50 protein-coding genes, 4 tRNA genes and 3 rRNA genes (1 of these 57 running past the window's edge) are annotated in these 57671 nt (G+C 60.4%); 30 read left to right on the top strand and 27 right to left on the bottom strand.

What is annotated here, in order from left to right:
* On the top strand, nt 1-552 hold the end of the coding sequence (locus ACM64M_RS09545) for an alkene reductase (RefSeq protein ID WP_416228455.1). It extends 561 nt beyond the left edge of the window; the window shows 552 of its 1113 coding nt (coding positions 562-1113); its start codon lies beyond the left edge, outside the window; it ends in the stop codon at nt 550-552.
* Between the two features lie 190 nt (nt 553-742).
* Nucleotides 743-1432 (top strand): hypothetical protein, encoded by a 690-nt coding sequence (locus ACM64M_RS09540; protein WP_416228454.1) that lies wholly within the window; start codon nt 743-745, stop codon nt 1430-1432.
* A 124-nt stretch (nt 1433-1556) separates the two neighbouring features.
* On the opposite strand, the gene ACM64M_RS09535 is transcribed toward ACM64M_RS09540, so the two are convergent.
* On the bottom strand, nt 1557-1868 hold the full coding sequence (locus ACM64M_RS09535; RefSeq protein WP_416228453.1) for a hypothetical protein: 312 nt from the start codon (nt 1866-1868) through the stop codon (nt 1557-1559).
* Nucleotides 1865-2557 (bottom strand): lipoyl(octanoyl) transferase LipB, encoded by a 693-nt coding sequence (gene lipB, locus ACM64M_RS09530; protein WP_416228452.1) that lies wholly within the window; start codon nt 2555-2557, stop codon nt 1865-1867. The genes ACM64M_RS09535 and lipB overlap by 4 nt, the downstream gene beginning before the upstream one ends.
* Nucleotides 2558-2638: 81 nt before the next feature.
* Between lipB and ACM64M_RS09525 the strand changes: the two genes are divergently transcribed.
* Both ACM64M_RS09525 and ACM64M_RS09520 read left to right on the top strand, forming a co-directional pair.
* Nucleotides 2639-3457, top strand: a complete 819-nt coding sequence (locus ACM64M_RS09525; protein ID WP_416228451.1) for a hypothetical protein — start codon at nt 2639-2641, stop codon at nt 3455-3457.
* Between the two features lie 144 nt (nt 3458-3601).
* Nucleotides 3602-4891 (top strand): MFS transporter, encoded by a 1290-nt coding sequence (locus ACM64M_RS09520; protein ID WP_416228450.1) that lies wholly within the window; start codon nt 3602-3604, stop codon nt 4889-4891.
* Nucleotides 4892-4897: 6 nt separating this feature from the next.
* Here the strand turns inward: ACM64M_RS09520 and arsC are convergent, their stop codons facing one another.
* A complete protein-coding gene (gene arsC / locus ACM64M_RS09515; RefSeq protein ID WP_416228449.1) occupies nt 4898-5242 on the bottom strand; it encodes an arsenate reductase (glutaredoxin) in 345 nt (114 codons plus the stop codon).
* A 160-nt stretch (nt 5243-5402) separates the two neighbouring features.
* On the opposite strand from arsC, the gene ACM64M_RS09510 reads away from it, so the two are divergent.
* The gene (locus tag ACM64M_RS09510) at nt 5403-7565 is read left to right on the top strand and encodes a TonB-dependent receptor (protein WP_416228448.1); all 2163 of its coding nucleotides are present in this window, start codon (nt 5403-5405) and stop codon (nt 7563-7565) included.
* A gap of 6 nt (nt 7566-7571) precedes the next feature.
* Here ACM64M_RS09510 and ACM64M_RS09505 read toward each other — a convergent pair whose 3' ends face one another.
* Entirely contained in the window at nt 7572-8132 is a 561-nt protein-coding gene (locus ACM64M_RS09505; protein ID WP_416228447.1) for a (2Fe-2S)-binding protein, read from the bottom strand.
* Between the two features lie 55 nt (nt 8133-8187).
* A complete protein-coding gene (locus ACM64M_RS09500; protein ID WP_416228446.1) occupies nt 8188-8964 on the bottom strand; it encodes a class II aldolase/adducin family protein in 777 nt (258 codons plus the stop codon).
* A 124-nt stretch (nt 8965-9088) separates the two neighbouring features.
* Here ACM64M_RS09500 and ACM64M_RS09495 point away from each other — a divergent pair, with 124 nt between their 5' ends.
* The 10 genes from ACM64M_RS09495 (at nt 9089) to ACM64M_RS09450 (ending at nt 22653) form a co-directional block, all read left to right on the top strand.
* Complete coding sequence (locus tag ACM64M_RS09495; protein WP_416228445.1) at nt 9089-10495, top strand: MATE family efflux transporter; 1407 nt, start codon at nt 9089-9091, stop codon at nt 10493-10495.
* A gap of 59 nt (nt 10496-10554) precedes the next feature.
* Nucleotides 10555-12987 (top strand): chemotaxis protein CheA, encoded by a 2433-nt coding sequence (locus ACM64M_RS09490; protein WP_416228444.1) that lies wholly within the window; start codon nt 10555-10557, stop codon nt 12985-12987.
* A complete protein-coding gene (locus tag ACM64M_RS09485) occupies nt 12987-13427 on the top strand; it encodes a chemotaxis protein CheW (protein ID WP_416228443.1) in 441 nt (146 codons plus the stop codon). The genes ACM64M_RS09490 and ACM64M_RS09485 overlap by 1 nt, the downstream gene beginning before the upstream one ends.
* A gap of 84 nt (nt 13428-13511) precedes the next feature.
* A complete protein-coding gene (locus ACM64M_RS09480) occupies nt 13512-13877 on the top strand; it encodes a response regulator (protein ID WP_416228442.1) in 366 nt (121 codons plus the stop codon).
* A complete protein-coding gene (cheB, locus tag ACM64M_RS09475) occupies nt 13874-15085 on the top strand; it encodes a chemotaxis-specific protein-glutamate methyltransferase CheB (protein WP_416228441.1) in 1212 nt (403 codons plus the stop codon). The genes ACM64M_RS09480 and cheB overlap by 4 nt, the downstream gene beginning before the upstream one ends.
* 6 nt (nt 15086-15091) lie before the next feature.
* On the top strand, nt 15092-15955 hold the full coding sequence (locus tag ACM64M_RS09470) for a CheR family methyltransferase (protein WP_416228440.1): 864 nt from the start codon (nt 15092-15094) through the stop codon (nt 15953-15955).
* A 122-nt stretch (nt 15956-16077) separates the two neighbouring features.
* The gene (locus ACM64M_RS09465) at nt 16078-17634 is read left to right on the top strand and encodes a putative bifunctional diguanylate cyclase/phosphodiesterase (RefSeq protein WP_416228439.1); all 1557 of its coding nucleotides are present in this window, start codon (nt 16078-16080) and stop codon (nt 17632-17634) included.
* Nucleotides 17631-19439 carry a methyl-accepting chemotaxis protein gene (locus tag ACM64M_RS09460; protein ID WP_416228438.1) on the top strand — a complete coding sequence of 603 codons (1809 nt, stop codon included), beginning with the start codon at nt 17631-17633 and terminating at the stop codon, nt 19437-19439. The genes ACM64M_RS09465 and ACM64M_RS09460 overlap by 4 nt, the downstream gene beginning before the upstream one ends.
* 115 nt (nt 19440-19554) lie before the next feature.
* Nucleotides 19555-21387, top strand: coding sequence for a methyl-accepting chemotaxis protein (locus tag ACM64M_RS09455; protein WP_416228437.1), 1833 nt, complete (start codon nt 19555-19557; stop codon nt 21385-21387).
* A gap of 207 nt (nt 21388-21594) precedes the next feature.
* On the top strand, nt 21595-22653 hold the full coding sequence (locus ACM64M_RS09450) for a hypothetical protein (RefSeq protein ID WP_416228436.1): 1059 nt from the start codon (nt 21595-21597) through the stop codon (nt 22651-22653).
* Nucleotides 22654-22939: 286 nt separating this feature from the next.
* Here the strand turns inward: ACM64M_RS09450 and ACM64M_RS09445 are convergent, their stop codons facing one another.
* From ACM64M_RS09445 to ACM64M_RS09410, 8 genes are all read right to left on the bottom strand, one after another.
* Nucleotides 22940-23527: an HD domain-containing protein gene (locus ACM64M_RS09445; RefSeq protein WP_416228435.1), complete on the bottom strand. Its 588-nt coding sequence runs from the start codon at nt 23525-23527 to the stop codon at nt 22940-22942.
* A gap of 192 nt (nt 23528-23719) precedes the next feature.
* Nucleotides 23720-23796 (bottom strand) — tRNA-Met (locus ACM64M_RS09440).
* 201 nt (nt 23797-23997) lie between these two features.
* Nucleotides 23998-24112: ribosomal RNA gene (gene rrf / locus ACM64M_RS09435) — 5S ribosomal RNA — on the bottom strand.
* A gap of 138 nt (nt 24113-24250) precedes the next feature.
* Nucleotides 24251-27040, bottom strand: a 23S ribosomal RNA gene (locus ACM64M_RS09430).
* Complete coding sequence (locus tag ACM64M_RS09425) at nt 27032-27250, bottom strand: hypothetical protein (protein WP_416228434.1); 219 nt, start codon at nt 27248-27250, stop codon at nt 27032-27034. The genes ACM64M_RS09430 and ACM64M_RS09425 overlap by 9 nt, the downstream gene beginning before the upstream one ends.
* 67 nt (nt 27251-27317) lie before the next feature.
* Nucleotides 27318-27393: transfer RNA gene (locus ACM64M_RS09420), tRNA-Ala, on the bottom strand.
* Between the two features lie 11 nt (nt 27394-27404).
* Nucleotides 27405-27481 (bottom strand) — tRNA-Ile (locus ACM64M_RS09415).
* Between the two features lie 177 nt (nt 27482-27658).
* Nucleotides 27659-29145 (bottom strand): 16S ribosomal RNA (locus tag ACM64M_RS09410).
* Together the 16S, 23S and 5S rRNA genes with 3 tRNA genes alongside form the textbook arrangement of a ribosomal RNA operon.
* Before the next feature lie 608 nt (nt 29146-29753).
* Here ACM64M_RS09410 and ACM64M_RS09405 point away from each other — a divergent pair.
* From ACM64M_RS09405 to ACM64M_RS09395, 3 genes are all read left to right on the top strand, one after another.
* On the top strand, nt 29754-31283 hold the full coding sequence (locus ACM64M_RS09405; protein ID WP_416228433.1) for a lipopolysaccharide biosynthesis protein: 1530 nt from the start codon (nt 29754-29756) through the stop codon (nt 31281-31283).
* Between the two features lie 112 nt (nt 31284-31395).
* Entirely contained in the window at nt 31396-32457 is a 1062-nt protein-coding gene (locus ACM64M_RS09400) for an aspartyl protease family protein (RefSeq protein WP_416228432.1), read from the top strand.
* A 73-nt stretch (nt 32458-32530) separates the two neighbouring features.
* Nucleotides 32531-34375, top strand: coding sequence for an ABCB family ABC transporter ATP-binding protein/permease (locus ACM64M_RS09395; RefSeq protein WP_416228431.1), 1845 nt, complete (start codon nt 32531-32533; stop codon nt 34373-34375).
* A gap of 3 nt (nt 34376-34378) precedes the next feature.
* Here ACM64M_RS09395 and ACM64M_RS09390 read toward each other — a convergent pair whose 3' ends face one another.
* The 5 genes from ACM64M_RS09390 to ACM64M_RS09370 form a co-directional block, all read right to left on the bottom strand.
* The gene (locus ACM64M_RS09390; protein WP_416228430.1) at nt 34379-37267 is read right to left on the bottom strand and encodes a M16 family metallopeptidase; all 2889 of its coding nucleotides are present in this window, start codon (nt 37265-37267) and stop codon (nt 34379-34381) included.
* Between the two features lie 102 nt (nt 37268-37369).
* Nucleotides 37370-37765 carry an ACT domain-containing protein gene (locus tag ACM64M_RS09385; protein WP_416228429.1) on the bottom strand — a complete coding sequence of 132 codons (396 nt, stop codon included), beginning with the start codon at nt 37763-37765 and terminating at the stop codon, nt 37370-37372.
* A 19-nt stretch (nt 37766-37784) separates the two neighbouring features.
* On the bottom strand, nt 37785-39086 hold the full coding sequence (gene hslU / locus ACM64M_RS09380) for an ATP-dependent protease ATPase subunit HslU (RefSeq protein WP_416228428.1): 1302 nt from the start codon (nt 39084-39086) through the stop codon (nt 37785-37787).
* Between the two features lie 18 nt (nt 39087-39104).
* Nucleotides 39105-39689: an ATP-dependent protease subunit HslV gene (gene hslV / locus ACM64M_RS09375; protein WP_416228427.1), complete on the bottom strand. Its 585-nt coding sequence runs from the start codon at nt 39687-39689 to the stop codon at nt 39105-39107.
* A gap of 70 nt (nt 39690-39759) precedes the next feature.
* Nucleotides 39760-40260 (bottom strand): outer membrane protein assembly factor BamE, encoded by a 501-nt coding sequence (locus ACM64M_RS09370; RefSeq protein WP_416228426.1) that lies wholly within the window; start codon nt 40258-40260, stop codon nt 39760-39762.
* Nucleotides 40261-40481: 221 nt separating this feature from the next.
* Between ACM64M_RS09370 and ACM64M_RS09365 the strand changes: the two genes are divergently transcribed.
* Together ACM64M_RS09365 and ACM64M_RS09360 are read left to right on the top strand one after the other, a co-directional pair.
* Entirely contained in the window at nt 40482-41009 is a 528-nt protein-coding gene (locus tag ACM64M_RS09365) for a ubiquinol-cytochrome C chaperone family protein (protein WP_416228425.1), read from the top strand.
* Nucleotides 41003-41539: a YceD family protein gene (locus ACM64M_RS09360; RefSeq protein ID WP_416228424.1), complete on the top strand. Its 537-nt coding sequence runs from the start codon at nt 41003-41005 to the stop codon at nt 41537-41539. The genes ACM64M_RS09365 and ACM64M_RS09360 overlap by 7 nt, the downstream gene beginning before the upstream one ends.
* A 129-nt stretch (nt 41540-41668) precedes the next feature.
* On the opposite strand, the gene ACM64M_RS09355 is transcribed toward ACM64M_RS09360, so the two are convergent.
* The 4 genes from ACM64M_RS09355 to ACM64M_RS09340 all read right to left on the bottom strand — a co-directional run bounded on the left by ACM64M_RS09355 (nt 41669) and on the right by ACM64M_RS09340 (nt 44908).
* Nucleotides 41669-42652, bottom strand: a complete 984-nt coding sequence (locus ACM64M_RS09355) for a serine hydrolase domain-containing protein (protein WP_416228423.1) — start codon at nt 42650-42652, stop codon at nt 41669-41671.
* Nucleotides 42653-42915: 263 nt separating this feature from the next.
* Nucleotides 42916-43428, bottom strand: coding sequence for a single-stranded DNA-binding protein (gene ssb / locus ACM64M_RS09350; RefSeq protein WP_416228422.1), 513 nt, complete (start codon nt 43426-43428; stop codon nt 42916-42918).
* A 114-nt stretch (nt 43429-43542) separates the two neighbouring features.
* Nucleotides 43543-44229 carry a COQ9 family protein gene (locus ACM64M_RS09345; RefSeq protein ID WP_416228421.1) on the bottom strand — a complete coding sequence of 229 codons (687 nt, stop codon included), beginning with the start codon at nt 44227-44229 and terminating at the stop codon, nt 43543-43545.
* Nucleotide 44230: 1 nt separating this feature from the next.
* Complete coding sequence (locus ACM64M_RS09340) at nt 44231-44908, bottom strand: ankyrin repeat domain-containing protein (protein WP_416228420.1); 678 nt, start codon at nt 44906-44908, stop codon at nt 44231-44233.
* An 85-nt stretch (nt 44909-44993) separates the two neighbouring features.
* Here ACM64M_RS09340 and ACM64M_RS09335 point away from each other — a divergent pair, with 85 nt between their 5' ends.
* The 7 genes from ACM64M_RS09335 to ACM64M_RS09305 all read left to right on the top strand — a co-directional run bounded on the left by ACM64M_RS09335 (nt 44994) and on the right by ACM64M_RS09305 (nt 49713).
* A complete protein-coding gene (locus ACM64M_RS09335; RefSeq protein ID WP_416228419.1) occupies nt 44994-45623 on the top strand; it encodes an SCO family protein in 630 nt (209 codons plus the stop codon).
* A complete protein-coding gene (locus ACM64M_RS09330) occupies nt 45611-46102 on the top strand; it encodes a YcgN family cysteine cluster protein (protein WP_416228418.1) in 492 nt (163 codons plus the stop codon). The genes ACM64M_RS09335 and ACM64M_RS09330 overlap by 13 nt, the downstream gene beginning before the upstream one ends.
* Nucleotides 46099-46836, top strand: a complete 738-nt coding sequence (locus ACM64M_RS09325; protein WP_416228417.1) for a M48 family metallopeptidase — start codon at nt 46099-46101, stop codon at nt 46834-46836. Before ACM64M_RS09330 ends, ACM64M_RS09325 begins: the two co-directional genes overlap by 4 nt.
* A gap of 113 nt (nt 46837-46949) precedes the next feature.
* The gene (locus tag ACM64M_RS09320; RefSeq protein WP_416228416.1) at nt 46950-47477 is read left to right on the top strand and encodes a DUF4402 domain-containing protein; all 528 of its coding nucleotides are present in this window, start codon (nt 46950-46952) and stop codon (nt 47475-47477) included.
* A 61-nt stretch (nt 47478-47538) separates the two neighbouring features.
* Nucleotides 47539-48060, top strand: a complete 522-nt coding sequence (locus ACM64M_RS09315; RefSeq protein WP_416228415.1) for a hypothetical protein — start codon at nt 47539-47541, stop codon at nt 48058-48060.
* Nucleotides 48061-48104: 44 nt separating this feature from the next.
* Nucleotides 48105-49067, top strand: coding sequence for a bifunctional diaminohydroxyphosphoribosylaminopyrimidine deaminase/5-amino-6-(5-phosphoribosylamino)uracil reductase RibD (gene ribD / locus ACM64M_RS09310; protein ID WP_416228414.1), 963 nt, complete (start codon nt 48105-48107; stop codon nt 49065-49067).
* A gap of 7 nt (nt 49068-49074) precedes the next feature.
* Nucleotides 49075-49713: a riboflavin synthase gene (locus ACM64M_RS09305; protein ID WP_416228413.1), complete on the top strand. Its 639-nt coding sequence runs from the start codon at nt 49075-49077 to the stop codon at nt 49711-49713.
* Nucleotides 49714-49748: 35 nt separating this feature from the next.
* Here the strand turns inward: ACM64M_RS09305 and ACM64M_RS09300 are convergent, their stop codons facing one another.
* A complete protein-coding gene (locus tag ACM64M_RS09300; RefSeq protein WP_416228412.1) occupies nt 49749-50645 on the bottom strand; it encodes an OmpA family protein in 897 nt (298 codons plus the stop codon).
* 279 nt (nt 50646-50924) lie between these two features.
* Entirely contained in the window at nt 50925-53324 is a 2400-nt protein-coding gene (locus tag ACM64M_RS09295; protein ID WP_416228411.1) for a beta strand repeat-containing protein, read from the bottom strand.
* 203 nt (nt 53325-53527) lie between these two features.
* Here ACM64M_RS09295 and ACM64M_RS09290 point away from each other — a divergent pair, with 203 nt between their 5' ends.
* Nucleotides 53528-54088 (top strand): hypothetical protein, encoded by a 561-nt coding sequence (locus ACM64M_RS09290; protein ID WP_416228410.1) that lies wholly within the window; start codon nt 53528-53530, stop codon nt 54086-54088.
* Here ACM64M_RS09290 and ACM64M_RS09285 read toward each other — a convergent pair.
* The 3 genes from ACM64M_RS09285 to ACM64M_RS09275 all read right to left on the bottom strand — a co-directional run bounded on the left by ACM64M_RS09285 (nt 54016) and on the right by ACM64M_RS09275 (nt 56817).
* Nucleotides 54016-54585, bottom strand: coding sequence for a GNAT family N-acetyltransferase (locus tag ACM64M_RS09285; protein ID WP_416228409.1), 570 nt, complete (start codon nt 54583-54585; stop codon nt 54016-54018). The genes ACM64M_RS09290 and ACM64M_RS09285 overlap by 73 nt on opposite strands.
* A 9-nt stretch (nt 54586-54594) precedes the next feature.
* The gene (locus ACM64M_RS09280) at nt 54595-55785 is read right to left on the bottom strand and encodes an aromatic amino acid transaminase (protein WP_416228408.1); all 1191 of its coding nucleotides are present in this window, start codon (nt 55783-55785) and stop codon (nt 54595-54597) included.
* 126 nt (nt 55786-55911) lie between these two features.
* Nucleotides 55912-56817, bottom strand: a complete 906-nt coding sequence (locus ACM64M_RS09275) for a DUF1134 domain-containing protein (RefSeq protein ID WP_416228407.1) — start codon at nt 56815-56817, stop codon at nt 55912-55914.
* A 283-nt stretch (nt 56818-57100) separates the two neighbouring features.
* Between ACM64M_RS09275 and ACM64M_RS09270 the strand changes: the two genes are divergently transcribed.
* Both ACM64M_RS09270 and ACM64M_RS09265 read left to right on the top strand, forming a co-directional pair.
* Nucleotides 57101-57192, top strand: a tRNA-Ser gene (locus ACM64M_RS09270).
* Between the two features lie 166 nt (nt 57193-57358).
* Nucleotides 57359-57613 carry an Arm DNA-binding domain-containing protein gene (locus tag ACM64M_RS09265; RefSeq protein WP_416228406.1) on the top strand — a complete coding sequence of 85 codons (255 nt, stop codon included), beginning with the start codon at nt 57359-57361 and terminating at the stop codon, nt 57611-57613.
* The last annotated feature ends 58 nt before the right edge of the window (nt 57614-57671 follow it).

The raw sequence follows: 57671 nt of genomic DNA, 5'->3' as shown, positions 1-57671 counted from the left end.
GACGGCACCAATCTGCGCACCGATGAATATGGCGGCAGCCCCGAAAACCGCACCCGCTTCATGCGCGAAGTGCTCGAAGCGATCATTGATGTCTGGGGCGCGGACCGCGTCGGCATCCGCCTGTCGCCCAATGGCGATTCGCAAGGCACCGATGACAGCAACCCGCCCGCCACCTTTGGCGCAGCGGCCAAAGTGTGCGAGGAACTCGGCCTTGCCTTTGTAGAACTGCGCGAACCCGGTCCGGAGGGCACTTTTGGCCAGACCGATGTGCCCAAGCAAAGCCCGCTGATCCGCTCGATCTACACCGGCCCGCTGATCCTCAATTCGGATTACACCGCCGCAGAAGCCGCTGCGGATGTGTCGAGCGGCAAATGCGACGCGGTGAGTTTTGGCCGCCCCTATATCTCCAACCCCGATCTGGAAAAGCGGATCGCAGCGGGCGCGCATTTCAACCCGAACAAGGACGTGCCCAAAAGCTGGTATTTCCCGATTCCGGAAGGTTACGTCGATTATCCGACGCTGGAGGAAGAACAGGCCGAAGCAGCAGAGTAAGGTCTATTCTCCCGGCAGTGCCCGCTTCGGGCGCTGCCGGGAAAAAGCTGCGTTTGGGAATCGACCCCGTTGCGGACCAAATTCCGAGAGACAGTGCAATTCCATTCTAAGCTGATATCGTTCAGAGACTATTTTGGCTGTGGGGGCAGGATCGGTGGGACTTCGATTTAGCACAAGTTTCTATGGACTGATGTCTTTGTTGATCCTGGCGATTGCGATTGCTGGATTTTGGGCCAGCTATTTTAGTCCTCTCGCGCAATTACAGTTCGCCCATGACAATCCCTGGGTCCACTGGCACGCGGTTTCAGCGGGCGCTTGGGTCGTGCTCTTTGTGGTTCAGACGCATCTCGCGGCAAATCAGAATTTTCGGCTGCACAAGGCACTTGGGCTAGCCGCTCTTGTTGTTATCCCTGCGACTCTCATTTTCGGCAGCCTGCTGATGCTCGACTTCTTTGCTCGCCTGCTTGACGAAGGCGGAGCGGACTCTCTTCTAACCTTGAGAGTGATAAGTCTGATCAACGTGACAAATTTATTGGCGATCACGCTGCTAACTGGCTCAGCGTTCGCGCTGAGAAGATCTAATGGATCTCTGCACAAGAGGTTCATGCTCATGGCAACGATCCTGTTTGCGGGCCCTGCACTTCTTAGGATAGCCGGCGCCTTGCCTTATCAGATCGTTCCCGCGCCTCTCGCTGCTGGAGTGTTACTGGCAATCCTGTTGCTCGCTAGTCCGTTCCGTTCAAAAATGACAACAGGAAGATTTCATAGATCTGATATTCTTGCGGCTCTGCTCGCTATCATGGTCGTTGCCAGAGTGCCGATTGCGGCCTTTTCGGACATGTGGAGTCGACCCAGCATATGGCTGGCCAGTTTGGGCTAGGCAGTCTAGATGTCGCCAATGTCTGCTCCCCACCCCCACAAGCAGCCAATTCAGCACCTCGCCCCATCATCCTGGAGCAGCCATCCTTTCCGGCTCGTCAAAGGACGGTGCCCGTTGGGGCAAACTATTCCGCAGTTTCGGGGGCCGGGGCATCTGCGGATGCTTCGGCCTCTGCCGCATCTGGCGCAGCTTCGCCGTCCGGTAATTCATCACCCGGCGCACCAGCGTCCCCGCCCGGCGCGGCGCGCGGCGGCGCAGCGGGGGGCGAGGTCGATGTCAGTTCATCAAGCGGGATCATGTCATCGCTGATCGTGCCGCCCAACACTTCGCCCGCAGCCTTGCCGCCGGTGGCAGAAGTGTCGCTCGGTGCTTCCTCCTCGCAGCCCGAAAGCGCCAGAGCGGCAGCAAAAGCGAGCGGAACCAGTTTTCGCGTCATCGTGAAAAAGCCTTTTGCCGAGCATCCTCAAGCACGCCAAGAAACCCGTCCGCGCGCTCGATCAATGCCGCGTCCCATTGCTCCGCCGAAACTGATTTGCCAAGCCGCGCGAGGCTGGTGACCCCGAATTCCTCGATCCCGCAGGGCACGATGCCGCCAAAATGCGACAGGTCAGGATCGAGATTGACCGAAAATCCGTGCAGCGTGACCCAGCGCCGCACTCGCACGCCGATTGCGCCAATCTTGGCCTCGCGCCCGTCAATATCGCGCGTCCAGATGCCAACGCGGCCTTCGGCGCGCCACGCCTCGACCCCGAAATCCGACAGGGTTTCGATCACCCATCCCTCAATTGCATGGACGAAACAGCGCACGTCCTTGCCGCGCTTGCCAAGGTCCAGCATCAGATAGCCGACGCGCTGGCCCGGACCGTGATAGGTATAACGCCCACCGCGCCCGGCCTCGACCACTTCAAAGCGCGGATCGACCAGTTCGGCAGGGTTGGCGCTGGTCCCGGCGGTGTAGACCGGCGGGTGTTCGAGCAGCCAGATCAACTCGCCCGCCTCGCCCGCCGAAATCGCGCAGGCGCGCTGCTCCATCGCAGTCAAGGCGGTGCGATAAGGCACGAGCTCGCGCTCACGCTGCCATTCGATAATGCCAATATCGCAGAGATCAGGAGCAATGCTTGCCATTGCCCATCGGTGGGGCCATTGACCGGTCAGATCAAGAGTTAACCGCTTGCGATGCGTGCTGGAGGGCATATGAATTTCGACATGAACACGGTCTGGTCGCGCGGGATTGAGCTGGTGCGTGACAATTTTCAGCTGCTTATCGTGATTGCTGCGATGTTCGTGCTGCTGCCGACCTTGGCGATCTATTTGTTGATCCCCGATTTTCAGATGCTCGCCGATCCCACCGCCGATCAGGAAGTCGTCGCTGAGCGGATGGGCGAATTGGTTGGCCCTTTGCTTGGGGTTGGCGCGGTTGCAGCGGTGTTCCAGTTTGCCGGATATGGCGCGATGGTCGCGCTGATGGGCGGGGATCGCCCCACTGTGGCGCAGGCGCTAGGTACCGGTTTCAAAATTGTGCCGAGCACGCTGGCAATCATGATCCTGTTCGCCATCGCTTATGTGATTGGCGCGGTTATCATCATTCTGCCGATTTCGCTGCTGGTTGGAGTGGCCGGAGCGCCAGCGCTGGGCTTTATCGGCATAATCCCGGTGCTCATTTTCGTGGTCTGGTTGATGGCACGGATGTCGCTCAGCATGCCGGTGCTGGCGTTGGGCGGCACGCTCAATCCAATCACCGCGATCACCACCAGTTTTCGACTCACCGGGCCGAAACAGTGGCAAATCCTGCTGTTCTGGGGCGTGCTGTTTGTGGCTTTCACTGTCATCAGCCTGTTGTTCAACGGGATTGTCGGCGTGCTCGCCGCGCTGCTGGGCACGGGCACACTGGCGCTGCTCATTGCGGGCCTTGCCAATGGCCTGACCGGAATGGTCAGCGGCATGATCATTTGCGGTCTGGCGGTAGCGATGTTTACGCAGCTATCCGGGCCGAGCGTCGCCGCTATCGAAGACACTTTCGAATAGGGCCCGCCACCATGATCAGCGCGGCACAATGCGGCATGGTGCTGCCCTAGCTTTATGGGCAGTCCCGATCACACACAAAAGTCCGCGACTTCCGCCGGTGTAGAGGCTCCGCTGGCGCAATCGAGCCCGATTTCGGGCGGTCGCATGGCGCTCCTTTTTCTGGTGATGCTGGTCACTGCGGCGGGCAACACCGCCATGCAATCGGTGATGCCGTCGATCGGCACCGCGCTCAAAGTCGATGATGTTTGGATCAGCCTCGCTTACAGTTGGTCAGCGATCCTGTGGGTCGCCTGCGCGCCGATCTGGGCGCGGCGGTCCGACCGGCGCGGCCGCAAAGCGATGATGGCGCTGGGACTGATCGGGTTCGTGGTTTCGATGGCGCTGTGCGGGCTGGCGCTGTTTGCCGGGCTGTCGGGCTGGCTGTCGGCATTTTGGGCGCTGATTGCCTTTGCTGCTGCGCGGAGCCTTTACGGCGGATTTGGCAGCGCAGCGCCGCCTGCGGTGCAGGCCTATGTCGCGTCGCGCACCCCGCGCGCGGAACGCACCAAAGCGCTATCGTTGATCGCGTCCAGCTTTGGATTGGGCACGGTTATCGGACCCGCGCTCGCGCCTTTGATGGTCTTGCCATTCATGGGACTGGGCCTGACGGGGCCGTTTATCTGCTTTGCCGCAATCGGTTTGGCGGCGCTGATCCTGCTGCGTTTCAGACTGCCCAATGATGAACCGCAATTCGCAGCACGCGGAAGGGCGACCGCTTATTCCAGCGGACCGGGCGCACCGACCATGCAGGAACAGGATACGGGCGATGAATTTGATCCGGATGGACCAGAGCCCGCGCGCCTCAAATGGCACGAACCACGGCTGCGGCCCTGGGTGATTGCTGGGCTGGTCGGGGGGCATGCGCAGGCGATGGTGCTCGGCATTTCGGGCTTTCTCGTGCTCGACCGGCTGGGCCTGCGCGACACCCCTGCCGAAGGAGCGGGGCCGGTGGGGCTGGTGCTGATGTCGGGTGCGATTGCGACTTTGCTGGCGCAATGGGGGCTGATCCCGCGTTTCAATCTGGGTCCGCGCGCGGCGACATTGTCGGGCATCATGGTTGCCGCATTGGGAACCGCAATCGTGGGAGCGGCGGGTAATCTGCACATGATCGCTCTGGGCTATGCAATTGCCTCGCTTGGCTTTGGCCTGTTTAGGCCCGGCACCACGGCGGGCACCTCGCTCGCCGTCACCCGCGCCGAACAGGGACAGGCATCGGGCATCGTCGCCAGCGTGGCTGGGGCCAGCTATATCTACGCCCCTGCGCTGGGGGTGTTTCTATATAATGTCAGCGATTGGCTGGGCTTTGGCCTTATCATTGCGCTGTGTCTGGCGGTGGTGGGGCTTGGCTGGACCAGCCTGCAATCCGACCGCGATCTGACGCAGGACAGAGATTAAGGCGCCTTAGAGCAATTTCAGCACTTCATCCTGAGGGCGGCACAGCGCCGTGCCTTTTTCGGTTTCGACCAATGGACGATTGATCAGGATCGGATCGGCCACCATCGCATCCAGGATCGTGTCGGCATCGGCATCAGGCAGGCCGCGCTCTTCAGCGTCGGTCCCGCGCAGCCGCAATCCCTCGGCCGGGGTCATACCGGCATCGTTAAAAAGCTGCGCCAGCTTCGCGCGGGACGGCGGGGTCTTGAGATATTCGATCACGGTCAGATCAACCGCAGAGAGGTTTTCAAGAATGGCCAGCGTCTTGCGCGAGGTGCCGCAATTGGGGTTGTGCCAGATCGTCGCCTTCATTCGATTTCCTGCCTCTCACGTTCGAATCAGCCGCCTGAATTTATCCGATCGGGCACGCGCTCGCCACAAGCGAAGACATTTGCGAATAATTCTCAATTTCTCATTTGCATTTGCGAGTAGGTTTCAATAGCAGTTCATTCATCAGACCGAAGGGACTCCAATGATTCACACAATTTCACGCGCTGCGCTGCTGCTTTCCTGCGCAGCCATCGCTTTCCCCGCCGCCGCAAATGACAGCGCAGGGCAGGAAACATCCGCTCAAGACCGCAGCCTTATCCCCGCTGCCGGTCCGATCATGGAAACGCAGGGCGAGGATATTCTGGTAACCGGAGACATTCTGCAATCGAGCCAGGTCAATTCGGTCAAGTCCCCCACCCCGATCATCGACGTGCCGCAAAGCCTGACCATCACCACACAGGAAGAAATCACCGAGCGCGGCTTTACCAGCATCGGCCAGATCATTGACTACACGCCGGGCGTCAGCACCTCCCAAGGCGAAGGCCACCGCGATGCCATCGTATTTCGCGGGGTGCGCTCGACCGCCGATTTCTTCATCGATGGGGTCCGCGACGACGTGCAATATTACCGCGGCCTCTACAATCTGGAGCAGGTCGAAATCCTGCGCGGCCCCAACGCTTTGCTGTTCGGGCGCGGTGGCACTGGCGGAATCCTCAACCGGGTGACCAAGAAAGGTGCGCTGGGCGAAAATTTCGGCGGCGGTCAGGTCGCGGTCGATACATTCGGCGAATTCAGCGTTCAGGGCGACATCAACCTTTCGGCGAGCGAAAATGTCGCTTTGCGGGTCAATGCCGCGTACGAAAATCTGAACAATCACCGCGATTTCTACGATGGCGACCGGATCGGCTTTAACCCCACTGCCCGTATCGCCTTGGGAGAGGACACGCTGCTCGACCTCTCTTATGAATTTGCAGATCAAGAACGTTTCATCGACCGCGGGATCGTTACCGGCGCGAATGGCCGCCCAGTCGAAGCGTTGCAGGATGTGGTGTTTGGCGACCCCGAAAACAATTTCACCGAATTGGAGGCGCATTTGCTGCGCGCCAACCTCCAGCACAATTTCTCGGAGAATTTCAAAGGCGTCTTCAGCGCGTTTTACGGCGATTATGACAAGGTCTATTCAAACTTTTTCCCGGTTGCCTATGATCCTGCGACCAATGTGGTCACGATCGATGGCTATATCGACACAACGCAGCGTGAAAACCTGATCCTATCGGCCAATTTCATCGGCGAATTTGAAACCGGCAGCATCGAACACACATTGTTGTTTGGCGCGGAATATATCGGCACCTCTTCGGATCAAGACCGTTTCAATTCGTTCTTCGACACCAGCCAGGACGATCTTGAAACCTTCCTTGCGGTGCGGCCCTTCCCGCTTCGCGGTAATGCGGGGGTGAACGCAGCGGGCGTTCCCACGACCAATACATTCAGCGTTCTCAACGATTTCACGCAGGTCGAAATTGATGTGCTGTCGGTCTATTTTCAGGATGAGATTGAATTGACCGACTGGCTCAATCTGGTCGTCGGCGGACGGTTCGACAGTTTCGATATCGAAGTGCTCAACGTCCCGGCATCGGACCTGCGCAGCCGCAAGGATGAGGAATTTTCACCGCGCGGCGGCCTGATCCTGAAACCGATGGAGAATATCTCGATCTATGCAAGCTATTCGGAAAGCTTTCTGCCGCGCTCGGGCGAACAATTTGCCAATATCAACGGTGCCAACAATGCGCTTGACCCTGACAGTTTTGAAAACCTCGAAGCCGGGGTCAAATGGGACTTTGCCAATGCCCTCAGCCTGACTGCGGCCATTTTCGAAATCCGGCAAAGCTCGCCGCAGCCCAATGATGCCGATCCCTCGACGCTCGACGTGATCGATTCCGAAATTCAGGGGTTTGAACTCCAATTGCAGGGTAAGGTCACGCCCGGCTGGTCGGTTTCAGCGGGTTACAGCTTCCTTGATGGCGAGCAGATAAACCGCGCCGGTCCTACCGGCCTGCGCCCACGCGAATTGCCGGAAAACATGTTCTCGATCTGGAACCAGGTGGAGGTAACCGACCGGTTTGGCATCGGATTGGGCCTGACGCATCAGGATGAAAGCTTTGTCGACAATGGCAACAATGCCACTCTGCCCGCATACACACGCATCGACGCAGCGGCCTATTATGACGTGTCGGACAATCTGCGAGTGCAGGTGAATGTCGAAAACTTGACCGACACGCTGTATTTCCCGAATTCGCATGCGACGCATAACGTTACCGTTGGCGCGCCGATTAATGCGCGATTTGCGGTAACCGGTCGGTTCTGACGCGCGCTATTCCCCGGATCCTGCGGGGTCCGGGGCCACCCTTAACGCCGGCACCTGCTGCGCTGCATCGGCGGCATTGATACCTGGGGCGGGCGCTGCGCTGATGCTTTCGCGGCGCTGGATCACGCGCCCGGCGCGTTGAACCGCGCGGACCAATCGGGGATAGACCCCGCAGCGGCACAGATTGGTTAGCGCGCTTTCGATCTCTGCCTTGCTCGGCGCGGGATTGCGTTGCAACAGGGCTGCGCCTGCAATGACGACGCCCGGCGTGCAATATCCGCACTGAATTGCCTGTTCGGCCACCATTGCCTGTTGCAACGGATGCGAACGGTCGCGCGACAGTCCCTCGATCGTGGTGATCAACCGCCCTTCCGCCTCAGCCAGCGAGATTCGGCAAGACCGCAAGGCGGTGCCATCGACCAGCACCATGCACGCCCCCACACAATCACCCCCACCGCAGCTCTTGGTGCCCGTGAGGTTCGCCGCCTCGCGCAAGGCATAAAGCAGCGGCATTTCAGGATCGAGGTCGAATTCGACCGGGCGATCATTGATGGTCATGCGCGGCATTGGCGCACCTTATGCAAAGGGATAAAACAAGGAACGCGGGCCAGACTGAGCAGCGTTACGAACGCCAGCTATCGTCGATCCTGTCGATCTTGCGTTTCCACGCCTCGAAGTCGAAAATCCCGGCGCCACCCTGCGATTGCATGACGTGCAGGTCGCGCTGATGCACGTTGACGACGTCCTGCGGCACGATGTTGGGATCGCCCATCCCCAGCGTCGCCACCTGAATTTCGCAGGCGCGTTGCAGCGCCCACATCTTCACAAACATACCCTGAATTCGCTTATCCATCACCACCGGGCCATGGTTGCGCAGCATCAGGATGGTGTGATCGCCAAGGTTTTCGACCAGCCGCTCACCTTCCTCAGCGCGGACGGTGACGCCTTCGAAATCGTGATAACCGATCTGGCCCTGAAAATTGCAGGCGTAGAAATTGGTCGGCAACAATCCGCCCTTGTGGCTGCACACCGCCATGGTTGCGGTGGTGTGGACATGGCAGATTGCGTCGGCGCGCGCGCCCAGATGTTTGTGGAAATAGGCGTGCTGAGTAAAACCGGCCTTGTTCACCATATAGGGCGATCCGCCGACATTGTTGCCCTCGACGTCGATCTTGACCAGATTGCTGGCGGTCACTTCATCATAGAGCAGGCCAAACGGATTGATGAGGAAGGTGCCCTCTTCTCCCGGCACTTTCAAGGAGATGTGGTTGTAGATCGATTCCGACCAGCCAAGGTGATAGAAGATGCGGTAACACGCGGCCAGGTCGAGGCGCGCCTGCCATTCTTCCTTGCTGACTTGCCCTTCGAGACTGGTGCTGGGTTTGAGCTGCGTTGCCATGCGGGAATCCTCTCTGCCTTTTGACTTTGGCGTTCCTATCGCATGGCACCGCGTTTCTGCACAAGTGTTTCGCCCAAGATTGACTTTGCCAAGCCTCCACCGCGCGGCTAGGCGCAAGTCTCAGATGAGCGACCTCAATGCTATTCCTGCCCAGCCCGCCAATGCAATGGCGGCCACCGCAAAGCTGACCACGGGCAGCGTAACGGGGCACCTTATCGGCCAGACCCTGCCCGCGATTATCGGCGTTGCTGCGATCATGTCGATCGGTCTGGTTGATGCCTATTTCATCGGACAATTGGGCAGCGCTCAACTGGCGGCGATTGCCTTTATCTTTCCGATTGCGGTGGCGCTGTCGTCGCTGGGCGTCGGGGTCATGGTTGGGATCAATTCGGTGGTTGCGCGCGCGCTGGGCGAAGGCGACAGCGACCGCGCCGCGCAGCGCGCCAATTTCGGGATCGTGTTTGCATTCGCCTGCGGGCTGGCGCTGGGGCTGGGGCTGTTTGCGCTAATCGATCCGCTGTTTGCGTTGATGAACGCGCCGGAACACCTGCGCCCGTTGATCCGTGCCTATATGCAGCCCTATGCGCTGGGCCTGCCACTGATCCTTGTTATCATGGGGTTCAACGGGGTGCTGCGAGGACAGGGCGAGGCGCGGCGGACCAGCCTGGTTTCGATCACTTATGCGGCGGCAAACTGGGTGCTCGACCCGCTGCTGATCACCGGAGCCTTTGGATTTGAAGGGTTCGGAATTGCAGGCGCAGCCTACGCCACGATTATCGGCTGGGTTTGCGGGCTGACGGCGGCGGCCTTGCTGATGCGAAGCACCGCATTGCCGCTTGATTTGGTGCTGCTGCGCAAATGCCGTCTGATCGATCCAGCGACGGCGATCCTGAAAGTCGCCGGGCCCGCCGCACTCTCCAACGCGATCAACCCGCTTGGCCTATCGATCCTCACTGCGCTCGTCGCGCTCGAGGGGGAGGCGGCGGTGGCGGGGTTCGGCGCGGCGGGCCGGTTGCAGAGTTTCGCGGTGGTGCCCTTGCTGGCGCTGTCAGGGGCAATCGGCGCAATCGTAGGACAAAATTGGGGCGCGCGCGAATTTGGCCGCGCCCGAATGGCCGCCGCTTATGCTTTTGGATTCTGTATCCTGTGGGGGCTTGCCATTGCAGCGGCGATGGTGACGGGCGGCGAATTCCTCGCCTATCTGTTTACAGATGATGCCGCCGTTGCCCGCGAATTCGCGCTTTATCTGAAAATCGCCGCGTGGGGCTATGCCGGGTTCGGGCTGTTGATCGTTGCCAATGGGATTCTCAACGCGGTCGACAAGGCGGCCTTTGCGCTGGGACAATCGGCCTTGCGGGTGTTTCTGGTGATGCTGCCCGCCGCGTGGCTGTTTCTGGATGACTGGGGCAGCGCGGCCATTTACAGCGCAGAGCTGGTCGCCAATCTGTTTGGCGCGCTGACCGGTGTGCTGCTCATTTACTGGGTGCTGGTCCGCCGCGCGCCCGACACGCCGGGAAGATCGCCAAAGTAGGCTTTCGTTAACCATCCCCGTCCATAGATGTATCCGACTGTAAAAGGGGCACGCGCGTCATGGACGACCTGCTGGCGGATTTCGTCGCGGAAACACGGGAGATGCTGGAAGCCAGCGTCGGCGAAATCGTCGCGTGGGAGGCCGACCCGGCAGACCGCGCGCGCATCGACACCATTTTCCGCTTTGTCCACACGGTAAAGGGCAATTGCGGCTTCTTCGATTTTCCCCGTCTCGCCGGGCTCAGCCACGCCGCCGAAGATGCGCTCGCCGATTGCCGTGCGGGTCGCCGTGATCCAGACAGCGCGCTGGTTACTGCAGTGCTCGCCATCATCGATCGGATCGCGCAAATGGTCACCGCGATCGAAGCAGGCGAAGAATTTCCCGAGGGCGGCGATGAGGCGCTGATTGCCGCGCTGGAACCGGGGGCAGAGATTGCCCTCGATGACATGGACGCGGCTCCTGCGCATGACCCCGCCAGCGCGTTGTCGGATACGGGCGAACATGCCGCCGTGGATCCCTCCGCATCCAGAAAAGCAGATGCAGCCGCGCCGCAGCGCTCCATTCGTTTGCCCGTCGAATTGCTCGACCGGGTGATGAGCGGCGTTTCCGACATGGTTCTGGCGCGCAACGATCTGGCACACCGGCTGCGTCAGGCAGGCACTCAGCCGACGATTGACGGGCCGTTTGAACGGCTCACCACAATCCTTGCCGATGTCCGCGATGCAATCACACGGATGCGGATGCAGCGGATCGAGACGCTGTTCAGCGCGCTGCCCCGACTGGTGCGCGATCTGTCGGCGGATCTGGGCAAACAGGTGATGATCGACCTCGAAGGGGGCGAAGTCGAACTGGACCGCGAAATGATCGAAACGATCCGCGACCCGATCACCCATCTCATTCGCAACGCGGTCGACCACGGGATCGAACCGCCCTCCAGCCGCCTCGCGGTCGGAAAGCGCGAGATTGGCCTGTTGTCGATCGCCGCCCGCCAATCTGGCAACACGATCTCGATTGTGGTCAGCGACGATGGAAACGGGCTCGACGAACAACGGATCGCGGAAAAAGCGGTTGCGACCGGCCTCATATCCGCTTCCGAACGCGCCGGGATGACGCGCGAGAAGATCCTCCAGCTGATCTTTGAACCGGGCTTTTCAACCGCCGCCGCCGTCAGCAATGTTTCGGGGCGCGGGGTTGGACTGGATGTGGTCCGGCAGAACCTGGAACGGGTTGGCGGCAGCATCAAAGTGACCAGTTCAAACGGGGTCGGCACGCTGTTCACGCTGCAAATTCCGTTGACGCTCAGCATTATCGCCGGGCTGACGGTGGAGATAGGGGATCAGCGCTTTGCGATCCCGCAAAGCTATGTCGAAGAAATCATTCACGCATCTTCCAAAGCGCTCGATTTCACGCGCATCGGGGAAACGGCGCTGGTGACATTTCGCGGGTCGCGGGTGCCGTGCCTGATGTTGACCGAAGTGCTTGGCCTGCCCGTTGGCGATATTGCCGAAGGGCAACACACAATGGTGTTGTTGCGGCTTGCCAGCGGCGATCTGTTTGCGCTGGCGGTGGACCGCATCCATTCGCATGGCGATCTGGTGGTGAAACCGCTGGCGCCTGCGGTGATGAAAAGCGGGCTGTACGCAGGCTCGACCCTGCTTGACGACGGACAGCCGGTGCTGCTGCTGGATGTGACCAATGTCGCCGGGCGTTATGGGCTGGTGTCAGACGCGCGCAGCCGCGTGCTCAAACTTGCCGATGACTCTGCGAAAGTCGCAGCCAAGGACATCTGCCGGGCGATGCTGTTTACCGATTTTGCCGGTCGCCGCTGCGCGATCCGGCTGGAACTGGTGCAGCGCATCGAAACGGCACCCGCTTCGGCGATTGATCTGTCGGCGGGTTCGCCGCGCGCGGTGATCGATGGCGTGATCCTGCCGCTGATCGGGCTTCCCGATGGACCCTTGCCAGCCGAAAAGCTGCGGCTGCTCAGGCTGACCGATGGATCATGCGAGTTGCTCCACGCGGTGCGCGACATCGATGACGCGGCCGAACTGACCGAAACCTTCAAACCGGTCGCCGATGATCCGCTAATCGAAGCGGTCACGCTCGTGCGCGGTCAGACCGTATCGCTGGTGGATGGCCATGAATTGTTTGCGCGTTACGGTGAAGCGCCCGAAGCGGCGTCAAAACCGCTGTGCCGCATCCCCGACACTGACTGGTCGCGCACAATTCTGGCACCGCTGGTCACCTCTGCCGGATATGAGATCGCCGCGGGTTCGGGCAAACAGAGCGGCGCGGCGAGCGAAGCTGTGACGATCCTGTTCGACGACGAATATGAGGCCGCGCTCGCGCTTGATATGGAATTCACCTCTCCGGTCATCCGGTTGCGCGAAGTGCCCGCCGCGCCAGCCCATGCGGAAACGGTTTACCGCTATGACCGAGATGGATTGATCGAGGCGCTGAACAAGGTTCGCAATGCGGAAGGGAAAAGGTGATGAATGATCTGCTTGTCATGACTCAGATCGCCGGCCGACGCTGCGCGTTGCGCGCACATGATGTCCAATCCGTTATAGAAATCGGCGCAATCTCGCCTGTGCCGCGCGCGCCCGAATTCATCGCCGGGATCACTGCGATGCGCAGCCAGGCGTTGACCGTGATCGATTGCCGCCTCGCATTGGGCTTCGACCCGGAGCAATGGCCATGTGACGATCGCGCCATCGTGGTCGCGGTGGATGGGTATTCTTATGCGCTGCGGATCGATTCCATCGAAGACATCACCACCGGCATGGACGAAGTCGGGGATATCCCCGGTGGTTTTGGCCAGGAATGGTCGCGGGTCGCCACTGGAATGATCGAAACCCGCACCGGCCCGGCGCTGCTGATCGACCTCGCCGCGCTGATCAGAGGACCAGAAGCAATCGGAGCCGCTGCTTAATCCAATACTTACCTTCTGAGCTTAATTTCGGGTCAATGCGATCATGATTCAGGCCAGATGACCGGCCAGATCGAAGGAATAGCCATGCGAACTTGCCTTATCGTCGACGATTCACGCGTGATCCGAAAGGTATCGAGGCATATTCTCGAAAGGCTCGATTTTGCCGTCAACGAAGCGGAGAATGGCCAATTGGGCCTCGATGCGTGCGAGGCCGAGATGCCGGATGTGGTTCTGCTGGACTGGAACATGCCGGTGATGACCGGGATCGAATTCATCACCCAGTTGCGTAAGCGTCCCGGCGGGGACAAGCCCAAGGTGGTGTTCTGCACCACCGAAAACGATGTCGCCCATATCCGCGAGGCGATCAGCGCTGGCGCCGATGAATATGTGATGAAACCCTTCGACCACGAAACCCTCCAGATAAAATTGCAATTGGTTGGTTTCGCATGAACGCAAGAGTGCCCTCTGCCTCGCGCCTGCTCAAGGGGGCCGATCCGCTAACCGACGGGCAATCTGATTGGTCGGTCAAGGTGCGCCCTGCAGACGCAATCCGAGTCATGCTGATTGACGATTCGTTGACCGTACGGACCATTTTCAAACGCATGGTCGAAAGCGACGGTGCCATGGTCGTGGCCGAAACCGCCAGCAGCGCGGAACGCGGCATCGCCCAATTGCAGCGCGCCGATGTCGATGTCATCCTACTCGACCTCGAAATGCCGGGCATGGGCGGGCTCGAAGCCTTGCCCGCGATCCTTGCAGCTGCGCCCAATGCACAGGTGATGGTGGTCTCCTCGCTCACCGAAGACGGAGCCGAGGCAAGCGTGCAGGCCTTGTCGACCGGCGCGGCGGACACCATGCTCAAACCGCGTCCAGGCGGATTTACCGAAGAATATCGTAGCCAGATGCTGGCCAAGATCCGCGCACTGGGCAGCCACGAAGCATTAGCCGAGCGGTCTGATGCTGCCGCTGCATCGTCCGCACTGGCACCTGCAACCGCCCCAATCGGCGGCAATCCGGATCAGCCGCTGTCCACGCGCAGCCAGCGCCGCACCAAACACCCGGATGTGCTCGCAATCGGAGCTTCAACCGGAGGTATCCACGCGCTCAACGTGATGCTGCGCGCACTCACCCCCGAATTCGATCTCCCGATCTTGATTACTCAGCATTTGCCGAGCTCCTTCATCCCCGTGTTCGCGCGGCAAATCGAAGTCGCCAGCGGACGCCCGACGCATATCGCCGAAGACGGCACCGAAATTCGCAAAGGTGAAATCGCCATTGCGACCGGCCACGGCCACATGATCGCACGCCGCATTGGTGATCGGCTGGTTACCGGAATTTCCGCTATTCCTGCGCCGAGCGGTTGCCTTCCTTCGGTCAGCCCGATGCTTTCCAGTCTTGCGGTGGCCTGCGAAGGCCGGGCTTTGGCCGTGATCCTGTCGGGCATGGGACGCGACGGGGTCGAAGGGGCGGAAGATCTGGTCGCAGCGGGCGGTTCGGTCTGGGCGCAGGATGCAGAAAGCAGCGCAGTCTGGGGTATGCCGGGCGCGGTCGCCAAAGCCGGTCTGACCAGCCTCATCGCCTCTCCCGATGCGCTGGGTATGGCGATCATGGCGCAATTCGCGGCGTTTTCCCGCGACCCGGCGAACATGCCCGCCTGATCCGCTATGGAAGTCAGCGAAGCCTCCTATCAGATTATTGCTGAACTGCTTTGCGCGCAAACCGGTCAGCAGCTGACCGAAAGCCGCCGCTGGCGCATCGGCACCGCGCTTGGCGGGGTGTTCCGTCAGCACGGGATCAGCAATATCGACCAGCTTGTCTGCATGCTTGATGTGCCGCGCCGCCGAAGCCACGATCACGATCTGGCATCCGAAGTGGTTGAGGCCCTGCTCAACAACGAAACCTATTTCTTCCGTGACAAGCCTACATTTGACCAGATACCTGACCAGGTGCTGCCCGAATTGGCGCGCAGTCGCGAACATGCGAAACGCATTTCAATCTGGTGTGCAGGTTGCTCCACCGGACAGGAAGTCCATTCCTTGGCGATGCTGTTCGAAGATCAGAAAGAGCGCTGGCAGGGCTGGACCATCGACATTCTGGGCACCGATGTTTCGCATAGCGCAGTCCGCACGGCGCGCACCGGATTGTATAGCCAATTCGAGGTCCAGCGCGGGCTGGGCGTCGCGCAGATGCTGCGGCATTTTGACGAAACGCCGGACGGCTGGCAGATCCGCGATCACGTCCGGCATATCACCCGATTTCAACAGCATAATGTGCTGAACGATCCGCCCGCCCGTCAGCGGTTTGATCTGATCCTGTGTCGCAACGTGTTGCTCTATTTCGACCGCTCGACGCGGGAGCTGGCGTTTGACCGATTGTCCAGCGGATTGGCGCGCGATGGTTTCCTGATGTTGGGCGCAGGTGAAACGGTGGTGGGCCAGACCCGCGCATTTGTGCCGTCGCCGCACCGCGCCAGCCTTTATGAAATTGCGGACTGCGCGGCGCGCAGTTCGGCCTTCGCTCAGGCCTGAAAATTAACGCGCACCTGCAGGCTTTTACCGATGTAGAGCGTCTCGCTTTACCCTTCATTAGCCAATGCTCTTTAGGAAACGGGTTATCGCAAACGCGCGTTTGAGCGCCGACAGCAGGAGCCATGGTGCCAAATCCGAGCAAACCCTTGCGCCTGACCCCGGTCGGGCTGGTGCTGGTGCCCTTGGCCACGGTTTCGCTGGTGTTTGCTCTGGTCGCGCTGGTTGTGATCGCGAGCGATACGCTCGAATTTGCCTCACCCAGCGCTCTGCTGATCGCGGGCACATTGGTCTACGCGGCAACGATTTTTCTACTCAGTCGCAATGGTATTGCCAATGTGCGCGAGCTGGAATCGCTTGGGAGCACCGACACATTGAGCAAACTGCCCAATCGCCGGGCCCTGCACGCCGATGTCGAGCGGCTCTCACAATCCAGGGAAGAAGTGGCGATTGCGCTGATCGATCTCGACAGTTTCAAACAGGTCAATGACCATTATGGCCACGCGGTCGGCGATCAATTGATCCAGCAATGCGCAAGGCTGCTGCAGAAAGCATGCGCAAATGAAGCGCGCTGCTATCGGCTTGGCGGGGACGAATTTGCGGCCGTAATGCATGGCCGGGTGGCTGGCACCATCCTCGAAGGGATTTGCCGGACATTGCTGCAACAGCTGCAATCGCCGGTGAATGTCGGTGCGCTTCAGATCAATGTCGGTGCCAGCATCGGGCTCGCACGCAGCACCGCCGACAACCGCCTGCCATCCTCGGAAATGCTGCGCCGGTCGGACGTGGCCATGTATATGTCCAAACGCGGCGGCAAGATGCGCTGCACATGGTTCAACGAAAGTTTTGACCAACGCCGCGAAGCCGTGCGCGAGCTTGAAGATGAACTGCGCGGCGGGCTTTCCAACGGTGAGTTTGAAATCGCCTATCAACCGCTGGTCGATGCGGTTGGAGGCAGAATTGTCGCGGTTGAGGCGCTGCTGCGCTGGAACCGCAAGGACGGCCGCAATATCGGCCCCGCCGTGTTCATTCCGGTGGCCGAGGAATCGGGGATTATTAACCCTATCGGCCTGTGGGTGCTGCGCGAAGCGGTGTGCACCGCGCGCCGGTGGAAGGGCATCACCCTGTCGGTGAACATTTCCGCAGCGCAGCTGCGCAACCCCGAATTTCCGATCAAGCTGGGTGAAATTCTCGAAGAGACAGGCTTTCCCCCGCATCTGCTCGAACTTGAGGTGACCGAAACGTGTCTGGTGCTCGACCCGGTGGTGGCCGAACGCAGTCTGGACGTGATCCGCAAATTTGGCGTGCGCATTTCACTCGATGACTTTGGGACCGGCTATGCCTCGATCGGGTTCCTGCGCCAGTTCCGCTTTGAAAAGCTTAAGCTTGACCGCAGTCTGGTGGTGGACGCGGGTCAGGATGATGGCAGCCGCGCAATGATGTTGTCCAGCATCGCGGTCGCCCGCGCGCTCAAGATGGGCGTCACGGCAGAAGGGGTCGAAACCATCGAGCAAGCCGACATGGTGCGGCTGGCAGGATGCGACCAGATTCAGGGGTGGCTGTATTACAAGGCCATGCCCGCTGCTGACATTGACGAGTTGATTGAGCGACAAAACGCAGACCTGGCAGTCGCCGGTGCGGTTGATTCTGATACATTGAAAAAGGGTGGGAAAGCAGCATGAGCGCTTTGCAGGAAATCGCCATCGACCTTCAAGCTGAACAGGCAGGAACGAAGCCAGACGAAGGCGGCGCCGTGGCTGGTAGGCTTGGCAAGCTGCGTCATCGCTTCGCCAATTTGTCGATTGGCCAGAAGATCACGTGGTTTTTCGGCGTGAACCTCGCGTTTGCGCTGATTGCCGGGGTGTTCATCATCTCGGGATTCATGCAGGTGGGCGCGCGCGCTGAGAAGATCAACGTCACCCACGATCACGCGCTGGCGTCAGAACGGCTGGTGGTCGATATTTCCGAAGCGACCCGCCACGCGGAAAACCTGGTGGCCACCGGCGATCCAGAGCGCGAAGGCTCTGCCCTTGCCCAGCTCGAACTCGCCGATGCCAAACTCGCGGAGCTGCGCGAAATGGTGATCGACACCAATATGCAGGCCTTTGACCGGCTGGCGCTGATCGAAGCAGCCGTCGAAGATTTCCGCCGTCAGATCAATGCCTTTGACCCAGACACCAGCGCTGATCGCCGCGCCAGCCAGAGGGCCGAAGTGAACTCTACTGGCGGTGCAGCGCTTGAAGCGGCGCGCGACATGGCAGCGCTGTTGGGCAAAGATGCCGACACGATGTCAGATTCGGGTTCGGACCTGATTACAACGCTGCTGTGGTTGTGCGTTGGACTTGCCGCCGTTCTGTCCGTGCTGACCATGATCGCCCAACGCTATTTCGACCGCAATGTCGGCGGCGCGCTCAAAAATATGGCGGGCGAGATGAGCAAGCTTGCCCGGGGCGAGACCAAGATTGAAATTGCCGGCCAGGAACGCGGCGACGAGATTGGCGAAATGTCCCGAGCGCTGGTCATTTTCCACCGCGCCGGACAGCGACTTGAACGCATGAGCAGCGAACGCGCGGAAAGAGCGCGCGCCCAGCTCGATGAACAAACCCGCTTGCAACAGCAACAGGAAGAGGCGCGGCAGGAACGCGAACGCGCGCTGCGCAGCGTCGCAGAACAGTTTGAACGCACGGTCGGCGAAGTGGTAAGCGGGGTTGCCAGCGCTTCAAGCCAGCTTCAATCCACTTCAACAATGATGGCAGCCACAGCCGAACAATCGAGCCTGCGAACCTCAGAAGTCGCCGCGTCGATGGAAGAAGCCAATTCCGGAGCAACCGCAGCCGCAGCCGCTTCGGATGAATTTGCGATGTCGATTGGCGAGATCAGTCGTCAGGCCGCGTCCTCCGCCGAACTGGCGCGCAAGGCGACTTTATCCGCGAACGAGGCCGATGCAACGATTGCTGCATTGGATGCTTCGGCACAGCAAGTGGGCCAGATCGTCGAATTGATCCAGACCATCGCCCAGCGCACCAATCTCCTTGCGCTCAACGCCTCGATCGAAGCGGCGCGCGGCGGCGAAGCCGGACGCGGCTTTGCCGTGGTGGCCAGCGAAGTCAAAGAGCTGGCGATGCAAACCAGCCGCGCGACCGAACAGATCGCCGAACAGATCCGCGCCATGCAAAGCACCACCGGTGCCAGCGTCAGCGCGCTGCGTTCTATCGCCAGCGAAGTCCAGCAGCTCGAAACCACCGCCGTGGCCATCGCCAGCGCCGTCGATCAACAATCGGTCGCCGGTCAGGATCTGGCGCGCAGCATCGACCTTGCGGCGCGGGGGACCGAACAGGTCTCGGCGCATATCAAGGAAGTGCGCGAGCTATCCATCTCGACCGGATCTGCCGCCAGCCAGGTGCTGTCAAGTTCGACCGCGCTCGAAAAGCAGGCGAGCACTTTGCGGGTGCAGGTCGACAAGTTCATGGCGCAGGTCCGGGGCTAGAGCGAAGTCTGGCTGGCAAGTCTTTGTAAAGGATTTTCGTTCACACATAGGTCCAGCCCGCCGGCCGTTGAGGCTGCGGGCGTTGGTACGGCAATGACGGGGTCCGCCGCGCAAAATGGCCCCGCACTGGGATGTGTCGATGAAGATGATGGTGCCGCAGATGGAGCAAGAGGAACAGCCTGTTCCGCCCACTGCGCCCGCGCACGGCAGCATTCCCGGCCGCGCAGACTGGTTTCGCAATCTCACTATTCGCAGCAAGGTCAATGCCATATTCGGCACATTCTTTGGCATAGGATTTGCGATGGCTTTGGTGCTGGCGCTTGGCCTGGGCGAATTGTATCTGCGCTACTCTGCTTTGGCCAATGCCAATCATGCGCTTTATGAATCCGCCGAATTGCGCAGCATTGCTGGTGATTTGCGCTATAATTCTGCGCTCTTCATGTTCGTTGGCGAGGCTCAGGTCCTCGACCGGCAACGCTCCAGCTATGAAGCTGCGAAGAGCAAGATCGACGCAATCGAAGCGGTCGCACAGGATGACTTGCCCGCCTTTATCCCGGAAGTCCGGCGTCTCAAATCCAACCTTGTCGATTACAACGATGCCTTTATCGCCGTAATCACAGCGCAGGCTCAGGGCGCCGATATGGACCGCCTGACCACGCTTGGTAGGCGGCTGGGCGGTCGCGGAGACTCGCTGATTGCAGACACGCGCAAACTGGCCGATGATCTGAACACGCAGCGCGAACGGATTGAACAGACCGCGCTCACCTATTTCACCTATATGATCGTCATACTTGCCGCACTGGCCGCACTTGCGACCGCGATCCTGTTTGCAGGGCTGCGCTATTTGTCGCATGATTTTTCGCGCAAGATTGCCGAGATTTCGGACGGGATGGCCCGGCTGGCCAAGGGTGACCGCGATTTCGCCATCGCCGGTGAAGACCGCCGCGACGAAATCGGCGAAATGCTGCGCTCACTCAACCTGTTCAAACGGGCCGGCGAACGCATCGAAATGCTGTCGCGCGAAAGGGCCGAACAGGCAGAGCAAACCATCCGCCTGCAAAGCGAACGCGAACAAGAGCGCAGCGAGGCCGAACAGCGCCGCGCCGCGTTGCTGGGCGAAGTCGCGCAGCGGCTTGACCGCACCGTTGGCGAAGTCGTGGGCAAGGTTGCGGCGGCCACTGCCGAACTTGGCACCACCGCCGTGGCCATGGCCGCCACCGCCGAAAAGGCCAGCGCGCGCACCAGCGATCTGGCGCAGCATATGGAAACCGCCAATGTCGGCGCGACCGCAGCGGCGGCCGCGTCCGATGAATTTGCTCTTTCTATCGGCGAAATCAGCGCTCAGGCTTCCTCTTCCAGCAAACTTGCCCGGCTCGCCAGCGATGCAACCGAGGAGGCCGATGTCACGATTTCGGCGCTGGCCGCATCGGCACAGCAAGTGGGCCAGATCGTCGAATTGATCCAGACCATCGCCCAGCGCACCAATCTCCTTGCACTCAACGCCTCGATCGAAGCGGCGCGCGGCGGTGAAGCCGGTCGCGGCTTTGCCGTGGTCGCCAGCGAGGTCAAGGAACTGGCCATGCAGACCAGCCGCGCCACCGAACAGATCGCCGATCAGATCCGCGCCATGCAGGACAAGACCGGGGCCAGCGTGGGCGCGCTTCAGGCGATTGCGGCGCAGGTCAAGGAACTCGATTCAAGCGCGGTCGCCATCGCCACCGCCGTCAATCAGCAATCGGTCGCGGGGCAGGATCTGGCCCGCAATATCGACCTCGCCGCGCACGGCACCGCCACCGTGGCGGGGCATATCGCCGACGTTAGGGAATTGTCCCTATCCACCGGGGCCGCCGCAAGTCAGGTGCTGGCAAGCGCGAATGATCTGGAAAATCAGGCATCTACCCTGAGCGAGCAAGTCAAGGACTTCCTGAGGCAGGTCCGCGAAGCCTGATCTTCGGCACTGTCACGCATCTGCAAAGCGCGGGCGGCAAACAGCGCCATGCGCATCGAAAATATCACTGCCCCATCGGCCAGTTTGGCAATGCCGCACGCAGAACCGGCGCACCTCGCGAAAAGGGGCGCGGAGGCTGTTTTCACGCCGCAGTCTATTCATGCGCCCGAGGCTATGGTCGCCAGCGGCACGCCTGCAGGGGATTTCATGGCGGAGTTGGCCAAAGCGGGACCGCAGCGCCTGATCCGCAATGTCGCCTCCACCCCGATGGTGCTGCGCTATGGTGGCTGGTCGTTGCCGGTGACAGTGGAAAGCGGCGGCTATGGGCAGAGTTATGTGGTCAGTCCGCACAGCCATTACGTGCTGTATGCGCGCGATGAGATCGACATTATCGGCATCGGCGCGGGGCGCACCGCTGCCAAGGGCGTGCTCGCCACGCTCAGCACGCTGCTGCATGGGGTGCGGATCAACCACGCGGTGCATCTCGACAATTGGCTGCTGTCGACCAATCTGCACGGCGATTGGTCGGGTCAGGGTTTGCCGCAGATGCGGGCGCATCTGGCGGCGGAATTCCCCGACCGGCTGCTCATTATACGCTCGCTGGATCAATGGAGTTGCCCGCAATTGCTGGAAACCGTGCGCGATGATGGCTGGATGCTGTTACCCGCGCGCCAGATCTGGGTGACGGACGATCTCAGATGCGAATGGAAGAAACGCAACAACACCGCCAATGACCGCCGCGCGCTGAACAAATCTGGGTTGCTGGTCGAGGAGCCGGAGGCTTTCACGCCGCAGGAATGCGAACGCATTGCCGACCTCTATCGCCAGCTTTATGTCGGGCGCTATTCCGCGATCAATCCGGTTTTCACCCCGGCGTTTATCGATGCCAGTGCGCGCACAGGATTGCTGCATTACAGGATCGCGCGGGAGCCGGGCGGGCGCATCATGGCAGTTTGCGGGATGCGCGCCGCTGGCGGGATCGTTGCGGTGCCATTGCTCGGCTATGATATGGCGCGCCCGCAATCCGAAGCGCTGTACCGGATTGCCAGCTATATGGCGTCGGAGTGGGCGATGGTGCGCGGCCTGCGCTTCAACGGATCAGCGGGCGCGGGCAAGTTCAAGCAAATGCGCGGCGCGCGCAGCGAAATCGAATATATGGCCGTCTATGCGCGCCACCTTCCCCCTATCCGCCGGGCAGGTCTGGCGTTTCTGGCGCGCGCGCTGAACACGCTGATGGTGCCGCTGCTGCGCGATCGCGGCTGGTGAGGCGGCCAATCTGCTTGACACATCACCCAGTGTATCAAGCAGGCTTTCAGGGGTGAAACGGGCAACAAATAGCTATATATCAATAAGCTATTCCACACCGCCAGTCGCAGCAACCGCTTGACACTTTTCCAACAAGGGAAAGCATCGCCCGCGTCTCTGGGCCGGAAATTGGCAATATTTTTGACGATATCAAAGAACCGCCGCGGATATAGCGCGACGTCAACGTGTAGGAAAATTTGACCGCACTCTGAGCAATGCCAGCCCCGCGGGGCCGAGTTCAGGACACTCACCCACCCGCCAATTGCTCCATCTCCGCAACTTCGCGTTCAAATCGGGCGCTGGCGGTGCCGGGGACGAGTTCAGCGAAGACATCGGCAAGGCTGCGATAATACCACAGGGTCCCCGCCTTCTTTCCGGTGAAGCGGTCCCACACTGGATCGCCATGCGCACGCAGATCGGTGTTGATCGCAGCGGCGTTGTGCGTCTTGTCCGCAATGCTCACCTCTAATGAGGCGACCGGCTTTGACCGTAGGCTGGCGATATAGGCTTCTTTGCGCGGACGCCATGCGGGCTTGGGTTCAACATCGCTATCGGTGCAGTGATCTACGATCTGGGCGACGCGCTCCCCAAAGCGCGCGCGGATGTCTTCGAGCCGCGCCTTCCCACCCTGATCCTCGACCGCATCATGCAGCAGAGCCGCAATCGCCTGATCCTCATCCGCGCCATTTTCCAATGCAATCGCCGCGACGCCAAGCAGATGCGCAAGGTAGGGGACGGCACCGCCCTTGCGCAGCTGCGTTCGATGCGCCGTGCTGGCATAGACCAAAGCATCATCGAAGCGGGTTGTGAGCAAGGGAATGGCAGTATCGGTCATGCTTTCGTCCATCATGGTAGCCACAAGGTCACACGCCTAACAGCGAAGCTGCAAGCGGCTTTTTGCTGGCTATGGGGGAACGTCGGGATCGTAAAGGGGCTGCGCACGGCACAAGCGTAACGACGCCCGCTTGCCCGTCGCAAAGCCAAGCTCAACCTTGTGGCTGCGACCCAATAGCGGCGAAATTTGCGCTGGTTGCGGGAGTAGGATTTGAACCTACGACCTTCAGGTTATGAGCCTGACGAGCTACCGGACTGCTCCATCCCGCGATACCGTTTTGCTGGCTATCCTTGCTCGCGCGACCTGAGGGACGCGCTGCTGAGGATGGCCGGTCGGCTTTGCGAAGCTGTTGGCTTCGATCAGCGCGCGTCTTTGCCGCCGGAGCGTAAAGACGCCAAAAGGGCCGCCCTTGCGGGACAGCCCTGTTGACTAGTGAATGGGTTATTTCCCGCGCTATCGCTGGCTTCAATGCCTGGCGGCGACCTACTCTTCCATGCCTTAAGACATAGTACCATCGGCGCAATCTGGTTTCACGGCCGAGTTCGAGATGGGATCGGGTGGGTCACAGATGCCATGACCACCAAGCAATGGGGCCAGCGAAAGTGCGGGTTTTAAATCGATGTCATACAGCGCAATCACACTGCATGAATTGGTAAAGGGCGTATCTGGCTGAAGAATTTCTCCGACCAACGTGCAGCAAAGCTGACGTTGACAGTGCAAACTCTCAAGCGCGATAAGAACTATTAGGACTGGTTAGCTTCACACATTACTGCGCTTCCACACCCAGCCTATCAACGTCATGGTCTATGACGGTTCGAAGATACCTAATCTCAAGGGAGGCTTCCCGCTTAGATGCTTTCAGCGGTTATCCCGTCCATACATAGCTACCCAGCGGCACGCCTGGCGGCATGACTGGTACACCAGAGGTATGTTCACCCCGGTCCTCTCGTACTAGGGGCAACTCCTTTCAAGTATCGACGCCCACGGCAGATAGGGACCAAACTGTCTCGCGACGTTCTGAACCCAGCTCACGTACCACTTTAATTGGCGAACAGCCAAACCCTTGGGACCTGCTCCAGCCCCAGGATGTGATGAGCCGACATCGAGGTGCCAAACGATTCCGTCGATATGAGCTCTTGGGAATCATCAGCCTGTTATCCCCGGCGTACCTTTTATCCGTTGAGCGATGGCCCTTCCACGAGGGACCACCGGATCACTATGACCGACTTTCGTCTCTGCTCGACCCGTCGGTCTCGCAGTCAGGCAGGCTTATGCCATTGCACTCTCGCAGCCGGTTTCCAACCGGCCTGAGCCTACCATCGCGCGCCTCCGTTACTCTTTAGGAGGCGACCGCCCCAGTCAAACTACCCACCACAGAGGGTCCTACTACCGGATAACGGTAGTTAGTTAGACATCAGAAAACAGCAGGGTGGTATTTCACCTATGGCTCCACTTGGACTGGCGCCCAAGTTTCAAAGCCTCCCACCTATGCTACACAACTCTTTCCTAATGCCACTCTGAAGTTGCAGTAAAGGTGCACGGGGTCTTTCCGTCTAACCGCGGGTACTCCGCATCTTCACGGAGAATTCAATTTCGCTGAGCATATCCTGGAGACAGTGGGGAAGTCGTTACGCCATTCGTGCAGGTCGGAACTTACCCGACAAGGAATTTCGCTACCTTAGGACCGTTATAGTTACGGCCGCCGTTTACTTGGGCTTCAATTCGGAGCTTGCACTCCTCCTCTTAACCTTCAAGCACCGGGCAGGCGTCAGACCCTATACGTCGTCTTGAAGCCGACTTAGCAGAGTCCTGTGTTTTTGATAAACAGTCGCTACCCCCTGGCCTGTGCCCCCTCCACACTGGTTGCCCAGTGAGAGGGCCTCCTTCTTCCGAAGGTACGGAGGCAATTTGCCGAGTTCCTTCAGGATACTTCTCTCAAACGCCTTGGTATACTCTACCTGACCACCTGTGTCGGTTTCGGGTACGGTTTATACGGAGAGGCTATTTCCTGGAACAGCTTGGCTGCATGACCAATCCAATAAGGCCACACAACTTCCACCATCCGTCACACATCTCCAAGCCCACGAATATTTACGTGGTTCCCATCGACTACCCCCTTCGGGCTCGTCTTAGGGGCCGGCTAACCCTGCTCCGATTAGCGTTGAGCAGGAACCCTTGGTCTTTCGGCGAGAGGGTGTCTCACCCTCTTTATCGCTACTCATGTCAGCATTCGCACTTCCGATATGTCCACCGTCGGTTACCCTTCGGCTTCAACCACTTACGGAACGCTCCGCTACCGCTGCAGTAAACTGCAACCCTAAGCTTCGGTGCATCACTTTAGCCCCGATACATTTTCGCCGCAGGAACCCTTATTTAGACCAGTGAGCTGTTACGCTTTCTTTAAAGGATGGCTGCTTCTAAGCCAACCTCCTGGTTGTTTTGGGATTCCCACATGCTTTACCACTTAGTGATGACTTGGGGACCTTAGCTGTAGGTTAGGGCTGTTTCCCTTTTGACGACGGACCTTAGCACCCGCCGTCTGTCTGCCAGACAAGACTCGATGGTATTCGGAGTTTGGTTAGGTTTGGTACCGCTCGCGCAGCCCTAGCCCATCCAGTGCTCTACCCCCATCGGCATACATCTGACGCTCTACCTAAATAGATTTCGCGGAGAACCAGCTATTTCCCGGCTTGATTGGCCTTTCACCCCTAAACACAACTCATCCGATAATTTTTCAACATTAAACGGTTCGGTCCTCCAGTGCGTGTTACCGCACCTTCAACCTGGTCATGCCTAGATCGCCGGGGTTCGGGTCTAATCCAACATACTCAGTCGCCCTATTCAGACTCGCTTTCGCTTCGCCTACACCTAACGGCTTAAGCTTGCATGTTAGATTAAGTCACTGACCCATTATACAAGAGGTACGCTGTCACCCCCTAAAGAGGCTCCAACTGATTGTAAGCATTCGGTTTCAGGTACTGTTTCACTCCCCTAATCGGGGTGCTTTTCACCTTTCCCTCACGGTACTGTGTTCGCTATCGGTCATGTACGAGTATTTAGGCTTGGAGGGTGGTCCCCCCATGTTCAGACAGGATTTCACGTGTCCCGCCCTACTCAAGTCCTTTTGGATTACTTTTACATACGGGGCTATCACCCACTATGGCCACTCTTTCCAAAGTGTTCTGTTAATTCACCAAAAGGCACTGGCCTGGTCCCGGTTCGCTCGCCACTACTACGGGAATCTCTGTTGATGTCTTTTCCTCCAGGTACTGAGATGTTTCAGTTCCCCGGGTTTGCTTCACCAAAGCTATATATTCACTAAGGTGATACCTTATCCACCTCGCCCGGCATCCCCGAAAGGATACTGGAAGAAATGGTGAAGGTGGGTTTCCCCATTCGGAAATCGCCGGATCAAAGTTTGCTCACAACTCCCCGACGCTTATCGCAGCGTGCCACGTCCTTCTTCGCCTGTACATGCCAAGGCATCCACCAAATGCTCTTACCTCACGCTTGAGAGTCCACACCATCAACGACAGCCTTGTATAACGACCGTGCGCCTTTGCGATGATGCGGAAAAATTATCTCAGCCAGATAATCAATTTGATTGATTTTGTGATGATATCGATCGCAATAGAACTCAGCCCCGAAGGTCTGACCCTTTGCGACGATACCGCCACGGCATCGATTTAAAAACCCATTCACAATGTCAAATGCAGCGGCCAATGCCGCCTACCTCAGCTCCGAATTGCTTCGGGCAAGGATCTGATCTCTTTTCATCTATCGGATTACCTGGTGGAGCCTATCGGGATCGAACCGATGACCCCCTGCTTGCAAAGCAGGTGCTCTCCCAGCTGAGCTAAGGCCCCTAAAGGTAAAATGGTGGGCCTGAGAAGATTTGAACTTCTGACCTCACCCTTATCAGGGGTGCGCTCTAACCAACTGAGCTACAGGCCCACACCTGTCCTGCGCTGGCCGCATGGCCGCGAGGGGCGTGTGAGCCAACTCAGGATAACAACACCCTGAAAGCGTTGTTTCCGATTGATGAAAGGACATGAGGACGACGGCAATGTTCTTTGGAGATTACGAAGCACTTTCCGGGACTAGCCCAGACGCTTTCGTAAAAATCCTTAGAAAGGAGGTGATCCAGCCGCAGGTTCCCCTACGGCTACCTTGTTACGACTTCACCCCAGTCGCTAAACCCACTGTGGTCGCCTGCCTCCCTTACGGGTTAGCTCAACGCCTTCGAGTGAATCCAACTCCCATGGTGTGACGGGCGGTGTGTACAAGGCCTGGGAACGTATTCACCGCGGCATGCTGATCCGCGATTACTAGCGATTCCGCCTTCATGCTCTCGAGTTGCAGAGAACAATCCGAACTGAGACATCTTTTGGAGATTAGCTAGCCCTCGCGGGATCGCTGCTCACTGTAGATGCCATTGTAGCACGTGTGTAGCCCAGCCTGTAAGGGCCATGAGGACTTGACGTCATCCCCACCTTCCTCCGGCTTATCACCGGCAGTTTCCTTAAAGTGCCCAACTAAATGATGGCAACTAAGGACGAGGGTTGCGCTCGTTGCGGGACTTAACCCAACATCTCACGACACGAGCTGACGACAGCCATGCAGCACCTGTCACTAGGTCCCCGAAGGGAAGGAATCTGTCTCCAGAAACCGTCCTAGGATGTCAAAGGCTGGTAAGGTTCTGCGCGTTGCTTCGAATTAAACCACATGCTCCACCGCTTGTGCAGGCCCCCGTCAATTCCTTTGAGTTTTAATCTTGCGACCGTACTCCCCAGGCGGATAACTTAATGCGTTAGCTGCGTCACTCAAGTTCTGTGAACCCGAACAACTAGTTATCATCGTTTACGGCGTGGACTACCAGGGTATCTAATCCTGTTTGCTCCCCACGCTTTCGAACCTCAGCGTCAATACCTGTCCAGTCAGTCGCCTTCGCCACTGGTGTTCTTCCGAATATCTACGAATTTCACCTCTACACTCGGAATTCCACTAACCTCTCCAGGATTCTAGCTACCTAGTTTCAAGGGCAGTTCCGGAGTTGAGCTCCGGGATTTCACCCCTGACTTGGATAGCCGCCTACGTTCGCTTTACGCCCAGTAATTCCGAACAACGCTAGCTCCCTCCGTATTACCGCGGCTGCTGGCACGGAGTTAGCCGGAGCTTATTCTCCAGGTACTGTCATTATCATCCCTGGTAAAAGAGCTTTACAACCCTAAGGCCTTCATCACTCACGCGGCATTGCTGGATCAGGCTTTCGCCCATTGTCCAATATTCCCCACTGCTGCCTCCCGTAGGAGTCTGGGCCGTGTCTCAGTCCCAGTGTGGCTGATCATCCTCTCAGACCAGCTATAGATCGTCGACTTGGTAGGCCATTACCCCACCAACTATCTAATCTAACGCGGGCCCATCTAAAGGCGATAAATCTTTGGTCCGAAGACATCATCCGGTATTAGCTCAAATTTCTCTGAGTTATTCCGAACCTAAAGGCAGGTTCCCACGCGTTACGCACCCGTGCGCCACTAACCCCGAAGGGTTCGTTCGACTTGCATGTGTTAGGCATGCCGCCAGCGTTCGTTCTGAGCCAGGATCAAACTCTCAAGTTTGTGTCACATACTAAACAAGCATGGGGAAAACCCCATCAACCTGCTTGGCATGAGCTTCAAGGAGCCGATACCTGCACTGTCAAACGTAATGGATACGAATGAACATGCATCATCACATCCAGACTGTGGAGCCTGGAAGGATGTGGCAATCGGCTTATTTTAACAGGTATCCGGAGCCTTAAAACCCCCGGACCTGGCGCCGTCGCCCACATGTCCCTTCATCAAAAACTAACAATGTCAAAGAGCCCGCCAGACAGTAATAGCGGACAGCGATGGTTTCCCCGATTTACACCGGGGGACCGGCTATCCGTTTATGTTGGCGACCAACGCTTGCGGAGCCGGTAGAAACCGTCAGCGCCGCGTCGGTGGAGCCCATCTATGCGCGCTTCGAGATTCGGTCAACGCCTTTTTGCAATTTTATTTCAATGACCCGCAAAGATCGCAGAAATCCGCCATTCCGAGGCTCCTTAAGCCCCATCAATCTGGGTTTCATCAGGCCAGAATCAACCCCGCATTAACAATCATAGCCCTTGATGCGCTGCGGTTCCCGGCAGAATCGAGCCAAAGGTTGGGTCATTTCTTCACCTTTCGCGCCTAGATCGGCGCAGATGGACCCAAAGGCGCCTTCGGCCGAATCAATCTACGGCGCTGCCAGCCACGCCGAGCCCGATGCGCATGACGCCAGCGGGTTCGCGTCGCGCGTGCGGACGGCGGTGGTGTGGCGTTGGGGCGCGCAGGTCGGGGCGCAGATCATCACCTGGACATCGACCTTTCTGGTCGTGCGCCTGCTCGACCCTTCCGATTACGGCCTGTTCGCCATGAGCCAGGTGGTGGTGACCGCGCTCGCTTTCCTCAACGGACAAAGTTTTGCGACCTCGATAGTGCAGACCGACAGGCTGGATAATCGGCGCATCGGGCAGGTGTTCGGGATGTTGCTGCTGGCCAATGGACTATTGGCAGCCATCCAGTTCTTGTTTGCTCCCTATGCTGCGGCCTATTTCGAGGAGCCAGTGGTGGCTCAGCTCCTGCGGGTGCAGGCCGCGATATTCCTCACCATCCCCTTTATCGCGCTCCCATCCGAATGGCTGGCGCGCGGATTGCAGTTTCGCAAACAGGGTCAGGTCAACATCGCCAGCGCCGTGGTCGGGGCATTGACGGCATTGTTGCTGGCGTGGCTGGGCTGGGGCGTGTGGGCGCTGATCTATGCCGGCCTGTCGATATTCGTCACCCGCGCAGCAGGGCTGATGCTGGCCGCGCAGCTGTGGGTGCGCCCCATCTTCGACCCGCGCGGCGCATGGGATATGCTGACCTTTGGCGGCACATTGACGCTGTGCCAGCTGTTCTGGATCATCCAGAGCCAGAGCGACGTGGTGATCGCCGGTCGGTTTATGGATACGCATGATCTTGGCCTTTACACTCAGGCTTTGTTCCTGACGCTGATCGTGACGGGCCGGTTTATCCCGCCGATCAATGAAGTCGCACTGGCGGCCTATTCGCAATTGCACCGCGCGGGCAAACCGCTTGGCCCCTATTTCCTCAAGACCGCCCGACTGGTGATGATGGTCAGCGCGCCGGTCTATGTCGGCCTTGCGCTGACCAGCGAGAACGCGATTCTCGTGCTGATGGGCGAAAAATGGACCGAACTGATCCCGATTGTCGCCGGACTGGCTATCGCCATGCCCGCCTTTGCGCTGCAATTGATCTGTTCGCCGGTTACCAATGCGATGGGCAGGCCGCGCGTCTATCTGTTCACTTCGATCTGCGGAGCGGTGATTTTCCCCGCCGTCTTTCTGTGGAGTGTCAGTGCCGGAGCGATGGGGCTGGTGCATGCGTGGTGGATTGGCGCGCCGCTGCTATGCGCGGCGACACTGGCGGTCACCCTGCCCCGGATCGCTGTGTCCCCAATAGCGCTGTTTGCTGCACTTTCCCCGATTGCGCTCGCCTGCGCGGTGATGGCCGCAGCGGTCTTGACGCTTCAGCACATTGCGCCGGTTTCCAGCCCGCTGATCGCGCTGGCGCTGCACGCCGGTCTGGGGGCCGCCGCCTATGCCGCGACATTCTGGTTCTTCTATCGCGGGATCGTGATGGAAACCTGGGCGATTGTGCGCAACCGCGAAGCGGTCGTCGCTGCCGCCTGAATTCCAACACCCGATGCCAATCGACCGGGGTATTTGGGGTGGCACCCGTTCTCTGGTATGATGCGCCGCTTGACGCTGGATAATGCCAGCGCGTTCGGGATGGGAAAAAGCCATGAAATATGTATGGGCAATGCCCGCCATCGCCGCCAGTTTGGCCGCCAGTTTGATCGGGAGCGGCGCGGCCCATAACACGATCAGCAACAGCGCGATAGCCGCAGCGGTCGAACCGCCGCTTGCCCCGCCGCTGACGACCGGGCCCTCTGCTGTGCCTCCCGCAATCGAGCCGGTCGCGCCCAACCTGGCCGATCCCGCGACCGAAGTGCTCGATCTTGAACGCGACGCCGCGCGCCGCCTCACCGTGCCGGTCATGATCGAAGGCGCAGGGCCGTATGATTTCATGATCGACACCGGCAGTCAGGCCACCGCCGTCACCCACCAGATCAATGAAGGGTTGCAACTGACACCGTTCGGCACCGCAACGCTGGTCGGGATGGCCAGCAGCCGCCCGGTCAATGTCGTCGAGGTCGATTCCATGACATTCGGCAGCCACACGATCCGCGACCTGATCTCCCCCGTGCTCGACCGTCAGCATGTTGGCGCAGATGGCATCATCGGGCTCGACAGCCTGCAGGATTTCCGCGTGCTGATCGATTTCCGCGAAGAAACGATCACCCTGCAAGATGTCTCGGTAGAGCGCGGCTCGCGCAGCGGGTTCGAGATAATCGTGCGCGCGCGCCAGCAACTCGGCCAGCTGCTGATCACCAACGCCGTGGTCGAAGGGGTCAGCGCGACGGTTATCATCGACACTGGCGCGCAAGGGAGCATCGGCAATCTTGCGCTGCGCGAGCGGCTGCGCAATGCGCGCGCCCAGGAAGTAACCACGACCGACGTCAACGGCGTGGAGCTGGTTGGTCAATTGTCCACCGTACGCACGCTCAACGTGGGCGGGTTGCAGATGCGCAATGTGGCGCTCGCCTTTGCCGATACACCCGCCTTTGATGCGCTTGGTCTTTCGGATGAGCCGGTCATCTCGCTCGGCATGCAACATCTGCGATTGTTTGATCGGGTGGCGATTGATTTTGCCAGCCAGCGCATCCTGTTCGATGTGCCGCGCGATGTGGCGCGCGAATTGCGGCGCCAACGCCACACTGGCTATGGTGCTGTCCGGCAATAGCGCAATCGCTTTGCAAGCTTGTGCACTCATGACCTTGCGGTAGGCACGGCGCGCGCCCACATGCAGCGGCGCAATGCCCCCCGATACCGCATCCTCTGACCGGCCCGCCGCCCCTGCCCCTGCCGAAGGGTGGAACACGCTGCTGCGGTTCCTTCCCTATCTGTGGCCCAAGGACAATCTGGAGCTGCGGGTGCGGATTGTTCTGGCGATGCTGCTGGTGCTCGCGGCCAAGGGGGTCACGCTCGCGCTGCCGTTTGCCTATAAAGGCGCGGTCGATGCGATGGAGGGATCGGGTGCCGCCGCCGAGATCGCCGCCGGGGCGCAGGTCGCCATGGCGCTGGTCGCGGCGTTTGTGCTGGGCCGCTTTACTGCGCTGATCTTCGACAATCTGCGCAATGTTGCGTTTGAACGGGTGGGCCAGATGGCCACGCTCAGCCTGGCGCAGGATGTGTTCCACCGGCTTCACCGTCTGTCGCTGCGTTTCCACCTCAACCGCCGCACCGGCGAGGTTACCAAGATTATCGAGCGCGGGACCAAGAGCATCGATTCGATGCTCTATTTCCTGCTTTTCAACATCGCCCCGACCGCCATAGAACTGGTCGCGGTGGGGATCATTTTCTACCTCAATTTCGGGTGGGAGCTGGTCGCGGCGACCGCGTTGACGGTGGTCAGCTATATCTTGGTCACCCGCTGGATCACCGAATGGCGCACCAAATTGCGGCGCGAGATGAACGATCTGGATGGGCAGGCGCTGCACCGCGCGGTGGATTCGCTGCTGAATTTTGAAACGGTCAAATATTTCGGCGCCGAAACGCGCGAGGAAGTGCGCTATGCCGGGGCCGCGCGCGCCTATGCAATGGCGGCGGTGAAATCGGAAAACTCGCTCGCGCTGCTCAATGTGGTGCAATCGGGGATCACCAATGCGCTGATGGCGGGCGCGATGATCTACACCGTCTGGGGGTGGAGCAAAGGCGAACTGACGGTCGGCGATCTGGTGTTCGTGAACACCTATCTGATGCAGCTGTTCCGCCCGCTCGATTTGCTTGGCTGGGTCTATCGCACCATCCGTCAGGGGCTGGTCGATATGGCAGAGATGTTCCGCCTGATGGACGCCGATGTCGAAGTCCGCGATGTGCCCGGCGCACCCGCGCTGGTGGTGCGCGAACCTTCGCTGGCGTTTGACAATGTGACATTTGGATATGAGCCGGAGCGCACGATCCTCAACGGGCTTAGCTTTACGGTCCCGGCGGGCAGCACGCTCGCCATCGTCGGCCCCTCGGGCGCGGGCAAGAGCACGATTGGCCGCCTGTTGTTCCGTTTCTACGATCCGCAAAGCGGGCGCATCCTGATCGACGGTCAGGATATTGCGCAGGTCCAACAGGAAAGCGTGCGCGCTGCAATCGGGATCGTGCCGCAGGACAGCGTGTTGTTCAACGACACGCTCGCCTACAACATCGCCTATGGTGCCGAAGGTGCCGATCTTGCCACGGTGGAACAGGCCGCGCGCGATGCATCATTGATGCCGCTGATCGAACGGCTGCCCGATGGCTTTGACACCACCGTCGGCGAACGCGGGCTGAAACTGTCGGGCGGAGAGAAACAGCGCGTCGCCATTGCCCGCACTTTGGTCAAGAACCCGCCGATCCTGTTGCTGGACGAGGCCACCAGCGCGCTCGACACCCGCACCGAACAGGAAATTCTCGGCACGCTCAAACGGCTGGCGCAGGGGCGCACAACGATTGCGATTGCGCACCGGCTTTCGACGATTGCCGACGCCGACCGCATCCTTGTGCTCGATGACGGCAAATTGGCTGAAAGCGGCTCGCACGCCGGACTGCTGGCAAGCAGCGGGCTCTATGCCGCGATGTGGGCGCAACAGGCGGCCGAACGCAGCGAGGAAAAGGAAGCGGCGGAGTAACGCCTACTCCGCTGCGCCCTCAGTCTCCGCCACCGCCGCGCGCCGCAAATCCGCCGATGCCAGATCCAGCTCATCCGCCGGGATCACCTCTATATTGCTGCGCAGCGCAGCAAGGTCATCGAGGAATTGCGAGGCATCGCCAACGATCACCAATGTCGCCTTGGCCGGATCGACATAGTCCTGCGCCGCAGCGCTGGCGGCATCGGGACCGACCGCGGCCAGACGTTCGGCATAGCGCGCGGCCTCTTCTGCGGGCAGACCCTGTTGCAGCAACGTCGCCACGATTGCGTTGAACCCGCCGCTGGTTTCCAGCGCGCGGGCATAACCGCCGTTCATGAACAATCGCCGCCGTTGCAGCAGGTCTTCGCTCAATTCCTCTGAACCCAGCCGCGCGAATTCATCGAGGAAAATCTGCGCGACGTCATCGGCGGAATCGTTCTTTGTCTGCGCGCTCGCGGTCAGGATCGATTCGTCGGCACGGTCGGCAAAGCCCGAATAGGCACCGTAGCTGAGCGAACGCTTGGTGCGCACTTCTTCAAACAAGCGTCCGCTCGACCCGCCGCCCAGCACGCTGTTGGCGAGTTCCAGCGGATAGAAATCGGGGCTGGTGCGCGCCGGCGCTCGCACCGCTGCCACGACCGAGGCCTGACCTGCGTTCGGCATGTCGATCACGATGGTGCGCACCGGCTGCGCCTCGCCAGCGGATTCCACCGGGATCGCGCCAGCCAACAGATCGGTGCGCCAATCGCCGAACATCGCCTCTGCCACGGAAACCGCCTGATCGGGGGCTATGCCGCCGCTGATGACGATCTGCATCCGGTCGGGGTGGAAATAGCGCTGGCGGTGGAGCAGCAAATCGTTGCGATTGATCGCCGCCAAAGTGTCTGCGGTGCCGTCGGGCTGCGTCCCGTAAGGCGCATCGCCGTACATCGCCACGCGCGCAACGTAAGACGAAAGCCCGCCAGGATCCTGCATCCGCACGCGCAATCCATCGACCGCGCGGTTGCGCTCACGCTCAAACTCTTCGTCGGGATAGATCGCGCCCTTGACGATGGCCGCCGCCAACGCGCCCGCTTCGTCGAGATTGGTGACTGGCGCGGTCAGACTGAAACTGGTGCCGTCGCTGCCAGCATTGCCGCCAAAACTTGCGCCCAGACTTTCAAAACGCGCGGCGATTGCGCTGGCATCCATGCCATGAATACCCTTGTCTGCGAGGCTTGCCGCCAATTGCGCAATCCCGGCGCGCTCGCGGGGGTCGGTCTTGCTGCCGCCCGGAACGATCATCGAAATGGTCGCAATCGGCACCTCGCCGGTCTGCACCGCGACCACCTTTATCCCGTTGGTCAGCGATGCTTCGACCACTTCGGGCCGCGCCACTTCGGGGCTCGCGCCCGGTCCGGGAGGGGCCATGCGTTCGCCTTCGGCCCGGACTTGCCGGATCTCGCCAGTGGCCGGGGGCAATGTGCGGAACGTCGGCATCGGCGCGGGGTTGGCATAGCTGGCGGGATCATCCGGTCCCGCTGTATAGGTAATCGTAACGCGGTCTTGCGGATCGAGATATTCGGCCGCGACGCGCAGCACATCGGCGGCGGTCACCGCACCGATTTCGGTCAGGCGGCGGTCGGCAAAATCGGGATCGCCGCTCGAAACCAGCGCCTCGCCCAGTTCAAACGCCCGCCCCCGTGCGGTTTCGCGGCGGCGCAAAGTGCCTGCGATGATCTCATTCTTGGCCTCGGCGAGTTCTTCGGGCGTTACCATTTCGGTGCGCAGCCGCTCCAGCTCCGCATCAAGCGTCGCCCCGGCAACCTCCATCTGCTCGGCCCCGCGCACGATGGCATAAACGCCCAACGAGCCCGCCTCGCGGAACAGCCCAATTTGCGATGAGGCATCGACCGCCTGACCGCTGCGCACCAGCGCATTGTCGAGGCGGCTGTTCTCTCCGCCGTCAAGGATCGTCCCCAGCACTTCGAGCGCAGCAGCATCGCCGTGGGTGGTCGGCGGCCCTTTCCACACCCCGCCGATCACCGGCAGCGGCACATTGGGCGCGGTCGCATTGACAATGCGCGGGCCGCTCGGCTCGCTCTCGCGCGTGTCGATGGCAATATCCACCGGGTTGGCGCGCGGCGGAATATCAGCGAAGTATTGATCGACCAGATTGCGCAGCGTCGCCATTTCAAAATTGCCCGCGATAATCAGCGTCGCCGTATCCGGCCCGTAATAAGCCTCATAAAAGGCCCGCGCATCATCCAGCGTCGCGCTGTCGAGTTCTTCGATCGAACCGATGCCGGGGCGGCGATGCGGCATCACATCATAGGCGTTTTCGGGAAACACAAAGCGTTGCAGCCGGCCATAGGGCGGCGCGAGCACGCGCTGGCGCAATTCTTCCTTCACCACATCGCGTTCGGTTTCGAACACTTCGGCATCGACCACGACCTTCGCCATCCGCTCCCGGTGGGTCCACAGCATCGTTTCGAGATAGGCGGCGGGGACTTGTTCGTAATAATTGGTGCGGTCGATCCAGTTCGATGCGTTGCGCGTGCCGCCAATATCCGCGGTCAACCCATAGATCATGTTGTAAGGCATATTCTCGGTCTTGCGGCTGAGGATATGTTCAAACAGATGCGCGAACCCGCTGCGGCCTTCGGGATCAAGCTTCGATCCGATGTCATACCATAGCGAAGTCGTCACCGTGCTGGTGGCAGGATCAGGGATGGCGATAACGCGCAGGCCATTGTCCAGCGTCCACATCGTGTATTCGATTTGCGGCGCGGAAATTTCGGACGATAGAAATGTCTCTGCCGCGGCGCTTACCTGATGATTGTCGGCAAGCGCAGGCGCGGCGGCGGCCATTGCGGCCCCGGCGGCGCCTGAAAGCAGTATCGTGCGGATCATGAAATTGGCCCCGTTATCTTGAAATTCGACGGAGCCACTAGAGCGCGCCGCGCCGCGCGTTTCAACCGCCAATGCGGCTGTGATACTGTCAACGCACAGGATTTATCGACGCGCGTCGAGGCTTAACCGGTTCAGCAGCGCCAGCGCCTCGTCGCGCTGTGCAAAAGGCACAAACAAGTGATCGTGATGCAGGCCGGCAATCACATTGCAGGCAATACCCGAATTGGCGAGCACACTGGCAACCGCAGCGGTTAACCCCACCGCTTCGAGGTCGGAATGCACCCGAAGGGTAATCTGTGCGAATTGCGGGGCATCTGCGGGGGCGGCCTGCGCGGGAAGGATGCAGCACACACCCTCTTCCTCGCGGATAATTGCAAAGGCGGTGTCGGGGATGAACCGCGCATCGGAGACCTTATGGAAACACCATACGCGGTCCGACAGGCGCGGGCTCATACCCAGCAGCATCGCCTTCAGATCGCGGATCGTGCCGGGCACCATCTTGGGTCAGGTCCCCAACTTAAAGGATATATTTCGACAGATCGGTGTTGCCCGCCAGATCGCTTAGCCGCTCGCGGACATAATCGGCATCGACCACAATCGTCTCTCCCGAATGATCCTCAGCCTCGAAACTGATTTCCTCCAGCAGTTTTTCCATCACCGTCTGCAACCGCCGTGCGCCGATATTCTCGACGCTTTCATTGACCCGCGCAGCGATGCTGGCGATTTCCTCCACCGCATCCTTCGTTATCTGAAGCGTAACATTCTCGGTGGCGATCAACGCGCGATATTGTTCGACGAGGTTGGCGCGAGTCTCCGACAGGATGCGCACGAAATCTTCCTGCGTCAGCGCGCGCAGTTCGACCCGGATCGGCAGACGGCCCTGCAATTCGGGGAGCATGTCGGACGGTTTGGCAACGTGAAACGCGCCGCTGGCGATGAACAGCACATGGTCGGTTTTCATCGGGCCATATTTGGTCGCCACCGTCGTCCCTTCGATCAAGGGAAGCAGGTCGCGCTGCACGCCTTCGCGGCTGACGCTGCCGCCGCGCACATCGCTGACCGCGATCTTGTCGATCTCGTCAAGGAACACGATGCCGTTGGTTTCGGCATTGGTCAGCGCGGTGCGGGCCACATCGTCATCGTCGAGCCGCTTGTCCGCCTCTTCCTCGACCAACCTGTCCCAAGCATCGGGCACGCGCAGTTTCTGTTTCTTGGAATGTTTCTTGCCAAACGCCTTGCCCATCATGTCACTGAGATCGATCATCTGCATGTTGCCGCCCATATTGCCCATGTCGAACGGCATGTTGGGAGCGTCCGAGACGTCGATCTCGACCTCGACATCGTTCATCGCATTCTGGACGATGCGCTGACGAAAGCTTTCGCGGGTCGCTTCGGATGCGCTGTCGCCAACCAGCGCGGTGAGCAGGCGTTCCATCGCCGCCTCGGATGCGGTTTCGCGAACCGCTTCGCGGCGGCGTTCCTTTTCCAGCCGGATCGCCTCTTCGACCAGGTCGCGGGCGATCTGTTCAACGTCGCGCCCGACATAACCGACTTCGGTGAATTTGGTCGCCTCGACCTTGATGAACGGCGCCTCGGCAAGCCTGGCCAGACGGCGGCTGATCTCGGTCTTGCCGCAGCCGGTGGGGCCAATCATCAGGATATTCTTGGGCGTGACCTCATCGCGCAGATCCGCGCCGAGCCGCTGTCGACGCCAGCGATTGCGCAGCGCCACCGCGACCGCGCGCTTGGCGTCCCTTTGGCCGATGATGTGATCGTCAAGCGCGGCGACAATCGCCTTGGGTGTAAGATTATCAGTCATGGTCGCTTTCGAGAATGCTCAAACCGTCTCAACGGTGAGATTGCCATTGGTGAAAACGCAGATGTCGGCAGCGACGGCCATTGCCTTGCGCGCGATTGTTTCTGCATCCGCTTCGTAATCGGACAGCGCGCGCGCAGCGGCGAGCGCATAATTGCCGCCCGAACCGATCGCGGCGATCTGCGAGTTTGGTCCGCCATCGGGTTCCAGCACATCGCCATTGCCGGTCAGCACGAGCAGCACATCGGCATCGGCGACGATCATCAGGGCTTCGAGATTGCGGAGATATTTGTCGGTGCGCCAATCCTTGGCCAATTCCACCGCGGCGCGCATCAATTGGCCCGAATATTGTTCAAGCTTGCGTTCCAGCCGTTCAAACAGGGTAAAGGCATCTGCGGTCGCCCCGGCGAACCCGGCGACGACCCGTTCACCTTCACCGATGCGGCGAACCTTGCGGGCGTTGGGCTTCATCACCGTATTGCCCATGGATACCTGACCATCGCCCGCGATCACGGTCTTGCCGCCGCATTTTACGCCGATGATGGTGGTGCCGTGCCACTGAATCAGGCCGTGGCTGGAAAGATGGCTGGAATGTAAATCTGTCATGGCCAACGATATGGGCGCTGCGCCAGAGGGGTCAAGATTTCGGCGGATCAATCCCCCGGTTCAGGCCGCGCTATGGCCCGCCGGGACCAGCAGCACCCGGACCGCCCGCACCCACCTGACCGATATTGCCGAACAGGTCTTCGAGGAACGAACGTTCCCGCCCCAACGTCGGCGTCATGTCGCTGTCGGGTTGAAGATAAACGACTTCATCGATCCCGCTGCGTTCAACCGACGCGACATTGCCCGCCGCATCAAACCGCACCGCCAACACTGCATGTGAAGTGATACGGGGGCGCACAAACGGACGGCGGCCGGTTTCGCTGGCGATATAATACCACACCGGTTCGCCATATTGGCTGGAGAAAGTCGGACGGCCCAGCGTCCCTTCGACCGATTGGCGATTGTCGATCCCCGGCTGGACCGAACGGGTCAGCAGCGGATCGTTAATGAACCCGCGCGATTCGCGGATCGACGTGCATGCACCCAGCGCGATGACCGTGCATCCAAGCACCGCTGCTTTCGCGTATCTGCCATTAAGGAGGCGGCGATTTGCCGAACCATTCACACCCATTTTGCCGACCAATTCCCGTCTGAACCTGTATTATGCCAAAACCTTGCCGCGCGCAGGCCGCAGCCTATATCGTGCACAGCGCATCAAGGGCCTTACGGCGTGTCGCAGAGCCTTGCAACGTCGCTGCGAATGGAACTGGGGTGTTAGCCGTGAATTGCGGCTGAATGCGCCGGATCTTAAGGGTTGCATCTTGCGGGCCTTAACCAATTGAGAGATTTTCGATGAGCTTCCTGTCCCGCCTGCTTGGCACTGGCCCCGACCCGCGCGAACAGGTGCGCCCCTTGTGGCACCGCGTGATTGAACTGGCGCGCGAGCCTTCGTTCTACAAGGATTGCAAGGTTTCCGACAGCGTGGGCGGACGGTTCGACCTTATCACCGCAGTGCTGTGCACGGTGATGGTGCGGGTCGAGGCCAGCGAGATGCGCGCCGAAAGCGCTTTGCTCGCGGAATTGTTTGTCGAAGATATGGACGGGCAATTGCGCGAATTCGGCGTCAACGATGTGGTCGTGGGCAAGCGCGTCGGCAAACTCATGAGCGTGCTCGGCGGCAGGCTGGGTGCCTATCGCAGCGCGCTGACCACCAGCGACCGCGAAAAACTGATCGGCGCGGTGTCGCGCAACGTCACCTTTTCCGAATCCGCAGACGAAGCGGCGAGCGCGGCATGCGTGGCGGGCAAATTACTGGCGCTGTCAGAGCGGCTGGCGACTTTCGACGATGCGGCGGTGCTGAAAGCGAGCGGCATATGGTGAACCAGCCCGAATTCTCGCGCCGGATCAGGATCAAGGGCCTGCCGGGCGAAATTGTGGTGATCGAGGCCGATGCGGGCGAGCGCGCGGGTCTGGCCGCGCGGTTTGACCTGCCGGGCATCGACCGCCTGCGCGCCGAAGTGACGCTGGAACAGCGCGGCCAAGCGATCCGCGCGGTGGGCACTTTGAAAGCCGAGATCAGGCAATCCTGCGCCATTTCGGGCGAGGATTTTCCCGCCACCATCGAAGAACCGCTCGACCTGCGTTTTGTCGAGCAGGGCGCGCAGCCTGTCGCCCAAGACGAAAGTGCCGAAATCGAGATCGAACTCGACGCAGAGGATTGCGACGAGATCGAATTCAGCGGCGACGCATTTGATCTTGGCGAAGCGGTTGCACAAACGCTCGGCCTCGCCATCGACCCCTATGCCGAAGGACCGCAGGCCGATGAAGCGCGGCGCAAAGCCGGGATCGTGGCCGAAGGCGAACAGGACGGACCACTGGCCGAGATGCTGCGGGGGCTGAAGAAAGATTGAACCGATATCGGGTTTCAGGTTCTTTCCGGTGCAGCGCGTGAGCTGTTATCGGGGTGGGAATCGACATGTCAGCAATTAAGGCTGCAATGGAAATGGCTGTTGCAGGCAAATCACCGCTAAACGCGCAGCCTATTCCGGCAATGCCATCGCAGCGATTGCATCACGAACAATCGCAAAAGAACGGTCGCCCGCCTGCGACTGATTGTAAGCGGCAGACTGCACGACAACGACCGAGTCATAGGCACGAAAAATTGCAACCAGATTTCCACCGTTGCCCGACATAATCCAACTGGGCTGAGGGCCAATCGGCGTCGGAATGTGGTAAAGCCACCATAGATAGCCATAGGCAATACCGGGTGCAGGTTGCGCGCGAGGCGTCAGCATTTCGGCCACCCATGCTTCGGGTACAATTTGTTCGTCACCCCACCGGCCACGATCAAGCACCATACGTCCTATTTTTCCAAGATCGGCTGCGCCAATCCGCAACTGCCCACCGGACTGCACTTGGCCGCTAGGCGACCTACGCCAGACGACATTCGTTATGCCTAGCGGAGCAAATATTCGTCGCTCGACATAGGTGTCGAAACGCTCGCCCGTGACAGCTTCGACAACCTGACCAAGCAGGAAAACACCCGCGGTGCAGTATGAAAAGCGCGCTTGGCCACTGCCATCTCGCCGGTATTCCGGATCTATCGGGATGGACATGGCGAATGCCCGCCAGTCGCGCGTGCGATACATGCGCTCCTCCTGGCCAGGTGAGCGGCGCTCGGAATCGTCGCAGTTCAACGCCGATGACATGGTCAACAGGTCGCTTACAGTGATATCATTGTGCGGATCATTTTCGGGCGCGCCGAGAATTGGCCACACTTTTGCATCAAGCGATTCCAAATGTCCGTCGGCGATTGCCACGCCAACTGCTAGCGCGGTCAGCGACTTTCCCGCAGAGCGAATATCGTGCGGCCATTCCGCGTCAGAACGATTGGTGCGATAGCTCCAGGTTGTTGTCCGATGCTGCTCGGCCTCTATAGCAACAATTGGTCCATAGCGGCCACGGTCGATCGCGTCCTCCAGTTCGCCAAGTGATGCCGCTGGAGGGGGGACGTCTGCCGCCACTGGGGTTGCGAACGTAATGAGGGCTAGCGCGAAATACCCGCCTATGCTCAACCTCACGGCTCGGCTCCTTCACGAATTGATCCAACCTCGCCGATATCGCACGGCCTTTCGCGCTATCGGTAAAGATGCGTTGGTGAACGAATACGGTATGACGCCGCAGCATCGAACACCTTCAATGTGCAAAACTGAGCCGCTGACGGAATGGGCGACCTATCTCAATCTCCGCCAACACTAACGCTGATCGTGCCGTGCGCTTACGCAAATTAAAACGGAATGTCGTCGTCAAGATCGTCATAGCCTCCGCTGGAACCGCCGCCGCTTGCACCGCCCGCGCTGCTGCCTTGATTCCAGCCGCCGCCTTGATCGCCGCCGCCCGCTGCGCCGCCGTAGCCGCCCGAGCGCGCGCCGCCGCCACCGCCGCCTTGCGGGCCGTCGAGCATGGTCAGCGTCCCGCCGAGGCCCTGAATGACGACTTCGGTGCTGTAGCGGTCATTGCCGCTTTGATCCTGCCATTTGCGGGTTTGCAGCTTGCCTTCGACAAACACCTTGCTGCCTTTTTTAAGGTAGCGTTCGACCACCCCGACCAGCCCTTCGGAAAAGATCGCGACGGTGTGCCACTCGGTCTTTTCCTTGCGCTCCCCGGTCTGGCGGTCTTTCCACGTTTCGGACGTGGCGATGCGCAGATTGGCGACTTTGCCGCCGTTCTGAAAGCTGCGGATTTCGGGATCAGCCCCGAGATTGCCGATCAGCATGACCTTGTTGAGCGAACCCGCCATCGAAATATTCCTTCCCGTCAAACACGCGCGCAGCCTGCCCGGCTGCGATTCTCCTGACAGTATTAGGACAGCAAACCGGGTGAGGCGACAAGCCCGCGCGTTTAATCAACCACTTTACCGGCTGGGATAGCGCAGTCGGCCCAGAAACCGCGTCAGGCTGGGCATTTCGACCTCGCGGCTGGTCAGTTTGTGCTTGAATTTCTCGAACCGCATCACCCCGTCGATCCGGCGGCCGAGGAATTCATGCGTCTTCGCCTTGCCCTCGCTGTCGTCATTCACAAAGACCGCCAGCGTGGCCGAGTAAATCCCCGCAAGGATCGCGCGCTTGGAATAATGGTTGTAATCGGTCGCGGTGTCTCCGGCGAGACGCCACATGATGTCCGCCGAACGCCAGCCCAGTTTCAGCGCGCGGGCTGCGTTCTGCGGCATCGCCATGATCGCCATCGCGCGGCGCACAGCCTCATCGATATGTTCGACCGCCTCCAGCCGGAACGCGACCAGCACGCGAATGCGTTCGCGGATTTTCAGCTCAGCAAGGCGTTCCTGCGGCCATTCCGCCGCCATCGCGGCATCGACCGAGGCGACCCATGCATCGATCATGTCCATCGCCTGCCCGGTGCCCGGCTTCTTGGGAAAGGCCAATCGCGCAATGTCCACATCCGCGCCCGCCATTTCGGCAGCGGCCACCAGCGCGGTTTCGTTCCAGCCGTCGAAAATCGCCGAAGCAGCAATGTCTGGGGCCAGCGCAAGCCGCAATTCATCAAGGGTCATGTCAGCGAAATCGGAATTTTGATCGGTCATATCAGAAAGAAGGCCCGTATTGCTGAGTGGTTCCCTGATCTTCGCGTTTGGCATCGGCCAGTTCAAATTCGCGCACCAACAATGTGTTGCCGGTCATCAATCCCAGATAATCGCGCGCAGAACGGCCCGAATTGTCGTTGTGGTCGGGGTCGGCCCCTTCGGCCAGCAGGCGCCGCACCATTTCGACATTGCGTTGATGCACGGCAGCAATCAGCGGGGTTTCACCCTGACTGTCAGCGGCGTTGACCTGCGCGCCTTTCTTGAGCAACTCCTCCGCCCCTTCGACAAAGCCGAGCCGGGTCGCCAGTTGCAGCGGAGTAACTCCGGCATTGTTGCGGATGTTGGGATTGGCCCCGCGTTGCAGCAGGAACCGCACCCAGAGCACATCGCGGCGCTCCGTCACAATATGCAGCCCGCTGTCGCCGCTGGTGATGTCGCGGGTGTTGATGATCGTGGTGCCCGGCTGATTGAGCATTTCGGTCGCAGTGTCGCCGTCGCGATCTTTTACCGCCTTGAGGAATTGATAGCCGTCGGAATAAAGCTGCGCCGCTGCAGGCTGAACCATGCCGATCCCCGCAGCCGTCATCATACCCGCGATCACGCCTATTCCCAACGCACCCGACACCATCGGTGCCAGCGCCGCCTTCAATCCCAATTTGCGCAAAACAGTGGAAGCCACGCTTTGAACCTTTCGCATTTGCTCTAAGACTTTTATCGAGAGGCATACCCGATGCCCCCCTTTGCGAGGACGCAATTAGCAGACCATGAACATTTCCGCCAATCCTTCGCGCCGATTTGCCTCTCTTGCCCGCGCGGGCTTGATTGTCGGCGCGGCTTGCCTTTTGCTGGCTGCGTGTTCTCCCGAACCCTCCGCAGCGATCGACCCGCCGCTTGCCGGGGCGTCTATTGGCGGCGAATTCGATCTGGTGGATAGCGAAGGCAAGGCCGTGCGCTGGGGCGATTTTGCGGGCAAATACCGGATCGTCTATTTCGGTTATGCCTATTGCCCCGATGTCTGCCCCACCGACATGCAGCGCATGGTGCAGGGGCTGAACCAATTTGCCGAGGCGGAGCCGGACCAGGCCGCAAAGATCCAGTCCATCTTCATCACCATCGACCCGGAACGCGATCACGGCGCGGTGTTGAAGGAATTTACCAGCGCGTTTTCCGATGATGTTATCGGGCTGACCGGCACGCCCGAACAGATCGCCGATGCGGCCAGCGCGTTCAAAGTGTTCTACTCTCGCGGAGAAACCGCGCCGGGCGGCGGCTATCTGATGGACCATTCCAACGTCGTCTATCTGTTCGGCCCGGAAGGTGAGCCAATCGCCACCCTGCCCACCGATCAGGGCGCGGACGCCGTGACCGCCGAACTGGCGCTATGGGTGAATTGAGAGACCGGTTCTGGGAGCTGCCGCTGGCGCAGCTCAACCGTGCCGAGTGGGAGGCGCTGTGCGATGGCTGTGGGCGCTGCTGCCTACACAAGATCGAGGATGCCGACACCGGGATCATCGCCGACACCAATGTAGCGTGCAAATTGCTCGATTGCCGCACCGCGAAATGCTCCGACTATCGCAACCGCAAGGCGTTTGTGCCCGATTGCCTGCGGTTGACGCTGGCAATTGTGGAGGAGGTGCCGTGGCTGCCCACCACCTGCGCCTATCGCCTGCGCGCCGACGGGCGCAAACTGCACGATTGGCATTATCTCATCAGCGGCGACCGCGAGACGGTCAAACGCGCCGGTGTCTCGGTCGCGGGCCGCGTGGTGAGCGAGGTCGATGCCGGGCCGCTTGAACATCACATCATCGAATGGACCCCGCCGCGCCGCCCTGCCGGCGGAGTTTGGAACGAAGCAGCAGAGCTGGACGAATGATTGATTGGCTGAAAAGCGCGGCATTCGATCCCGAAATTGAGCTGGGCGGGGTCAAGGTTCCGATTATCCTGCGCCGCCACAAGACCGCCCGGCGATTGACCCTGCGGCTGGCCCCCGATGGCAGCGAAGTGCGCATCACCCTGCCCGGCTGGGCGCGCAGCGATGAAGCCATCGCCTTTGCCCACGCCCGGCGCGACTGGCTGGCGCAGCAACATGCGCGCCTGCCCCGGCGCGCGGCGCCCGGTCCCGGCAGCATAGTCCTGTTTCGCGGCGAGCCGCTGCGGATCGATTGGCAGGAACGCGCCGCGCGGCGTCCGGCGCTGAACGAAGGCACGCTGCGGCTGGGCGGACCGAAAGCCGGGCTGGAGGGCCGGATAAAGCGCTGGCTCGAACGCGAAGCCTTGCGGCTATACGAAACCGATCTGGCCGAATACTCCGCCGCCGCTGCGCTGGCCCCGGTGCCCGTCGCCTTGTCGCGGGCGCAGCGCCGCTGGGGCAGTTGTTCGGATGGTGGACGTTCAGGTCAGGCGCGCATCCGCATCAATTGGCGGCTGATTCAGGCCCCCGATTACGTGCGCCGGTCGGTGGTCGCGCATGAAGTCGCGCATCTGGTCCATTTCGATCACAGCCCCGCATTCCACGCTTTGCTCGGCAGTATTTACGAAGGCGAGATCAGCGCCGCCGACCGCTGGCTAAAGGACCACGGCCGCAGCCTGTATGCCAGCTTTGGCTGAACGCAGAACCACGTAGCCCTTCGTTAACCTTGATCGGTTAACTTGCGGTCATGTTTCGTGTGGTCACCCTTGCGTTGGCAGCCCTCGCGCTCACCTTCCCTGCCCTTACAGGCTTGGGAAGCGACTTGCGCGCGCAGGGCAATTGCCCCGATTGCGACCTGCCGCCGGGGTGCCGCGGCAATGGCAATCAGAACGGCAATGGGAATGGCAACCAGAATCGCAATTGCCAGCGGCTCGAAATCACCATCGAAAGCGATATCGACTTTGGTCGTCTGGTTCTGCTTGGCAAGGGCGAAGGGCGCGTCATGCTCGATCTGGCAAGCGGGCAAAAGACCCTGATCGGCGATGTCGATGATCTGGGCGGGATGCCGATCACCGGCCGCGCCACCATCACCGGAGCGCCATTTGAACAAATCTCCATCGACCTGCCCAATGAAGTCGCCATGCGCGATACGGGCGGCGGGACAAATGGCGGGGACGCGCTGATCCGCGACTTTGTCAGCGATCTGCCGAGCTTCCCGGTGCTTGATGCCAACGGCCAACTCAGCTTCAATTTCTCCGGCACTCTGGTGATCGAGGCCGAAACGGACGCCAGCGGCAATTTGCGCGGACGGGTGCCGATCAGCGTCGAATATCCATGAGTGGTGATCCCCGCGAAGCTCGGCTCTGGTCAGCCCGGCACAATTTGCCTATATTGCCGCCATGCCGAGACTTGCCAATTCGCGTTTCAATCCCGCGCCGGGGGTAAAGGATTTCTGGAGCGAATTCCGGAAGCCCAACCCTTACCGCGTGCCGATCCTGCTGGCTTCGACCGCTCCGTTTGCGTTGATATTCTACTGGCTGGCGGGGGAGACGGTTTACAAGGTGCCTGACCCGCCCACGATCACCTATATCACCACTTTCGACGCGGCTCGCAGCGACGCGGAGATCATCGCCTCTAATGTTGAAAATCAGGAGGTGAAAGATCTGCGCGAGGCCCGCGAGGCTGAAATCGCCGAGCGCAAGCGCGAACTTTACAAGGCGCTGGGCGCAGCAGCGGGGATGGATGTCGAAGAGATCGAACGCCGCGCCGACGCCAGACGCGCGGCAGAGGCTGCTGCCGAACAGGCGCGCCGCGAAGAATTGTTCGGACGCGGCACCAACGAACAAGCGGATGATAGCGAGGCTGAAAGCACCGCCGCTCCCCCACCCGCTGTGCCCGACAGCGAAAGCCCGGCTCCTTAGCCGCGCCGCCCCGCTTGCAATTTCGCACCGCAGACACCGACTGGATGGCCGCAACCGCGCGGCTGGCGGCGCGCGCGCGTCCGCTGTCGCGCCCCAATCCCGGCGTTGCCGCGATGCTGGTAAAAGACGGCCGTGTGATAGCGCGCGGATGGACGCAGGCGGGTGGACGGCCCCATGCCGAGGCACTGGCGCTGGCAGGTGTCGCGCCAGGCGGGGCTGCGGGCGCGGTGCTGTTTGTCACGCTGGAGCCTTGCGCGCATCAATCGCCGCGCGGGGCAGCCTGCACCGATCTGGTGATTGCTGCGCGGCCCGCGCGCGTGGTGATCGGTCAGCTTGACCCCGACCCGCGCACCGCCGGACAGGGCGCGCGGCGGATTGAACGCGCGGGGATTGCGGTCAGCGTGCTGGATGATGACGCTTCGCGCGCCAGTCTGGCGGGGTACCTGACCCGCGCGGCGCTGGGCCGCCCGCGCGTGACCCTCAAACTGGCGCTGAGTTTGGATGGCTGCATCGCCATGGCCGACGGATCGAGCCAGTGGATCACCGGGGCAGAGGCGCGCGCGCAGGTCCACAGCCAGCGCGCGCGGAACGATGCGATCCTGGTCGGCGGTTCGACCTGGCGCGCCGACCGTCCGCGGCTTGATGTGCGCTTGCCGGGGCTGGAGCACCGCAGCCCGCAGCGCGTGCTGCTGACGCGGGGAATTCCGCCTGATGGGGTGCGGGTCATCAACCGCCCCGATCAGATTGCCGCTATCCCGGACGCGCTCCATCTCTATGTCGAAGGCGGCGCAGGCGCAGCGGCGAGTTTCCTGCGGCAGGATCTTGTCGATGAAATCCACCTTTACCGCGCTCCGATCCTGATTGGCGGGGGCCAGCAGGGGCTTGGCGACATCGGACTTGCTGACCTTGCCGCTGCGCATGGCCGCTGGCGATTGGCGGAGCGGCGATTGCTTGGCAGCGACGAATTCTCCGCCTATCTGCGTTGCAGACAATTGCCGGGAAGGTGAAGCGCATATGTTCACAGGAATAATCACCGCCATCGGCACCATCGCCGCGCATGACCAGCGCGGTGATCTGCGGCTCCGCATCAACGCCCCGCTTGATCCCGCGCGGATTGATATTGGCGCGTCAATTGCCTGTTCGGGCGTATGCCTGACGGTGGTCGAGCGCGGCATGCGACCGGCTCACGCGGATGGGGAAGGCGATGCCTGGTTTGACGTCGATGTCTCTGCCGAGACCGTCAGCCGCACTCGCCCCGGCATGTGGGCAGCGGGGCAGCGGATCAATATCGAACCCAGCTTGCGCGTCGGCGATGAACTGGGCGGGCACATCGTCACCGGCCACGTCGATACAATCGGCGAAGTGGTGCTGGCCGAACAGGTCGGCGACAGCTGGCGCGTGGCAATTCGCGCGCGCGCCGAAATCGCAGCCTATATTGCAGAAAAAGGGTCGATCACGGTCGATGGCGTGTCGCTGACCGTCAACGACGTGCGCGACCGGCCTGACAAGACCTGCGATTTTCTGGTCAACATCATTCCGCACACTGGCGCAGTGACCACGCTGGGCGATCTCAAAGTCGGCTCGCGCGTCAATCTGGAGATTGACGTTCTGGCCCGCTATCTCAAACGGATGCAGGGGCTTGGGGTGGTGTAGCCGGGCAGCAGGACAAATCTGCCGCCCCGCCCGTGTTACAACCCGTCGACGCTTTTGCTGACCAGCACATTGACCGCAACGCGGCGGTTTTGCGCCTTGCCATATTCGGTCGCATTGTCCGCCGCCGGGTCTGCCTCTGCCATGCCGGTTGGGGTCAGCATCCGGTAGGGAGCCCAACCGCATTGCTGTTGCAGATAATTCACCACGCTGGCGGCGCGGCTTTCGCTCAATCGCTGGTTCACTTCCTGGCTGCCGGTGGAATCGGTGTAACCCACCACCAGCAGCAGCGCATTGTCCATCCGTTCTGCCTGCGCCGCCGCGCTGCACAATTGATTGCGCGCGCTCGGCGACAGATCGGCGCGGCCAGTGTCGAAATAGACGCTGGTGGTGCTCTTGACGTTGTATTTGTCGATATCGCCGAACCGGCCGCGCAGCGCCTGCGTCGCGGCGGCGTTGTCCTCGATCGCGGTTTCATTCGCGGCAAAGCGCTGCGACGTGCCCGACCGGATCATCTCGGCGGTTTCAAGGTCACGGTCCGAAAACCGCACCCGCGCGGCGACCAGCCCGCCGTCCCATTGGCGGGTATCGACCTCCACCGGCAGGCCATTGAGCAGCGCATTGGCGCCCAAGGTTTCGCGCCCCAGACCCAGAAATCCGCCCTTTGCGCGGATGTTGGTTTCTTCGGTCAGGGTGACGATGGTAGCGGTCCCGTCCGATGCAGTGACCTGCACCCGGTTGCCGTTGCGCGCCGAGATAAAGCCTTCGATCTGCGGCCCTTCCGCCAACCCTTCAATCGCGGGCGGCTGCGGGGCGTAAACGGTGGTGAGAATATTGTCCTCAGTCGGGATTTGTTGCGCCAGCACGGGCACGGCGAAGGGTGCGGCCATCAGACCTGCGGCGATCAGCGCAGCTGTGCGAAAATTCATTGTCATTCTCCTTGCGACCATAACGCCCGCGCTGCCCGAAAATTGCAGCGGGGCCTTAGCAAACCCCCTTTGAAGCCTGGTTAATGCCCGCCCTGCCGGGTGCTCCGCCATGCATGATCGACGCCTGCTTGCAGAAAAGTGAACAGGCAAGAGGCTGAATTGCCGGCCAGGGATGGAGGGTTGCGAAGACGCGGCGAAACGAGTCTGCGCGCTGCATCAGACCAAGCAAAAGGGGCGCGGAGGTTGCCCCCCCGCGCCCCTGTGCCGTGTGGTTTCAGACCGCGTTTACGGCGTGAAGTTCTGGTTGACCGTGGCGGTGATGTTGTCGCCGGTCTGGGACACCGTCGACATATCGCCGTTGCCGCCCTGACCGACCGTTGCCATATTGCTGTTGCCGGTCTGGGTGATGAGCGAAATATTGCCCAATCCGCCCAGCTGTTGATCCAGCGTCGCGGTGTTGTTGTTGCCGGTCTGGGTGATCGTCGATTGGCCCATGTCGCCGCTCTGTGTCACGGTTGCGCTGTTGGTCGTGTTGGCGTCACCCCCAGAGTTATAGGACAGCTGGGTCACCGCCGAGCTGTTGCCGTCGCCGATCTGCTCGACAAAGACCGTGCTATCGATCGAACGCTGGAACACGTTGGAGGTGTTGGTTTCACCGGACTGGATCACGGTCGCGGTGAACGGGCCGAAGCCGCTGCCGACACCCGAGATACCTTGTTCGGTGAAGGCAGTGTTGCCATTGCCGCTCTGGGTGAGCGTGCTCATACCGTCGCGCAACAGTTGGCGCACCGTGCCGGTGTTGCCGTCGCCGCTTTGGGTGATGGTGCTGACATTGTCATCGTCATTTGGGCCGGTGCCATTGATCCCCTGTTGCACGGTGGCAAAATTGTTCGATCCTTCCTGTGTCACATTGCTCGTCTGGCGCCGCGAGAAGGACCCCTGCAGCACGGATACCGTGTTGCCATTCGCACCCAGCGCCTGCGTAACGTTACTGATCGAATCAATGCTGCGCTGATTGACGGTGGCGCTGTTGTTGTCACCGGCCTGCGTAGTGTTGACCGTGCTCAACGTGTTGCCAATGCTCACCGGATCAAGCTGGATCGCAGTCGAAGTGTTGCCGCTGCCCGATTGGATGATGTTGGCTGTATAGTTTTGGGTCGACTGCGTTACCGTGCTGGTGTTGCTCGCCCCGGTCTGATCGACATCGGCAATCTGATTGCTGCCGCTTTGCGTGGCAAACGATTGGTTGCCCGACAGGATCTGGAACACATTGATATCGCCATCACTGCCGGACTGGGTTGCGACCGAGCTGTTGCTGTCGCCGTCCTGTTCAACATCGGTGACGTTGGTCGATCCAGACTGCGTAATGGCCGAAGTGTTGCCCGCGCCCGCGCTCACAAGAAACGCATCGTTCAAAGAGCCAGACTGGACCACGGTCGAACCGTTGTTGTCGCCCACCTGCTGAACATCGGCTTCGTTTTCGGTTCCGGTCTGCGAAACCGTGCTGGTGTTGGTCAGGCCGCTAAGGTCAAGATCAATGCCTTCTTGCAGCACGATGGCGCTGCTATCGATGCCATCCTGGTTAACGGTAGACATGCTGTCCGTGCCGACCTGATCGACATCGGCAAATCCGTCTTGACCGCTCTGTGTCACGAATGAGGTGTTGCCGTCCGCGCTTTGGAGGACAAATGCTTCGTTGCTTTCGCCAGGCTGCGTCACTTCGGATCGGTTGAAGCTGCCCGATTGTTCAACATCGGCAAAATTGTTGTCGTCAAACTGGGCAATGATCGAATTGTTATTGGCACCCGATTGCAGGATATCCGCCTCATTATTTTCCGCGCTCTGGATCACGTTGGAAAAGTTGGTCGCCCCCGTCTGCTCGACATCGGCATCGTTTTCTTCATCGCTCTGCGTCACGAAAGAGATGTTGTCGCTGCCACCCTGCTCGACATCTGCATCGTTATCATCACCGCTCTGGGTGATTTCCGAGCGGTTGTTGGTGCCGGATTGCACCAAGGTCGCGTCTTGGAAATCGCCGGACTGCGCGACAATCGAGGTGCTGTCATCGCTCAACTGATCGACATCAATGTCGCCGTCCTCTCCCGACTGCGTGGTGGTTGATGAATTGCCATCACCATCTTGCAGAACATCGGACACATTGCTTTCGCCCGACTGGGTGATCCCCGAAGAATTGCCTTCGCCGCCGGATACAAGGAATGCCTGATCCTCTGTTCCGCTTTGTCCGACAAAGGAGGAATTGGTGTCGCCAACTTGCGAAACAGTCGCGTCATTATCAGTGCCAGACTGGATAACGGTGCTGCTGTTAGCAAGCAGGCTGCCGTCGAGGTCGAACCCTTCCTGCGTCACAATCGCCGAATTGCTCAGGTCGGATTGCTCAACGGAGGACGAATCGAAATCGCCGTTCTGATTGATGTCTGCGGTGTTCAGCGATCCGCCCGCATTCTGGGTCACGGTTGAAATGTTGCCCTGTGCGACCTGATCGACGGTCACGCCGCCATCATCTCCGTTCTGGGTAACGGTTGATTCGTTTCCGGTGCCCGGCTGCGTCACCGCAGCGCTGTTGCCGGTGCCGTTCTGATTTACCGTGCTCTGGTTCTGCGCCATCGCTGGCGCTGCAATCGAGAGCGCCAGAATCGACGCGCCTGCAAGAATCGTATTTCTCAAGATATTTCCCCCGGGCCCCTCGTAAGAGGCATTTGAATTAATCGCGGGCGACCACGGGCGCGGATTCGTTCGCCGCGCCTTCTGACCGAAGGGGTAGCAGTTAGGGAAAGTTAAGGGAATATACTTATTTAACCTAACGCGCCGCGCGCCCTGCTGACATTCGCGCTTTCCTACACACCCGCATTTGTGCCTTACTGCGCGCCATGCCTCGCTCCATCGTTTCTGCCCGCACCCGCCGCTCGCGCCCGCCGTTCTTTACCCCGGTAAAGCGGCGCAGGCGCAAGGATGGCTGGTCACCCCAGTTGCAATGCGCCTTTCTGGCAGAGCTGTATGTGCACGGTTCGGTGGCCGGTGCGGCGAAGGCGGTGGGCAAGAGCCGGGAAAGTGCCTATCGGCTCCGCGCGAGGCCCGACGCGCAAAGTTTCGCCGCAGCGTGGGACCATGTGCTGGCCGCGCCGGGATCGCCTCCCGCGCGCCGCACAGGAATTGCCGATTGGCGAAAGGTCACACTCCGCGACCTGTTTTACCGGGTCGAAATCGGCCTGTGGCAGCCGGTGATCTATCGCGGAACCATGCGGTCTATCGCGCAAAAACCCGACAATTCCGCGCTTTTGCGGCTGCTTAGGCGGCTCGACGCGCAGCGGGGAAAGCGGCGTATTGGACTGGCAAAAGCACCGCGGATGAAATGGCCTCAACCCCCGGGTTCGGTGTCAGGCTGTTTCCCCAGAGGCCCGCTGTTAAATTCGGCGCGGGTGATGACATAGATGACGTGACGCACCTGTTTGCCCGCCATGCCGCGCATGTCCTCTCGCGCGGTTAGCCGTCCGCCGATCTTGACCATCGCGGCGCGCGAACGCCAATTGCTCTCACCCACGGCAAAGCGGCATTCGGCGATGCTGGCAAGCGCGTGGGCCACCATCAGCCGTTTCAGCTCACGATTGGCGGCCCCGCCCCAATGCGAGCGCGCAAGGAAAGTCCAGCCGATCTCGACCGAACCGCCGCCTGCCTCCTCCAAACCCTGGTACCGCGAGGAGCCAATGATCGCACCGCTCGCCTTGTCGATCACCGCCAGCGCGCCGCCATGGGCCAGCGCATCATCAAAGAAAACGCGAAACACGCTCTCCTGCCAGCGATCATGCGCGGGGTGTTGCTCCCAGATCAGCGAGTCTGAGGCGACCGCAAACAGCGCATCCCAATCGTCTGTGCGCAGCGGTCGCAGCAGCAGGCGTGGCCCTTCGAGCGTGGGTTGCCGATTGAGCATCGCCAGCGGCTATCCGGTGACGTCGGCAATCGCGGTGATGAATTTTTCCATATTGTCAAACGTCAAGCCGGCGACGTTGATCCGGCCCGAACCGGCCATGTAGATGGCGTGTTCCTCGCGCAATTGGCGGACCTGATCGGCGGTCACCGGCAGCATGGAAAACAGCCCGTTCTGGGTGCCGAGCGGGGTCAGATCGACGCTGCCCGCAGTGCCAGCCTCGGCCAGCCGGGCACGGACCTGGTTCATCCGGGCGCGCATCTGGTCCAGTTCGTAAAGCCACTGCGCAGTCAGATCGGCGTCGCGCAGGATCAGGCGGACCGCCGCCGCGCCGTGATCGGGCGGCATCGACCAACTGGCGCGGGCCAGCGCATTGGCGTTGGAAAACGCCTTTTCCAGCGTGGCAGCGCCATCGGCTTCGGACCCGGCGAGGATATAGAATGCGCCGACCCGGTCGCGGTACATGCCAAAGTTCTTGTCGCAGCTATAGGCGATAAAAGCCTCGGGCACCTTGGCCAGGACGCTGCGGAAACCGGAGGCGTCCTCCTCCATGCCCTTGCCCAGCCCCTGATAGGCGACGTCAATGATCGGAAAGACGCCGGTTTCGGCAATCGCATCGCCAATCGCGTCCCATTGGTCAGGGGTGTAATCAATCCCCGTGGGATTGTGACAACAGCCATGCAGCAACACGCCTTCGCCCGGCCCCGCACCCCGGATCGCGGCGAGCACCGCGTCGACATTGGCGCTGCCATCGGGATTGGCGTGGTCGAACGCGGTCCAGTCGAGCCCGATGTCCTTGATAATCTGCGCGTGGTTGGGCCAGCTTGGCGTGCCCATGTGCAGCCGCATCATCCCCGCTTTCTGCGCCAGCGCCAGCGCCAGTCGCACCGCGCCAGTGCCGCCGGGGGTCTGCATCCCGGCAATGCGTCCGCCCATCGCCGGATCATCGGTGCCAAAGATATAGGGCATGAGCGCGTTGACAAAACCCATGTCGCCTTCGGGACCAAGATAGCTCTTGCTGTCCTGCGTATCGACCAGCCGCTGCTCCGCCGCCTTGATCGCCGCAAAAACGGGGGTGTCGCCCTGTCCGGTGCGATAGACGCCAACGCCCAGATCGACCTTGTCTGGCCGGGCATCGGCAGCGTGAAGCTTGATCAGCGCCAGCAGCGCATCGGGCGATTGGGGTTCGAGTCGGTGGAGCATGGCGGACGCTCTGCCGCGCGGCGGCGCGCTGCGCAACCGCCAATCGGCGTGCCGGTCAGCCGGCCTCGATTTTGCTGTTGCCTTGGCCCGCTCTGCTGGCAGGTCAACCGGCAATCATGTGCGACCTCAGAAGGGCAACCAGCGCTGCTTCTTCGAGAATCTCATATAGCCTGCATTGACGCCAAGCCGCAGGCCAGCGCCGACCCGGATCGGGATCAGCACGACATCGCCGCGGCGCATATAGCTGGCATGCAGGCCGCCGACGAAATAGGCCTGACCCTCGCCCGAAGGATAGCGGCGAAATATCTCTTCGCTGTCATACAGATTGTAGACCAGCACAAAGGTGTTGCCCGCATTGGCACCGGCATCAATGCCGAGCGAGGGGCCGGTCCAATACACCTTGCGCTCCCCTTCGACCTTGTGATGCAGCGTGCCCGACCCATAGCGCGCGCCAAAGATGAATGCGCCGCCCGCCTCGCGCCCGACGATATAGCCATTGGGCTCACCCTGTTCGCGCAGCAGATCCTCGATCAGTCCGGCAAGGCCTTCTGCGCCCTTGCCGAAGACGCCTTCGGCTGCGCCAATCAGGTCATCCTCGCCATAGGTTTCCGGGTTTGCGGCAGCCGTTTGTTCGGCCGGAGCGGGGTCGGTCCATGCGGGGACCGGATCACCCGGCTGAGTGCCCGCATATTGCGAAAACTCATTGTCAAACCCGGCCGCATCGGGATTGGCCGTGGCGGGATATGCGGGTGTCGGATCGGCGGGTGCGGGGTCACTGCGCAGCGTCGGATCGACGAGGTCAGCGTCGATCGCTCCGCTTGCACTACCCTGTGCTGTGTCCTGCGCCGCGCTCGCCGAGGCGTTAAACGCTTCGTCCGGGTCGAACCGCTCAACGTCCTGCGCGCCAGCTGGCGCAAAGGCGAGCATCGCAGCAGCAACAATCGCCGCGCCATTGCGCGACCATGCAGTCAAGTGCCGGAATACTCTGCCAGTTGCGGAGCGTGGGTCGGTTTGAGGTCTGGTTCTGCGCATTTCACACACCTTCTTTTGCAAAGCCTTGAATCTGCTATGGACGCAACCCTGCACGTCGAAGCAAAGTCCTTATCCCACGCTGCGACAATCGTTCGTCGGCGAACCGAATCGAAAACGCGGTGAGACGAGTCGATAGGAAGCCGAAGCTTAAGCTGGGCTGGCCGAGGCAAAGCACAGGCTTGTGGATGGGGCGGCGGACGAGTGGGCGCTCAATTCGCCCCTTGCCGGGCTTGGCAAGCCCGACTATAGCGCGCGCCTCGCAGCCAAAAAGCGCAGCGCACGCGGAGACGTGGGTGAGTGGCTGAAACCAGTTCCCTGCTAAGGAACCATACTCTTTAACGGGTATCGAGGGTTCGAATCCCTCCGTCTCCGCCACCTATACCATCCCAAGAGTTCCCAGAAAGTCCCTGAAAACCGCAGAATTCTGCGGTTCTTCGGACTTGCAATGGAATCTTTTGTTCTTATTTTGTTCTAACCTTTCCCACACTTTCTACCCACTATTGTGGGAGCAGATGTGGGAAGAGAACCAGGATGGATGGCTATGGGAAAACTTTCCGCTGCTCAGATTCGAGCTCTCACTAAACCGGGCCGCTATATGGATGGCGATGGCCTATCGCTGCTGCTCACCGCCCCAAAAAAGGGGTATTGGGTGCTGCGCGCGACCATAAACGGGCGCCGAAGGGACATCGGCCTAGTGCCACTAGACTTAGTTAGATTGGCTGAAGCCCGCGAACTCGCGATCGACATGCGCCGCGATATGAACCGCCCCGGGATTGCCGGAGGCTCCAACTCTTGAGTAGATGGAGTCCTTATGAGCAAGACAACGAACAAGTTTTCGCCGGAGGTTCGCGCCC

Origin of the sequence: Qipengyuania sp. ASV99 (assembly GCF_047872805.1) — a bacterium.
GTDB lineage: Bacteria > Pseudomonadota > Alphaproteobacteria > Sphingomonadales > Sphingomonadaceae > Erythrobacter.
This window is presented reverse-complemented; position numbering and strand designations above follow the sequence as displayed.

Bases quoted from the DNA above. Each gene is read 5' to 3' on its own strand.
- ACM64M_RS09540 (WP_416228454.1), top strand. From the start codon at position 743: ATGTCTTTGTTGATCCTGGCGATTGCGATTGCTGGATTTTGGGCCAGC.
- ACM64M_RS09535 (WP_416228453.1), bottom strand. From the start codon at position 1,868: ATGACGCGAAAACTGGTTCCGCTCGCTTTTGCTGCCGCTCTGGCGCTT.
- lipB (WP_416228452.1), bottom strand. From the start codon at position 2,557: ATGGCAAGCATTGCTCCTGATCTCTGCGATATTGGCATTATCGAATGG.
- ACM64M_RS09525 (WP_416228451.1), top strand. From the start codon at position 2,639: ATGAACACGGTCTGGTCGCGCGGGATTGAGCTGGTGCGTGACAATTTT.
- ACM64M_RS09520 (WP_416228450.1), top strand. From the start codon at position 3,602: ATGGCGCTCCTTTTTCTGGTGATGCTGGTCACTGCGGCGGGCAACACC.
- arsC (WP_416228449.1), bottom strand. From the start codon at position 5,242: ATGAAGGCGACGATCTGGCACAACCCCAATTGCGGCACCTCGCGCAAG.
- ACM64M_RS09510 (WP_416228448.1), top strand. From the start codon at position 5,403: ATGATTCACACAATTTCACGCGCTGCGCTGCTGCTTTCCTGCGCAGCC.
- ACM64M_RS09505 (WP_416228447.1), bottom strand. From the start codon at position 8,132: ATGCCGCGCATGACCATCAATGATCGCCCGGTCGAATTCGACCTCGAT.
- ACM64M_RS09500 (WP_416228446.1), bottom strand. From the start codon at position 8,964: ATGGCAACGCAGCTCAAACCCAGCACCAGTCTCGAAGGGCAAGTCAGC.
- ACM64M_RS09495 (WP_416228445.1), top strand. From the start codon at position 9,089: ATGAGCGACCTCAATGCTATTCCTGCCCAGCCCGCCAATGCAATGGCG.
- ACM64M_RS09490 (WP_416228444.1), top strand. From the start codon at position 10,555: ATGGACGACCTGCTGGCGGATTTCGTCGCGGAAACACGGGAGATGCTG.
- ACM64M_RS09485 (WP_416228443.1), top strand. From the start codon at position 12,987: ATGAATGATCTGCTTGTCATGACTCAGATCGCCGGCCGACGCTGCGCG.
- ACM64M_RS09480 (WP_416228442.1), top strand. From the start codon at position 13,512: ATGCGAACTTGCCTTATCGTCGACGATTCACGCGTGATCCGAAAGGTA.
- cheB (WP_416228441.1), top strand. From the start codon at position 13,874: ATGAACGCAAGAGTGCCCTCTGCCTCGCGCCTGCTCAAGGGGGCCGAT.
- ACM64M_RS09470 (WP_416228440.1), top strand. From the start codon at position 15,092: ATGGAAGTCAGCGAAGCCTCCTATCAGATTATTGCTGAACTGCTTTGC.
- ACM64M_RS09465 (WP_416228439.1), top strand. From the start codon at position 16,078: ATGGTGCCAAATCCGAGCAAACCCTTGCGCCTGACCCCGGTCGGGCTG.
- ACM64M_RS09460 (WP_416228438.1), top strand. From the start codon at position 17,631: ATGAGCGCTTTGCAGGAAATCGCCATCGACCTTCAAGCTGAACAGGCA.
- ACM64M_RS09455 (WP_416228437.1), top strand. From the start codon at position 19,555: ATGGCCCCGCACTGGGATGTGTCGATGAAGATGATGGTGCCGCAGATG.
- ACM64M_RS09450 (WP_416228436.1), top strand. From the start codon at position 21,595: ATGGCGGAGTTGGCCAAAGCGGGACCGCAGCGCCTGATCCGCAATGTC.
- ACM64M_RS09445 (WP_416228435.1), bottom strand. From the start codon at position 23,527: ATGACCGATACTGCCATTCCCTTGCTCACAACCCGCTTCGATGATGCT.
- ACM64M_RS09405 (WP_416228433.1), top strand. From the start codon at position 29,754: ATGGACCCAAAGGCGCCTTCGGCCGAATCAATCTACGGCGCTGCCAGC.
- ACM64M_RS09400 (WP_416228432.1), top strand. From the start codon at position 31,396: ATGAAATATGTATGGGCAATGCCCGCCATCGCCGCCAGTTTGGCCGCC.
- ACM64M_RS09395 (WP_416228431.1), top strand. From the start codon at position 32,531: ATGCCCCCCGATACCGCATCCTCTGACCGGCCCGCCGCCCCTGCCCCT.
- ACM64M_RS09390 (WP_416228430.1), bottom strand. From the start codon at position 37,267: ATGATCCGCACGATACTGCTTTCAGGCGCCGCCGGGGCCGCAATGGCC.
- ACM64M_RS09385 (WP_416228429.1), bottom strand. From the start codon at position 37,765: ATGGTGCCCGGCACGATCCGCGATCTGAAGGCGATGCTGCTGGGTATG.
- hslU (WP_416228428.1), bottom strand. From the start codon at position 39,086: ATGACTGATAATCTTACACCCAAGGCGATTGTCGCCGCGCTTGACGAT.
- hslV (WP_416228427.1), bottom strand. From the start codon at position 39,689: ATGACAGATTTACATTCCAGCCATCTTTCCAGCCACGGCCTGATTCAG.
- ACM64M_RS09370 (WP_416228426.1), bottom strand. From the start codon at position 40,260: ATGGGTGTGAATGGTTCGGCAAATCGCCGCCTCCTTAATGGCAGATAC.
- ACM64M_RS09365 (WP_416228425.1), top strand. From the start codon at position 40,482: ATGAGCTTCCTGTCCCGCCTGCTTGGCACTGGCCCCGACCCGCGCGAA.
- ACM64M_RS09360 (WP_416228424.1), top strand. From the start codon at position 41,003: ATGGTGAACCAGCCCGAATTCTCGCGCCGGATCAGGATCAAGGGCCTG.
- ssb (WP_416228422.1), bottom strand. From the start codon at position 43,428: ATGGCGGGTTCGCTCAACAAGGTCATGCTGATCGGCAATCTCGGGGCT.
- ACM64M_RS09345 (WP_416228421.1), bottom strand. From the start codon at position 44,229: ATGACCGATCAAAATTCCGATTTCGCTGACATGACCCTTGATGAATTG.
- ACM64M_RS09335 (WP_416228419.1), top strand. From the start codon at position 44,994: ATGAACATTTCCGCCAATCCTTCGCGCCGATTTGCCTCTCTTGCCCGC.
- ACM64M_RS09330 (WP_416228418.1), top strand. From the start codon at position 45,611: ATGGGTGAATTGAGAGACCGGTTCTGGGAGCTGCCGCTGGCGCAGCTC.
- ACM64M_RS09325 (WP_416228417.1), top strand. From the start codon at position 46,099: ATGATTGATTGGCTGAAAAGCGCGGCATTCGATCCCGAAATTGAGCTG.
- ACM64M_RS09315 (WP_416228415.1), top strand. From the start codon at position 47,539: ATGCCGAGACTTGCCAATTCGCGTTTCAATCCCGCGCCGGGGGTAAAG.
- ribD (WP_416228414.1), top strand. From the start codon at position 48,105: ATGGCCGCAACCGCGCGGCTGGCGGCGCGCGCGCGTCCGCTGTCGCGC.
- ACM64M_RS09305 (WP_416228413.1), top strand. From the start codon at position 49,075: ATGTTCACAGGAATAATCACCGCCATCGGCACCATCGCCGCGCATGAC.
- ACM64M_RS09300 (WP_416228412.1), bottom strand. From the start codon at position 50,645: ATGACAATGAATTTTCGCACAGCTGCGCTGATCGCCGCAGGTCTGATG.
- ACM64M_RS09290 (WP_416228410.1), top strand. From the start codon at position 53,528: ATGCCTCGCTCCATCGTTTCTGCCCGCACCCGCCGCTCGCGCCCGCCG.
- ACM64M_RS09285 (WP_416228409.1), bottom strand. From the start codon at position 54,585: ATGCTCAATCGGCAACCCACGCTCGAAGGGCCACGCCTGCTGCTGCGA.
- ACM64M_RS09280 (WP_416228408.1), bottom strand. From the start codon at position 55,785: ATGCTCCACCGACTCGAACCCCAATCGCCCGATGCGCTGCTGGCGCTG.
- ACM64M_RS09275 (WP_416228407.1), bottom strand. From the start codon at position 56,817: ATGCGCAGAACCAGACCTCAAACCGACCCACGCTCCGCAACTGGCAGA.
- ACM64M_RS09265 (WP_416228406.1), top strand. From the start codon at position 57,359: ATGGGAAAACTTTCCGCTGCTCAGATTCGAGCTCTCACTAAACCGGGC.